This is a genomic window from Halomonas tibetensis (assembly GCF_042643535.1).
Lineage (GTDB): Bacteria > Pseudomonadota > Gammaproteobacteria > Pseudomonadales > Halomonadaceae > Halomonas > Halomonas tibetensis.
In genome coordinates this window covers 278,623-336,293 of record NZ_JBHRSQ010000009.1, presented here as the reverse complement: position 1 = coordinate 336,293, position 57,671 = coordinate 278,623, and the positions used below count along the sequence as shown (strand labels likewise).

The window sequence follows — 57,671 nt, the reverse complement described above, 5'->3', positions numbered from 1 at the left end:
GAAGTCGATATCGTCGCGCATCGACCAGGTCAGCATCTGGTGATGGATCGGGATGTAGACGATCTCGTCGTGCACGATCTGCCAGGCTTCCTCGATCATGGCGTTACGCGCCTCAATGTCGGTCTCCTGGCCCATGGCCACGGTCAGTTCGTCGACCCGCTCGTCGGAGAAGCCAGTGAAGTTCCAGCTGCCGCGATCGCCCTCCTTGGTGTGGTAGAGATAGTTGAAGACGTACTCGGAATCCATGGTCGGCACGCCCCAGCCGAGCATGTAGAAGTCGTACTCCTCACGGGCCAGCTCGGCGAAGTGAAGCGACCGGGTCTGAGCCACCAGGTCCACGGTGATACCGATTCGCGCCAGCATGCTGACCACCGCCTGGCAGATTTGCTCATCGTTGACATAGCGGTCGTTGGGGCACTGCAGAGTGACGCGGAAGCCGTCACCGTAGCCGGCCTCGGCCATCAGCTCCTGGGCACGGCCCAGGTCGGGCGGCAGCACGGCGTCGAGCGCCTCTGAATAACCGTTGACGAAGGGCGGCGCGATCATCCCGGCGGGCTCGGAATTGCCGCGCATCACCGCCACCTGGACGGTGGTGGCATCCACGGCGAGGTTGATCGCCTCGCGCACCCGGTGGTCGGCGAAGGGGTTATCATCGGTATCGGCGGTGCGCAACTCGGTGGAACCCAGGTCCATGCCCAGAAAGATGGTGCGGTTCTCGGCACCCTGCTCATTCTTGAGGCCCGGGGCTCTGCCCATGCGCTCGATGTCCTGCACCGGGGTCTCCTGGAGCAGGTCCACCTCGCCGGAGAGCAGTGCCGCCACCCGGGTGGCCGCCGACTCGATGGGCGTGAAGATGAGTTCGGAGATCTCCATGGGGTAGTGGTCAATACCCCAGTAGTCATCGTTGCGCATCAGTACAGTGCGCACGTCGGGCTCGCGGCTCTGCACCCTGAAGGGGCCAGTGCCGTTGGCGTTACGCACCGCATGGGTCTCCTCGCCAGCGGCGTAGTTCTGGGGCTCCTCGACACCATGCTCCTCGGCCCAGGCGCGGCTCATGATGAACAGGTTGGTAAAATTGTTGGGCAACAGCGGGTTGGGGTCGTGGGTCTCGACGTGCACCGTATAGTCGTCGGCCGCGCGCACCTCACTGATGGAGGTCAACAGACCCCGCATGTCGGCGTTCTCGTGGCGGGCGCGATTGAGCGAGAAGACCACATCGTGGGCGGTCAGGGCCTGACCTTCATGGAAGGTGACCCCCTCGCGAATCTTGAACACCCAAATGTGCGGGTCGTCGCCGTGGACGAACCACTCGGTGGCGAGGCCCGGCTGGTACGCCACGTCCATGTCCTGATAGATCAGGGTGTCGAAGATCTGGTGGTTGAGGGCATGGGTTGGCCCCTCGTTCTGGGAGTGGGGATCGAGGGTCAGGCCGTCGGCGGAGCGGGTCCAGCGCAGCGTCTCGGCGTGGGCGGCACTCGCCACCATGGCAGCGGCGATGGCGCTGGCCAGAAGAGTCTTCCTGAGCATCTTGTTGTTCCTCGTTCAAGCGTTTTACGGGCGCATGCCCTGAACATGTTTCTCCCATAAGGTAGAAGAGAATGCCAGCGTCTCCCCGTGGAAGGTTTCAGCGCTGCTTCGACACTCACTCCGTCAACGCTGCCTCGTGCTAGCATTCGTCACGACATGATTCCTTTCGGAGCCTTCCGATGATGGCCTATCGCAGCCCCCACGTTGGACTACTACTGCTTCTCCTGGTGGGCGCCGCACCGGCTTTGGCGGCCAGTCTTCAGGTGGTCGATGCCCATGACAATACCCCGCTCGCCGGTGCCGTGGTGGAGGTCCATCACCCAGGCTCCTATCTGCCCAGGACCGATAACGACATCATCCAGCGTGACGCCACCTTCATCCCACATGTCTCGCTGGTGCCCGCGGGCAGCCGAGTGAGCTTTCCCAACCGCGACACCACGCGCCACCATGTCTTCTCCTTCTCTCCGGCCAAGCCCTTCGAGCTGGAGCTCTACTTGCAGGAAACCCCGCCGCCCTTGGCATTTGATCGAGCCGGTGTGGTGGTGCTCGGCTGCAACATCCACGACCACATGCGCGCATTCCTCGTGGTCAGTGATGCGCCCACCGCAGCAATGACCGATGCAGATGGCCGTGTGTCGCTAGCGGATCTCCCCCCAGGAACACATGCCCTGAGGGTCTGGCATCCGCGGCTGGAGGACACGCATCAGATGTGGTGGGAAGGGACCATCGACGCCGAAGAGTCACGTTCCGTCGCACTCGAGCTTCGGGCCACCCAAACCGCTCCTTCCGAGCCTTCGGCTCTGCAGAAGCGGTTCCGGGAGGCGCTCGAGGATCGGGCAAGCGAATGAGTTTTCGTCGTCGACTCCTGCTGGTCATGCTATCGGTAGTGATGCTGGCTCAACTGGTCACCGCCGGAGCCACTCTGAACACCCTTCAGCGCGACGTACAGGATAAGGCCAGCCATGACCTGGTGGTGGGGCTCGATGTCATGCAGCAGCTGCTGATAGAACGCGGCGCCCGACTCCGCCACAACGTGTCGATACTGGCCAACGACTTCGGCTTCAAGAGCGCCGTCGCCACTCAGGACACCCCGACGCTGCAGAGCGTGCTGGCCAACCACGGTGACCGCGCCGGTGCTGATCTGGTGTTCCTGGCGGCGCCGGATGGCCAGCTACTGGCCAGCAGTCATCACGCCCCCGGGATTCCCCTCCCCTATCCCGAACTCTGGGAACATGCCCGCGATAGCGGCGAGAGTGTCCAGGTAGCCATTGAGGCGGGACGGCCCTATCAGGTCGTGCTGTTGCCGGTACGCGCCCCGGGCCTGATCGGATGGGTGGGAATGGGGTTCTTGCTGGGCGATGCCCTGGCAGGCGAGATCGGCGACCTGATCGGCCTGGAAGCCAGCGTGTTCGCCCTGGGAGAAGCTGGCGCCTCGCCTTTCATCGCCTCCCCTCTTCCGCCGGCCCAGCAGGCACGCCTGGGCACACTGGAAACCGCCCTGGCGGACGGCCGCTATCTCGAACTCAGCGCCTACGACGCCCAGGGCGACTATTTAACCCGCGCCCGCCTTCTGCATGAAGGGCAAGGAGGACGTGTCTATGCCATTGCCCAGCAGTCCCGCGATGCCCTGATGGCGGTCTATACGGAGCTACGCTGGCAGCTGCTGGCGATTTTCGCCGCCGCCCTGACCCTCACGGCCCTGATCGCGGCCCTCAGCGCCCGCCGAATGGCCCGTCCGCTGACAACGCTTGCCGATGCCGCAAGGCGCATAGGCCGCGGCGAGCGGCTGGCCACCCGGCCGGTCGCGGATAGCGGTGAAGTCGGGCTGCTGGCGGACACCCTGATGGTCATGCAGCAGGATATCGACCGCCGCGAGCAGACCCTGCTCTTCCAGTCGCGACATGACCAGCTGACAGGACTGGGCAACCGACATTCGGCACAGCAGGATATCGGCGACCTCATCGCCACATCGCGCCCATTTACTCTATTGCGCCTTTCGGTGAATGGATTTCGCGCCATCAACGACACCTTCGGCTATGACATTGGCGACCAGGCGCTACGCACCCTGGCGGAACGCCTTGATGCCGTACCGCCCCCCCGGATGGGATCCTATCGATTGAGCGGCGACGAATTCCTGCTGATCCTGGATACCCCCGCTGCCGATGCGCGAACGATCGCGGACCTACATCACCGGCTGGCCGTCCCCATGGACATGCAGGGCTCCCCGATCCGTCTGACGCTCGCCATCGGCGAGGTACGCCATCCGCAGCATGGTGACAGCGCCGCCCTGCTGCTCAGGCGCGGTGAGATCGCCCTGGACATGGCCCGCCAGGCCCGACGACCTCACCAGTGCTATGCCGAGGGTCTGGACGAGCGCCACCTGCGCCAGCTTACCCTGGTGCGAGACCTCCAGGGAGCCGCACAGAACGGCGAGCTGACCCTGGTCTATCAGCCTCAGCTAGAGATGCGCAGCGGCCATCTGGTCAGCGTCGAGGCGCTAATGCGCTGGCGACATCCCGAGCTGGGCTTTATTCCACCCGACGAGTTCATCATCCTGGCCGAACGCTCGGGCCTGATACAAGGAATGACGGCCTGGATGCTGGAGACCGTCTGTGCACAGCTGGCGGCCTGGGAGGCCGAGGGGATGCCACTGGCGGTCGCCGTCAACCTCTCTGCCCAGGACATCAACGACCCTGGCCTCCCCGGCCGTATTGCCGACTGCCTGGCGCGGCAGGGGCTCTCCTCTGCCCACCTGCGCCTGGAGATCACCGAGAGCGCCATCATGCAAGACCCGGAACACGCCAGCGAGCAGCTGACCCGTCTGCGCGAGACGGGGCTGCGTATCGCCGTTGACGATTTCGGTACCGGCTATTCTTCCCTGGCTCAGCTGAAGCGACTGCCGGTACAGGAGCTCAAGATTGATAAATCCTTCATCCTGCGACTCGCCGAGAGCCCCGACGATGAGATCATCGTGCGTTCAACCATCGAGTTGGCCCACAACCTGGGGCTCGAAGTCGTCGCCGAGGGCGTAGAGACGCCCGCGTCTCGAGTCCTGCTGGAAGCCTTGGGTTGCGACCTGCTGCAGGGCTATCTTTTCTCGCGCCCCCTGCCGCCGGATGAACTGCTGACCTGGGCGCGCACTCGCCGATCCTGTCCCACAGGAGCCGCCCCATGACCATCCGTTTGTCCTCCTTGATGATGCTGACACTTGCCCTGGGACTGCTGCTGGCCGTCGTGAACCCTACTTTCGCCGGCAGCCGCCTGCCGGCCACCGGCGGTGTCAGCGCCGTGGAGGGCGCCGCTGGCGGGGGACTCTCTCCCTGGGGGGTACTGACCGGCACCGCCAGCGAGGGGGAATGGGCCGTCACGGCAACACGAACAGCGGCTCGCCTGGACGACTATCGTCTGGACGTCAGCGGTATCGCCAGCAACTGGAATGACCGCCTGGAAGTTTCTTTCTCACGCCAGCGCCTGGGGCTAGACACCCTGGGTGGGAAGCTCGAACAAGACATCCTTGGCGCCAAGCTGAAGCTGCTGGGCGACCTGCTCTATCATCCTTGGGGCATCTGGAGCCTGGGCGTTCAACACAAGGCGCTGGATGATGGCCGACTCCCCCTCGCGGTCGGCGCCAGGAGCACTAGCGGCAATGACGTCTATCTCGCCGGCAGCAAGCTGTTTTTCGATGTCCTGGCGGGGCGCAATCTGCTGGCGAACCTGACTCTGCGCTCGACCAAGGCGAACCAGGGCGGCCTGCTGGGTTTTGGAGGCGATCGCCGGGCATCACGCTCTCTGGTCGTCGAGAGTTCACTGGGGCTCTTCCTGTCCCCCCGGTGGGTAGTCGGCGTGGAGTACCGCCAGAAACCCGATAACCTCGGCTTTGCCGCGGAAGACGACTGGCAGAGCCTCTACAGCGCCTACTTCTTCAACAAGCATGTGTCGCTGACCGGTGCCTGGCTTGACCTGGGGAGCATTGCCGGCCTTGACGATCAAGGGGGTGGCTACCTGTCGCTCCAGATCGCTTTCTGACTTTTCGAGGTAGCCCATGCAGCCATTCATGCGCCTGAAGAGGCCATTCCTGCCGGCCCTGCTGGCCCTCTTCCTGCTAACCGGCTGTGCCACTGGCCAGCAGGATGACCTCTACACCCAGCTGGGCGGTGAGCCCGGTATCTCCGTCATCGTCGAGGACTTCACGCTGCGACTGGCCGATGATCCCGAGATCGTCACCTTCTTTGCCAACTCCAACATCGACCTCTTCGTCGCCTCACTGAAAGATCAGCTCTGTGACATCGCCGACGGTCCCTGCCGCTACGAAGGGCCGCCAATGGACCGGGCACACCAGCACATGGGCCTGACCGATGCCCACTTCAATACGGTGGTACAGCATATGCAGGCAGCCCTGATCCGTCAGGAAGTGCCAGTCGGGGCGCGCAACCAATTGCTGGGCAGGCTGGCCCGGCTCCATCGCGACATCATGAAGCTCCAGTGACGCGGCCACCGAAGACGTGGCTCGAGGCAGCGGTCAGTCCCCGGCGCCTCTCAGTGGCCGATCAGCCGCACGACTGAATACTCAGCACTCGATGGCGTTGACGGCGAGCCCGCCCAACGAGGTTTCCTTGTACTTCGCCTGCATGTCGCGGCCGGTGTCACGCATGGTGCGAATCACCTTGTCCAGGGAGATAAAGTGTTCGCCATCGCCGCGCAGCGCCATCTGGGCGGCGTTGATCGCTTTTACCGAGGCGATGGCGTTGCGCTCGATGCAGGGCACCTGAACGAGGCCGCCCACCGGGTCGCAGGTCAGCCCCAGGTTGTGCTCCAGGCCAATCTCGGCGGCGTTCTCCACCTGGCCGACGCTGCCCCCCATCAGCTCGGTAAGGCCGGCGGCGGCCATGGCACAGGCCGAGCCCACCTCGCCCTGGCAGCCCACCTCGGCGCCAGAAATGGAGGCATTCTTCTTGCACAGGATGCCTATGGCGCCGGCCACCAGCAGGAAGTCCACCACGTCTCGCTCGCATGCACCCGGCTGGAACTGCATGTAATAGTGCAGCACCGCGGGGATGATGCCCGCCGCCCCGTTGGTGGGCGCGGTAACCATGCGACCGCCGGCGGCATTTTCCTCGTTGACCGCCAGGGCATAAAGGTTGACCCAGTCCATGGCCGACATCGTCGAGGCGATCAGCGAACCGTTATCCTCGGCCACCAGCAGCCGCTGATGCAGCCAGCGAGCACGCCGGCGAACATTCAGCCCACCGGGCAGCACGCCCTCTGCCTCCAGGCCCTTATCCACGCAGGCCTTCATGGCCTGCCATATCTGACACAGGCCGGCACGAATCTCCGCCTCGCTGCGCCAGGCCTTCTCGTTCTCCAACATCAACTCGCCAATACGCAGGCCGCTTTCCCGGCACATGCGCATCAGCTCAGCCGCGGTGTGGAAGTCGTGGGGCAGTACGGTGGTATCGGCGTCGAGCTCACCCTGCTCGGCCTGGGCCTGAGACACCACGAAGCCACCGCCCACCGAATAATAGGTGTTCTGGTAGCAATCGCCGCCGGGGCCATGAGCGATCAGGCGCATGGCATTGGGGTGGTGAGGCAGGCACTCGGTGAAAAGCTGCATGTCGCGCTCCCACAGAAAGGGCACGCGGCGATGGCCGTCGAGGCGCATGGCCCCACACTCCAGCAGCGTCTCGATGGCAGGACCGATGATCACGGGGTCAATGCGGTCCGGCCGCTCCCCCATCAACCCCATGATCACCGCCCGATCGGTGCCGTGGCCGATGCCGGTGGCGGAGAGCGAACCGAACAGCTGGACCTCGATGCGCACCACGCGCTCGAGCCGTTCTCGCTCCTTGAGCTCGGCGACGAAATCGAAGGCGGCCCGCATGGGCCCCACGGTATGGGAGCTCGACGGCCCGATACCGACCTTGAACAGATCGAAGACGCTGATTGGCATGCTTATTTCCCCTACCAGAATAATTGTCGTTGTTTTGGCTAGCGCTCGACGTTGGCTATCGCTCGAAGATCACGGTGCGTCTTGCATGCAGGAAGACGCGTCGTTCCACGTGCAGGGCCACGGCCTTCGCCAGTGCCAGACACTCGATATCCCGCCCCTTGGCCACCAGGTCCTCCGGATAGTCGGCATGGCTGACCGCCTCGACCGCCTGGGTGATGATCGGCCCCTCGTCCAGGTCGTCGTTGATGTAGTGGGCCGTCGCGCCGACCAGCTTCACGCCCTTCTCGTAGGCCTGGTGGTAGGGTTTCGCCCCCTTGAAGCCCGGCAGCAGCGAGTGGTGAATATTGATGGCACGACCGCTGAGCTTCTCGCACATGTCGCTGGAGAGCACCTGCATGTAACGGGCCAGGATCACCAGCTCGGCACCGGTCTCCTCGATCACCCGAGCCACCTGCGCCTCCTGCTCGGGCTTGGTCTCGGGTGTAATCGGGAAATGGTGGTAGGGCAGGCCGTGCCAGGTCGCCAGCCCCTCCAGATCGGGATGGTTCGATACCACGGCACGAATCTCGATCGACAGCTGGCCGGTCCGATAGCGGTACAGCAGGTCATTCAAGCAGTGATCCGCCTTTGAGACCATGATCACCACCGGAATGCGGGCGCCCGGCGAGGTGAGCTCGAAGACCATCTCGAACTCGCCGGCTCGAGCCGCGAAAGACGCCTGAAAGGCCTCGGCATCGAAATCGGTATCCTGGGGAATGAACTCGGTGCGGATAAAGAAGCGGTCGACGAGACGGTCGTCGAAGGACTGCTGCTCGGTGATGTAGCAGCCGCTCTCCTTGAGGAAGCGGGTCACCACGTCCACGGTGCCCAACCGGCTGGGGCACTGGGCTGTGAGAATCCAGGTATCGGCGCTCATATCGGCGCTACGACTCATCGGGCTCATGGGTTGTCTCCTGACGAAGCAGGCCGGGGCGAGCCCCGGCCTGGAAACACATTGAAGGAAGGGCCGGGGGTCAGCGTGCAACGCCGATGCCGTACTCCTCGCCGGCATCGAGCAGCCAGCGATAGGTGTAATCAGCGAAGCTGCGGCGTACCACCAGCTCCCAGCGAGCCTCGCTGGGCCGGCGCAGGATCACCGTTGTCTTGGCAAAGACCGTGGTGACGCCCTTGCCGACCGGAAAGTGGCTGGGATGAACATCGTAGATCACCGACTTCATCAACAGCTCCCGGGCGGCCTCGCCTTCCAGCTCGACCAGGGTCTGGCCGCCGCTGGCGTTGCTGATGGCGAAGTGGGCGCCGGCCAGTGCCTCTCGCAGCCGGTTCTCCACCGCGAACTCCTCACCGCCGGGCACGATCACCAGCCACTCGTCGGGAGAAAGCCACTGGAGGGAACGCGTACCCTCCGCGTCATGGACCAGGCCCTGAGGCTCACCGGGCAACGAGACGCCGAGCACCTCGCGAACCGCCTCGTCGAGGACGATGGCACCGCCGCGCAGGATCAGGTGGCCGAGAAACGGCCGCTCGCGCAGCGTCACTCGACTCCTGGCAGTGGGAGTCGGCGCTCCCGAACGGCGGTAGGCGAAGGCCAGCGGTGACGCCAGGGGGACCTTGGCCTCGGTGCGGGTATCGAAGGTCCTGACCGTTTCGACGGCAGTGTTAGACATTCTGGCGCTCTCCCTTGGGATCGATAAAGACCGGGCTGACGATCTCGGCCTCGTGGGTCTGGCCGTCGGCCATGGGCAGGAAGACGGTCTCGCCCATCTTCTGCTGTCCGCCCTTGACCACCGCCAGGGCAAAGCCCGAGCCCAGGGTTGGGCTGTAGTAGCTCGAGGTCACGTGCCCCACCATCGGTATGGGAATCGCATGGTTCGGATCGAGAACGATCTGCGCGCCCTCCTCCAGCACCACCTTGGGGTCTCTGGGCCGGAGACCCACCAACTGTTTGCGGTCGGTTCGCGACGTGTCCGAACGCGTCAACGCTCGCTGGCCAATCCAGGAGAACGGCTTGTCGTACCCCACGCACCACTGCATGCCGAGGTCTTCCGGTGTCACCGAACCGTCGGTCTCCTGACCGGCGATGATAAAACCCTTTTCCGCCCTCAGGACGTGCATCGTTTCCGTACCGTAGGGCGTCAGACCGTATTTCTCACCGTGGGCGAACAGCGCGTCCCAGACGTGCTGGGCGTAGTTGGCCTGGACGTTGATTTCATAGGCGAGCTCGCCGGTGAAGGAGATGCGGAACACCCGGGCGGGGACATCGGCCACGCGACCCTCGCGCCAGTCCATGAACGTGAACGCCTCACGGTCCAGATCCATGTCGGTCAGTTCGGCCAGCAGCTTGCGCGCCTCGGGCCCGGTGATGGTCATGGTCGCCCAGTGGTCGGTCACCGAGGTGAAATAGACCTGCAGCTCCGGCCACTCGGTCTGGTGCCACAGCTCCAGCCACTCCAGCACGCCGGCCGCGCCGCCGGTGGTGGTGGTCATCAGGAAGTGGTTCTCGCCCAGGCAGCTGGTGGTGCCGTCATCGAACACCATGCCGTCGTCCTTGCACATCAATCCGTAGCGCACGCGGCCGGGCGCCAGCTTGGCCCACTTGTTGGTATAGACCCGCCCCAGGAATTCACGGGCGTCGGGGCCCTGGATATCGATCTTCCCCAGCGTCGAAGCGTCGAGGATCCCCACCGCCTCGCGCACGGCGAGGCACTCCCGGGCCACCGCTTCGTGCATGGTCTCTATCTTGCCGTCGATCCGACGCGGAAAGTACCAGGGCCGTTTCCACTGGCCCACGTCCTCGAACTCCGCTCCCTGCTCCACGTGCCACTGGTGCATGGCAGTGTAGCGCTCGGGGTCGAAGAGCTCTCGGCAATGGCGTCCGGCGATGGCGCCGAAGGTGACCGGGGTGTAGTTGGGACGGAACACCGTGGTGCCCACCTCGGGAATCGACTTGCCCAGGCAGCGGGCGGCGACGGCCATACCGTTAATGTTGCCGAGCTTGCCCTGGTCCGTGCCGAAGCCCATGGCCGTATAGCGCTTGACGTGCTCGATGGACTCGAAGCCCTCACGGGTCGCCAGCTCGATACCCGCGGCGGTGACGTCGTTCTGCAGGTCGACGAACTGCTTGGGCGCGCGCAGCGCCGCCTTCTCATGGGGGACCTGATAGAGCGCGCAGGCCGCGCCGTCACGACGTACGGCGACGTGCGGCAGGCTCACCGAGGCGGCCTCGAAGCCGGCATCGCTGGCCGCCTGACGGCCCGCTGCCACGCCGTCTGCCAGGACCTCAGCGGTGGCGGTGACGCCATGAGCACCGCCGGCCGCACTGACGCCCTTCACCAGGGTGGGGACGAAGGCCAGCAGGTCGTCACGCCAGGTCGGCCGCCCACCCGTGTGGGAGGCCAGGTGGATGACCGGGCTGTAGCCGCCGGAGCTGGCGATGGTGTCGCAGGCCAGGGTCTCGACCTTGCCGACGACACGAAAGCCTTCCAGGTCGACCTTCGCCACCCGGGCGCCACTGACACGCGTCTCGCCCCGGGCCTCGATCACCGCGCTGCCGGTGATGATGCGGATTCCCTGGGCGCGGGCCTGCTCGACCAGTTCGCCCTCCGGATTGGCACGGGCGTCGGCGATGGCCACCACCTCGCGGCCGGACGCTTTTCCAAGTTCATGCCAGTCCAGGGCAACACGGTAGGCGTGATCATTGCTGGTGGAGAGCACCAGTCGCCGACCAGGAACCACCCCGTAGCGACGAATGTAGGTCGACACGGCACCGGCCACCAGGTTACCGGGCACGTCATTGTTTGAGTAAACGAGCGGCCGCTCATGGGTCCCGGTGGCCAGCACCACTCGGCCGGCCCGCACGCGGTGCATGCGCGAGCGCACCTGTCGGCGACCGTCGAGCAGGGGCGCCGTCTCACCCAGATGCTCGGTGCGACGCTCATGCAGGGTCACAAAATTGTGATCGTGATAGCCGTTGGCGGTGGTACGCGGCAGCAGCACCACGCTATCCATACCGGCCAGTTCTTGCCGGGCCTCGGCAACCCACTGGTGGGCCGACTTGCCATCGAGAGTCTCACGGGTGTCCAGCAGCGAGCCGCCCATCTCTTCCTGCTCGTCAACGAGGATCACCCGGGCGCCGCTGCGGGCCGCAGCCAGCGCGGCGGCGAGACCTGCAGGGCCAGCCCCGACCACCAGCACGTCGCAGTGCTGATGCAGATGATCGTAGATGTCCGGGTCGTTCTCGGCGGGGCTGCGCCCCATGCCCGCTCCCTTGCGGATGAACTTCTCGTAAGTCATCCACAGGGAGGCCGGCGCCATGAAGGTCTTGTAGTAGAACCCGGGCGGCATGAACTTGCCGCCCAGCTTGCCGACCAGACTCATCATGTCGCGCTGGACGTTCGGCCAGCCGTTGGTGCTACGCGCCTCCAGGCCATCGAACAGCGCCTGCTGAGTCGCCCGCACGTTGGGCACCTGCCCGGCCTCGGTGCTGCCGAGCTGGACCACGGCATTGGGTTCCTCGGCGCCCGCCGCCACGATGCCCCGCGGCCGGGAATATTTGAAGCTGCGATTGACGATATCAACGCCGTTGGCCAGCAGTGCAGAGGCCAGGGTGTCGCCGGCATGCCCCTGGTAACGCTTGCCGTTGAAGGTGAAGTCCAGCGTGCGGGTGCGGTCGATGCGTCCGCCCTGGCCGAGGCGATGGGGTTGGCTCATACGTGGACTCCTGCCTGTTGCGCGACCTGTGCCTGGCGCGACGCCGCCTCGGTGCTGTTGCCCTGGGGGTGTTCCGCGGTAAACGACGGCTGCTCGCCCATCTTGTAGGTCTCGAGGATCTCGTAACTTACGGTGTGGCGCGTGATATTGAAGAACTTGCGACACCCCACGGCGTGCACCCACAGCTCGTGATGAATGCCACGCGGGTTGTCCCGGAAGAAAAGGTAGTCACCCCACTCTTCATCGGTGCAGGCCGCGGGGTCCGCCGGACGGGCGATATGCGCCTGGCCCTTGGGGTGGAATTCCTCCTCTTCCCGGAGCTCGCCGCAATAGGGGCAGTGAATATAGAACATGGCGAAATCTCCTAGTGGGCCACGCCGGCGGCACCGTGCTCATCGACGAGCGCCCCGGTATGGAAGCGGTCGATGGAAAACGGCGCGGCAATCGAGTGCATCTCGCCCCTGGCAAGACTGGCAGCGAAGACATGCCCCGACCCCGGAGTGGCCTTGAAGCCGCCGGTCCCCCAGCCGCAGTTGAAATACAGTCCCTTCACCCGGGTCTTGGAAAGAATCGGGCAGGCATCCGGGCAGGTGTCGACGATGCCCCCCCACTGGCGGTTCATGCGCACCCGGGAGAAGATCGGGAACATCTCGACGATCGCCTGCAGGGTGTGTTCCACGGTGGGGTAGCTACCGCGCTGTCCATAGCCGTTGTAGCCGTCGATACCGGCGCCGATGACCAGGTCGCCCTTGTCCGACTGGCTGATATAGCCGTGCACGTGGTTGGACATCACCACGGTGTCGAGCACCGGCTTGAGCGGCTCCGACACCAGCGCCTGCAGCGGATGGGACTCCAGCGGCAACTTGATGCCGGCCATCCCGGCCATCACGCCGGAGTTGCCGGCCGTCACGCAGCCCACGGTCTTCGCCTCGATATCGCCGCGGTTGGTGTGCACCCCGTAGATCTGACCGTCGCGGATCTTGAAGCCGGTCACTTCGGTCTGCTGGAGGATGTCCACGCCGTGGGCATCGGCCGCTCGGGCGAACCCCCAGGCCACGGCGTCATGACGGGCCACCCCGGCTCGCGGCTGCCAGGAAGCCCCCAACACCGGGTAGCGAGCGTGCTTCGAGCAGTCCATGATCGGCACCAGAGCCTGAACGCCTTTGGCATCCAGGACCTCCCCATCGATGCCGTTGAGGCGGTTGGCGTTGACCCGGCGCTGGATATCCCGCATGTCCTGCAGGGTATGGCCCAGATTCAAGACGCCCCGCTGGGAAAACATGACGTTGTAGTTGAGATCCTGGGAGAGGCCTTCCCACAGTTTCATCGAGTGCTCGTAGAGGGCGGCGGCCTCGTCCCATAAATAGTTGGAACGTACGATGGTCGTATTGCGAGCGGTGTTACCGCCGCCCAGCCAGCCCTTCTCGATCACCGCCACGTTCTTGACGCCGAACTCCTTGGCCAGATAGTAGGCGGTGGCCAGCCCATGGCCCCCGCCCCCGACGATGATCACGTCGTACTGTTTCTTGGGCGTCGGGTTGCGCCACTGGCGCTCCCAGTTCTCATGGTGGCTCAGCGCGTGCTTGACCAGCCCGAAGCCTGAATAACGTTGCATAGGGGTCTCCTCAGCTCGGCCTCGCCGGGTCAGGCCCGGCGGCCGGTTCAAGCGATGGTGTCGACGGCAGTCTCGACGGCGGCGGTGGCCGGCCCGTAGACCGGATGGCGAGCACACAGCTCAGCGACCTTGGCCTTGACGTCGGCTTCCAGGTTGGCGCTGTCGCGGCCGCTTGCCAGGGCGTCAAGGATGTCGCAGATCCAGCCCGCCAGGACTGCGCAGTCCGCTTCATCGAAGCCGCGGGTGGTTACCGCCGGGGTGCCGATGCGCAGCCCCGAGGTCACGAACGGGCTCTGGGGATCGTTGGGCACGGCGTTCTTGTTGACGGTGATATGGGCGCGACCCAGCGCCGCGTCGGCGTCCTTGCCCGTCACTCCCTGCCGGATCAGCGACACCAGGAAGAGATGATCATCGGTGCCGCCGGAGACCACGTCATAGCCGCGCTCGATGAACACTCCCGCCATGGCTCGAGCGTTGTCGATGACGCGTTGCTGGTACTGCACGAATTCCTGACTCATGGCCTCCTTGAAGGCCACCGCCTTGGCGGCGATGACGTGCATCAGCGGGCCGCCCTGCTGGCCCGGGAAGACCGCGCCGTTAAGCTTCTTGTAGAGGTCCGCATCACCGTGGGCGGAGAGGATCAGGCCGCCGCGGGGACCACGCAGGGTCTTGTGGGTGGTGGTGGTAACCACATGGGCATGGGGGATCGGGCTGGGGTAGTGGCCGGCGGCGACCAGACCGGCGACGTGGGCCATGTCCACCAGCAGCCAGGCACCAACGGCATCGGCGATATCGCGGAAGCGACGCCAGTTGATGATGCGGGAGTAGGCCGAAAAACCAGCGATGATCAGCTTGGGTTGGTGCTCGTGAGCCAGTCGCTCGACCTCGGCGTAATCGATCTCGCCGGTGTCCGTGTTCAGCCCGTACTGGACCGCGTGGTAGTACTTGCCGGAGAAGTTGGGCGCCGCCCCGTGGGTCAGGTGGCCCCCGTGAGCCAGGCTCATGCCGAGGATGGTGTCACCCGGCTTGACCAGCGCCATGAAGGCCGCGGCGTTGGCCTGGGCACCGGAGTGGGGCTGAACGTTGGCGTAGTCGGCACCGAACAGGGCACAGGCGCGGTCCATGGCGAGCTGTTCGACCACGTCGACGTGCTCGCAGCCGCCATAGTAGCGCTTGCCGGGGTAGCCTTCGGCGTACTTGTTGGTCAGCTGAGTGCCCTGGGCCTCCATGACCTGGGGGCTGGCGTAGTTCTCCGAGGCGATCAGCTCGATGTGGGCTTCCTGGCGGACCACCTCGTCGGCGATGGCGGCGGCGATCTGCGGGTCGGTCGTTGTAAGGCTGCTGGTGTTCATGGCATCACCCTGGTGGTTGGCTTCGTTACGGTAAGAGAAAGGAGGGCGCGACGTATTCTGGAAACGACACCGCCGTCATTGCGCGAGACAAAGGCCCGAGGTCAAGACGGAGCATCGCCGCCGGAGCGCGCCGACGGGGCGAGATCGCGTCAGTATTCCACCACCACGTCGCCCAGCGGCCTGCTGCAGCAGGAGAGGATATAGCCGTCTGCCACGTCCTCATCGGTGATGCCGCCGTTGTGTTCCATGTCGACCTGCCCAGCAGCCAATGGCACGCGACAAGTGCCGCAGATCCCCATGCCGCAGGCCTTGGGAATATGCAGGCCCAGCTTGGCCGCGGCGGTGTGCACCGTATCGCCGGGGTGTATGCGCACGCTCTTGCCGGACTGGCGAAACTCGACGCTGATCATGTCGGCAAGGTCGAACTCTTCGGCCGCAGCCTCGGCCTGTTCGACGTGCTCGGTGACCTCTTCCTGGATCGCCAACGGCGTGGCGCCAAAGGACTCCTCATGGTAGTGCGCCATGTCGAAGCCCTTTTCCCGCAGCAGCGTCTTGATGGCCTCCATGTACGACGTGGGGCCACAGCAGAAGATCTCGCGGTCCATGAAGTCCGGCGCCATCAGCAGCAGCATCGGCAGGCCGAGGTAGCCCCGGAAGCCGGCCCAGGCGTCTCCCAGCTCGTCGCTGCGCTCGCACACGATGTGCAGCTGGAACTCGGGGATCCGCGAGAAGATATGTTCGAGCTCGCGGTGGAAGATGATGTCGCGCGGGGTGCGCGCGCTATGCACGAACTGCAGATCCACGGCCGCATTGGTGTCGAAGAACCAGCGTGCCATGGACATCAGCGGCGTGATGCCGACACCGCCGGAAAGCATCAGCACCTTGTCGGCGGGGTAGTCGATGACGTTGAAGTTGCCAACCGGCCCATGGACGGCCAACTCATCGTTGATTCCCAGGTTATCGTGCAGCCAATTGGAAACCATACCTCCCGGGATTCGCTTGACGGTGATCGAAAAGCTATAGGGAACGGACGGTGAGCTTGAGATGGTGTAGGAGCGCATCACCTGCTGGCCATCGATCTCCAACTCCAGCGTCACGAACTGCCCGGGTTTGAAGAAAAACATCACGGGCTGTTCGGCCATAAAGCAGAAAGTACGGGTATCCCAGGTTTCCTGAATCACCTTGACGCAGCGCACCAGGTGACGACCGTTGGTCCAGGTCTGGGTCGTGACGGGATTGAGAAAGCTTGTTGTCATTATCGTATCGCCCGGGCTGCAGCATGAAGGTCTCCGGCTGCGGTACGACCGGATGCCGTTGTGCGCATTCTGCGCAGGCTGATGTGCCGCGACTTGCCTGCCAGCGACACGGACATGCCCGTGGACTCCGGAACGTTCATCCATTGTTGCGCGTCTCGTCGCTGCGGTATCACCGAGCGTCGTGACCAGACAACTGGCCTTCAGGCCGCTGATTCACACTCGCCGCAATCCGTCACACTCTTCTCCCGTGAGCGGCCCTCCACAGGATCCCGGTTCCCCCGAACAACCCCGAGGCCGACAAAGCGGCCCAGCAAGAGGACGTATCGTCATGGACCCCATATCTCCCGCTCGTCTGGATGATCCCCTGGCGTCGGCACGCGAGGCCACCGCCGAGATGCTGACCCAGCGCCGTCGGCACTTTTCGTTGCCCCAGCCCTTCTATAACGATGCCCGGTTGTTCGCCCTGGACATGCAGGAGATCTTCGAAAAGGAGTGGCTATTCGCCGGGATGACCTGCGAAATTCCCGCCAAGGGGAACTACATGACCCTGGACGTGGGCGACAACCCCGTGATCATCGTGCGGGGCGATAACGGCAAGATTCATGCCTTCCACAACGTATGTCGGCATCGCGGCTCTCGTCTCTGCGTCAGTGACAAGGGCAAGGTCGCCAAGCTGGTCTGCCCCTATCACCAGTGGACCTACGAGCTGGACGGCCGGCTGCTGTTCGCCGGAAGCGACATGGGCGCGACCTTCGATCTTGCCGCCTATGGCCTCAAACCCGTGAACGTGCGTAGCGCCGGCGGCTATCTCTTCGTCAGCCTGGCCGAGGAGCCCCCGGCCATCGATGACTTCCTCCAAACCCTCGAGCAATACCTCGCCCCTTACGACATGGACAACGTCAAGGTGGCGGTGGAATCCAGCATCGTCGAACAAGCCAACTGGAAACTGGTGATCGAGAACAATCGTGAGTGTTACCACTGCAGCGGTGCCCATCCCGAGCTGCTCAACTCGCTGCAGGAGTTCGACGACAGCGACGACCCGCGCGCCACGCCGGCTTACCGGGCACTGGTGGCACGCAAGCAGCAGCAGTGGGAGGCGATGGGCGTGCCCTGGAAGCTCAGCCGCCTGGGCAAACGCAATCGTCTGACCCGCACCCCGCTGCTGGAAGGTACCGTCTCGATGACCATCGATGGCCAGCCGGCATGCCACAAACTGATGGGCCGGATACCCAGCGCTGATCTGGGCGCCTTGCGTATTCTCCATCTGCCCAATTCCTGGAACCATTTCATGGGCGATCACGCCGTGGTGTTCCGGGTGATGCCGCTCGGCCCCCAGCAGACGGTGGTGACCACCAAGTGGCTGGTCCACAAGGATGCCGTGGAGGGTGTCGATTACGATACGGCCCGTCTGCGCCGCGTGTGGGATGCCACCAACCAGCAGGATCGCCGCCTGGCGGAGGAGAACCAGCGGGGGATCAACTCCCGGGGCTATGAGCCCGGTCCCTATTCGGAGACGTTCGAGTTCGGCGTCATCGACTTCATCGACTGGTACAGCGAGAGCCTGCTGGAGAATCTCGGCCATACCGCACCGCATCTGAGGGTGGTGGAGGGCTGAGGTCTTCCTCACCGAACAACACGGCCCCCGGTGTATCTCACCGGGGGCCGTTTTATTCTGAGACATATGTCACAGCAGCATCTTTCCGTGATGCGCGATCCTCCTCCTTCTCAGTTTTCTTCCACCAATGCTGCCACCACGCGCTCCAACCGACAGGCGGCATACTTGAACTCGGGAATCTTGCCCACGGGGTCGAGCGCTGGATTGGTCAGCAGGTTGGCCGCCGCCTCACCGTAGCAGAAGGGCACGAACACCATTCCCTCCCTCATCAGCGGGTCGACCCGCACCTTCAGGGTGATCGCCCCACGACGGGTGGTGATGGTGATGTGCTCGCCGGGCGTCAGGCGCAGGCGCACCAGCTCCGCCGGGGCCAGGCTTGCCACCGGCTCGGGCTCGAGGTCGTCAAGCACTCGGGAACGGCGGGTCATGGAGCCGGTGTGCCAGTGCTCCAGCTGGCGGCCGGTAATCAGCACCGTGGGGAAGTCGCCGTCGACGGGCTCGTCGGGCGGGAGTGGCCGGGTCGGGGTAAACCGCGCGCGCCCGCTCTCGGTAGGGAAGGCCTCAGAGAACACCACGTCGGCCCCGGGTGCGTCGTTTGCGGGACAGGGATAGGTCACCGAGCTCTCGCGCTCCAGCCGCTCCCAGGAGATATGGTCCAGCGACGCCATCCCCTGCGTCATCTCGGCGAACACCTCGCGAGGGTGTTGGTAGTCCCAGTCCAGACCCAGCCGCACGGCGATCTGCTGGATGATCCACCAGTCGGGCTTCGCCTCGCCAGGGAGCGGGACGGCGGCGCGCCCCAGCTGCACCTGGCGGTTGGTGTTGGTCACCGTGCCATCCTTCTCCGGCCAGGCCGAGGCCGGCAGGATGACATCGGCGAACTGGGCGGTCTCGGTGACGAAGAGATCCTGCACCACCAGATGCTCGAGCTTGGCCATGGCCTTGCGCGCATGGTTCAGGTCCGGGTCAGACATCGCCGGGTTCTCGCCGAGGATGTACATGCCCTTGACGGTCCCGGCCGCGATGGCATCCATGATCTCCACCACGGTGAGCCCTGGCGTCGGATTGAGCGGGGCGTTCCAGAGCTCCTCGAAGGCCGCGCGAACCTGGGCGTCGGTCACCGGCTGGTAGTCGGGCAGCACCATGGGGATCATGCCGGCATCGGAGGCGCCCTGAACGTTGTTCTGGCCGCGCAGCGGGTGCAAGCCGGTGCCGGGGCGTCCTGTCTGGCCACAGGCCAGCGCCAGCGAGATCAGGCAGCGGGCGTTGTCGGTACCGTGCACGTGCTGGGAAATGCCCATGCCCCAGAAGATCATCGCCTTGTCGGCGGTGGCGTAGAGGCGGGCAAGCTCGCGAATCTGCTCGGGGGCGACGCCACAGGCCGGCGACATCGCCTCGGGGGTCAGCTCGCGCACGTGGGCCTTGAGCGCCTCGAAGCCCTCGGTGTGGGCATCGATATAGGCTTGATCAAAGAGCCCCTCGTCGACGATGACGTGGAGCATGGCGTTGTAGAGCGAGACGTCGCCGCCGGGCGTGAAGCGCACGCTGCGATGGGCGTAGGCGTCCAGTGCCTGGCCGCGGGGATCGAGGATGATCAGCTTGGTGCCGTTGCGCGCCGCCTGCTTGAAATAGGTGGCTGCCACCGGGTGGTTGATCGCCGGATTGCAGCCAGTAAGGATCACCACGTCGGCCTGCAGCGCCTGCATGAAGGAGGCGGTCACTGCCCCCGAGCCGATGCACTCCATCAGCGCCGCCACGGAGCTGGCGTGACACAGCCGGGTGCAGTGGTCGACGTGGTTGGAGCCGAAGCCGACGCGCACCAGCTTCTGGAACAGCCAGGCCTCCTCGTTGGAGCACTTGGCGCTGCCGAAGCCAGCCAGGGCGTCGGGGCCGTGGGCCGACTTGAGCGCGGCAAGCCCGCCGGCGGCGAGATCCAATGCTTCCTCCCAGCTCGCCTCGCGAAAATGGGTCAGCGGAGCGCGCGGGTCGAAGTCGGGATCGAGCCCCTTGGGCACGCCCGGCCGACGGATCAATGGCCGGGTGAGGCGCGCGGGATGATTGGGGTAGTCGAAGCCGAAGCGTCCCTTGACGCACAGGCGACCCTGGTTGGAGGGGCCGTCACGGCCCTCGACGAACAGGATGCGCTCGCCGTGTTCGGGGTCGTCCTTGATGTGATAAGTGAGCTGACAGCCCACGCCGCAGTAGGGGCAGACCGAGTCGACGGTGCGATCGGCGGCGCGGGAATCGCCGCGACCCTGGGCGTCCACCAGGGTCGCCGGCATCAGCGCGCCGGTGGGGCAGGCCTGGACGCACTCGCCGCAGGCCACGCAGGTGCTGTCTCCCATGGGGTCGTCGAAATCGAAGACGATCTTCGCGGCGGCGCCGCGATGGGCCAGGCCGATGACGTCGTTGCTCTGGACCTCGCGGCAGGCGCGCACGCAGAGGTTGCACGCGATGCAGGCGTCGAGGTTGACGCTCATCGCCGAGTGGGTGGCGTCGTGTCCACCGGCATGGGGCAGCGAGGCCGCCCGCTCGGCCACGTGGTGAACCGTGGGCGCCGCGCGCTCGGCCCGGGACGGCAGCCAGTCGCGAACCGCGGCGGCATCGATGGCCAACGCATCGGCCATGGCCCAGAAGTGGCTCGACCGGTCGGGGCCGTCGTTGCGCTCGGGCTGGTCGACGACCAGGAGTTCCATGACGCCCTCGCGCGCCACCCGGGCACGCTCGGAACTGGCGCTTTTCACCACCATGCCGGGCGTCGCCTCGCGCAGGCAGCTCGCCGCCAGCACGCGCTCGCCCTCGACCTCCACCATGCAGGCGCGACAGTTGCCGTCACTGCGATAGCCCGGCGCATCCTTGAAGCACAGGTGCGGAATGGTCTCTCCGGCGCGCTTTGCTACCTGCCACAGGGTCTCGCCCGGGTAAGCGCTCACGTCCACGCCATCGATGCTCAGGGTAAAGCGTTGGCTCACGCTCTGTTCGCTCATGCTCATCTCCCTTACCCCTTGACGATGACGTTCTGGGCGGCGAGTTCGCCGCGGAAATCCTTGAGCAGCCCCAACACCGGATTGGGCGCCGCCTGGCCCAGGCCGCAAATGGAGGCGTCCATCATCACCTGCGCCAGCCGTTCGAGCTCCTCGACCCGCCACTCGTCCCGCTCGAGCAGGGCAAGCATCTTCTCGGTGCCCACCCGGCACGGCGTGCACTGACCGCAGGATTCGTCGGCGAAAAAGGCCAGCAGGTTGGTGGCCACCGCCTTCAGGTCATCCTGGTCGGAGAGCACGATGATGGCCGCCGAGCCGATAAAGCAGCCCTCGGCCTGCAGGGTGTCGAAATCCAGCGGGATGTCCGCCTTGCTCGCCGGGAGGATTCCCCCGGAGGCACCGCCGGGCAGGTAGCCGGCCAGGCGATGCCCCTCGGCCATGCCGCCGCCGTACTCCTCGACCAGCTCGTTCAAGGTGATGCCGGCGGGAGCGAGATGGACGCCGGGGCGTTTCACGCGACCCGACAGCGAGAAGCTCCTCAGCCCCTGGCGGCCGTGGCGGCCATGGCCGGCAAACCAGTCGGCGCCCTTCTCCCATATCTCGGGAATCCAGTAGACGGTCTCGACGTTGTTGACCAGAGTCGGCTGGCCGAAGAGCCCCTTCTGGGCGACAAAGGGCGGGCGATGGCGTGGCTTGCCGGGCTTGCCTTCCAGCGACTCGATCATCGCCGACTCCTCGCCGCAGATGTAGGCACCGGCGCCTCGACGCAGCACGATGTAGCCCGCAGGCACCAGACCGGCGGCCTCGAGCTCGGCGATCGCTTCGTGCAGCACCCGATGCAGCCCGGGGTACTCGTCGCGCAAGTAGATGTAGAGCGCCTCGGCCTCCACCGCCCAGGCGCTGACCAGGGCCCCCTCGAGGAAACGGTGCGGCGAGCGCTCCAGGTAATAGCGATCCTTGAAGGCGCCGGGCTCGCCCTCGTCGGCATTGATCGCACAATAGCGTGGCCCCGGCTCCTGGCGCACGAAGCGCCACTTCTTGAAGGTCGGGAAGCCCGCACCGCCCAGCCCCCGCAGGTTGGCACGTTCGAGTTCACCCATCAGCGCCTCCACCGTCACCTCGCCGGCGCTGCAGTCGGCGAGCAGCCGGTAGCCACCCTCGGCGCGGTAGTCGGCCAGGCGCTGCCAGACGATCGCCTCGGGATGATAGTGACCGGTATCCACCACCGCCTCCACGCCTTCGGCGGTGGCAAACAGCACATGATGGTGCCCCACCTCCACCACCGGCGCCGTCTCGCAGCGACCCATGCAGGGTGCCCGCACCACCCGTACCGCCTGGGGGTCGACACCGGCCTCCAGTTGCGTCTTGAGCGTTGCCGCCCCGGCCAGCTGGCAGGAGAGCGAATCGCAGACCCGCACCGTCACCTCCGGCGGCGGCGCCTGGTCGTCATGCACCACGTCGAAATGGGCGTAGAAGGTCGCCGTCTCGTAGATGGCCGCCATGGGCAGATTCATATAGGCGGCCAGGGCTCGCAGCGCCACCATCGACAGATGGCCGTGGGCATCCTGAATGGCGTGGAGGTGCTCGATCAGCCGGTCACGGCGCCGGTGTTCCGGGTCACTGCGCTCGTCACCGAGCAGCTGGCGTAGGGAAGCCAGGGCGACGGGAGGCAGATCGCGGCCACGAGGCCTGCCGCGGAAACGGCGCGGGGGAGTGACGGTCTCGACGGTCATGGCGGGCTCGTTGTTGTGCTTGTGAGGTGACGCAATATCAACTAGTGCTGCCCTTCACGGGCAACCACGGACATCTTTTGAATGGTGTCACTCGCCCGGCGTCAGGACAATGGCCTGTTGCCGAGCGAGTGAGCGAATGGGCATGAGCATGTCGCTCTCAGCATGCCTAGCCGTCGCCCGTTTCCTGCATGGCAGCATAGGCCACCATCTCGACGAGCATCTCCTCTCGAGCGAACCCCGAGACAATGATGGCGGCGCGGTTGGGATAGGGAGCACTGACGTACTCGGCGTAAAGGCGATTGACCGTGGCAAGATCCTCGCGACGAGTCACATAGATCAGCACCTGAGTCAGGCTGGACATGTCTCCCCCGGCACAGACCAGAGTATGGCGCAGATTATCGAGGGTCTGGCGGGTCTGGGCTTCGATACCACCATCGACCACGGCGCCGTCGGCGCCGATGGGAATCTGGGCGGTGAAGAGAATGCCGTTACCGATCACGGCCCATTCCAATGGGGCCTTGGCGGCATAGAGGTCGGTGGCAACGGGTTGGATCATAAGGACGTCTCGTCAGGAGTGAAGGGGTCAGTCGTTGTCGCTGTCGCCGGCACCGGCGCCGCCTCTCGAGGCCTCGGTGGATTCTACAAGAATGCGATGGGCCAGCTCCTTGAGGCGAGCCCAGATGGCGTCGTCAACCTCGATGCCCTCCTTGAGGGCCAGCTGACGGCAGGCCAGCAGTTCCGACTCGGGATGATGCGCCAGCAGGTCGAGGTCGTGGTCGGCACCCAGCGACGGCAGCAGCTCCACATGGTTGGCCATCACCAGGGTGATGCCGTCGTTGGGCTCGTTTTCTTCGGGCACGTCGCGTACCGAGTAGACGCGCACCTCGGGAGTGGAATGGCCTGCGCGGAAGCCCACCACCTGCTCGGTGAGGGGCACCTGAGCATTGCGCCAGAAGGCCGTGATGTTCATGCCTCGACCCGCCAGCCGAGAGAGATAGCCCATGATCAGCTGGCGATTGTGGCAGCGACGGATCTTCACGACCGAGAGGCCGCGGGCACGCGCCTTGGCAAAGCCAAGCTCGGTGGCCAGGCTGATGCTTCGCAGCACGCTCTGGCCCTGACCGTCGAGTACCGCCAGATCACCGTCCTGGTAGATCAACTGCGGCCGCGTCTCGGGAGACTCCTGCAGCAGATAGTCCAGGCCCCGATTCAGCTGCTCGACGCCGTGCAGGCCGTGAGACTGCATCCAGGCAACCATATCGGCGGCATCGGCGGCATCACCTTCCTCGAAGCCGATCCCGCTGAACGCCTTGCGGCACAGGCCCTGGAGTTCGTTATAGGACACATTCATTCGGCTACCACTCCAGAACGCGCAGAGGTGGACCTTGCTTGCCCCTCCCGGGCGGGCTCGAGGGGGAAGCTCCAGTCGTCGAAGTCGGCGAGGTCTTGCGGCTCAGCATTGAGTTCCTCGACCAGCGGTGCTCCCTGAAACAGGGTGATCCGCACCCAGCGGTCGGACTTGGGGTCGAAGCGGCTGGCCCCGAAGAAGGAGAGCTTGGTGCGCAGCAAATGCATCGGCTTCATGTCGCGATGCCAGAGGTTGGCGTGGATATCGCCATAGGGCGCCTTGACCAGCGTCTGGACGCGGCGCACCACCTCCTTGTGGCGGGAATGCTCGAGCAGGAAATCGACCACCGTGGCGCGAGGATGGCCTTCGAGGAATTCGCAGATAGCCTGGTGGGTGCGCGCCACGCGTGGGCCCATGGCAATGGGCATCTCCTTCTCGGCGCCGGGCTCGGCATGACGCACCCCCAGCCTCGGCTCCTCTTTTTCGGCGGAGCGGTACCAGAACCAATAGGCACCCTCGCGACACTCGTAGTCATGGGCCAATGCCCAGCCATAGTGGGTCTCGATCAGCTGGCGGAGCCGCATCAGCGGCATGTCCGGCTCGAGATCGAGGTTCTCCGTCACCCCCATCTGATCTTCCAGCGCGTCGATCTGATCCGGATAGAGCTCGATCAGCAGCGTATTGATCAGTTCCTGGGCCTCCAGCGGCAGCGTCCGAGCGCTCCACTCCACCAGCTGCTGCCAGATATCGGCCTCCAGCGGCACGCTGGCCAGCCAGGTCAACACATCGGGCAGGGCGGCCACCGTGGCGGCATTGCGCTCGGTCTGTTCGATGTCCTCGGTGACGGTTTCGTCGAGATGCCACATGGCGCGTCGGGTCAGCGCGATCAGCCTCATGCGTTCGGCTTCACTGGGCGTCTGTCGCAGCGCCAGCGTCAGAGCCGTCTCTCGCTGGGTGACCCACTGGGCAATCAGCTGGGGGTGATTGATCAGAAAAGGCGCCATGCCGAGCCCCGTGGAATTCCCGATGCCCAAATAGCGCCGCAGCTCGGTGGCGAGCCGGCAGGCGGTGTCGGGTGCCCGGCAAGCTGCGAGATGCTCCACCTGCTCGATGGAAAAGTGCCGCAGCAGGTAGACGCCCGCCATCTGCGCCGAGAAGGGTCGGCGAAAATCGGGGTTGTCCAGCAGGCGGGCGAAGTCGGCGAGGCCAAACTTGCCGTTGCCGTAAACCGCCGTGGTCCGATAGAGATAGCCGACCCGGGTCAGCCAGGCGGGATCGGGCTGCTCACCGCAGGCCAGGGCCTCGACGAAATGGGCGAAGTTGCGCAGGCTCTTGTTGGCCCGCGACAGCACCAGCACCCTCGGGTGCTGACGTCCTGCCTCCTGAAGCGGCACGTTGGCCGCCATCTGCGCCAGCAGGCTGTCGTCGACGTCACCCTCGACCAGGCCGAAGGTCACATCCCAGGCCTCGGCGATGACCCGGTCGGAGCGCCGCGCATCATCCAGTGGCTGGGCAAACATCACCCCGTGGTAGCGGCCATGGGGCGTCTGCAGACGATAGATGGCTGACCCATGACCGTTGGCATCCAGGTCGAAACTCACCCGGCTGATCTGCCAGCGCTGACGAGCCATCTGGCGCACCAGGCTGCGCACGAAGCTCAGCCGGGTAGCATGCAGGCTGCCGAGCCGCTCGAGCCGCATCACCTCGTCGGCGGAGCGCAAACCGAACGAAGACGCTGAAACAAGATCTGCGCTAGTCATTGACGATCACCTTGGGCCGGGTGGTAAGGCCCTGCTGGCGCGCCATGGCATAGGCCGCCTGGGGTCCTGTCCACAAGGAGGGCAGCAGCACCAGCGAGACGGGAATCGCGGTAATCACGATGAACTGCTGGAGCACGCCGATCTGGCCCGCGCCCATATAAAGCAGGATGGCAGCCATCAGCGACATGGCCACCCCCCAGAAGACACGGACCCCGACATGGGGCCGATCATGCCCGGTACACACCACGGCGATGGCGTAGCTCATGGAATCACCGGTCGTCGCCACGAAGATGGTGGTCAGCAGCAGGATCGCCAGCGCCATCGAGGTGCCACCCGGTAGCGCCTGGGCCACGGTCAGGGTCGCCACATCGAACTGGAAGTTGTTGAGCGCCTCGGTCAGATCGATCACCCCGGTCAACTGGTAGTGGATACCCGAGCCGCCCAGCAGGGTGAACCAGACGGTAGTGGCGATGGGCGCCATCACCGCCACGGCGAGGATCATCTGGCGGATGGTACGACCGCGGGAAATGCGCGCCACGAAGATGGCCATCAGCGGGCCATAGCCGATAAACCAGGCAAAGAAGAACACCGTCCACCACTGCATCCACCAGGCCGGCGCGGTTTCCGAGGTCATGGTGGCCATGGCCAGGAAAGAGCTTACGTACTCACCGAAGCCCTGGAGGTAGGCGTTGGTGAGAAAGAGGGTGGGACCGAAAATGAAAATGATGGCGGCAATGGCCAGTGCCAGGAAGACATTGAACCGGCTGAGCAGCTGGATGCCGCGGTGAATACCGGTGGCGGCCGACGTGACATAGAGCGCCCCCAGTATGACCAGGATGACCAGTTGGGTCGTATAGCCCTCGGCGACGCCAACCAGCTCATGCAGCCCGAAACTGACCTGGGTCGCCAGGAACCCGATCGGGCCTACGGTGCCCGCCACGACCGCGATCACGCAGCAGGCATCGACCACTCCACCAAGCCAGCCGCTCATGACACGCTCGCCGAAGACCGGATAGAGCAGTGTCCTGGGCTGCAGTGGCAGTCCCTTGTCATAGTGGGAGTGGGCCAGCACTACGGCAGTCAACGAGCCCAGCACCGCCCAGGCCAGAAAGCCCCAGTGCATGAAGGACTGCGCCAGCGCACCCGCCACCGCGTCCACCGTGCCTGCCTCGGTGTCGAAGGCCGGAGGGGTAACAACGAAATGGTAGACCGGCTCGCCCGCAGCAAAGAAGACCCCGCCGCCGGCCAGCAGGGTGCACATGATGATCGATAGCCACTTGAATGTGCTCAGTTCTGGCTTGTCGAGGTTGCCCACCTTGGCGCTGGCGGCCGGCGAGATGGCCAGCCCCATGGCAATGAAGAAGGTCAGCAGCAGCAGCAGCTGGAAGTAGGAGCCGAGCACGACGGCGGTCCAGGCGAAACCGCTACCGATGGCAGCGGCGACACCCTCGACGTCGATGAGCGAGAGAATGACGAACAGCAGGACAAAACCGACGCTGAGCCCCAGGACGACGGGATCACCGAAGCGGTTGATGGGGCCGGAGGTTGACCTTTCCGAGGAGTGATTGTCAGGCGTACTCATGATGTTTTCCTTGTTATTAGATGAACCGTGAGAAGGAGAGGTCAGGCTGTGGCAGAGGTAGCGGCACGCTCGAGCAATGCCACCCAGTTACGGCCCATGATGCGTTCGACCTCATCCTCGTCGAAGCCGCGCTGGCGCAGCCCGTCGATCAGATTGGGAAAATCCCGGCTGTCGCGCAGCCAGGACAGCGGTCGCGGCCAGCCAGCGTTGCTGGCGCTGCCTTCGCCGAAGTCCATTTCCCTGGACCAGCGTCCGTTGCGCATCCATTCGAGCACCGAGACCGGCTGGTCCTGGCAGAGATCGGTGCCCAGGCCCACATGCTCGATGCCCATCAGATCCACGGTCCGCGCGATCATTTCGCAGTAGGACTCGAGAGTGCAGTCAGGGCCATCCTTGAGGTGGAAGGGATAGGCCGAGAACCCCAGCAGGCCATCGCACTCGGCGATTGCCGCGAGCACGCGATTGGACTTGTTGCGCTTGGCCGGGTGGAAGAACTCGGGATTGGCATGGGAGATGATCACCGGGCGCTCGGAGAGCTCGATAGCCTCGAGCGTGGAACGCTCGGCGCTGTGGGACATATCGATCACCATGCCGACCCGGTTCATCTCGCGGATCACCTGGCGGCCGAACCGCGTGATCCCGCTGTCCTCGCTCTCGTAGCAGCCGCAGGCCAGCAGGCTCTGGTTGTTGTAGGTCAACTGCATGATCATCAGGCCCAGGCGACGCAGCAGCGCCACCATGTCGATGTCGTCCTCGATCGGTGAGCAGTTCTGGGCCCCCAGGAAGATGCCGACCTTGCCGGCGGCACGGGCACGCTCGATATCATCCGGCTCGCGCACCGGCATGATCAGGTCGTGATGCTGCTCGAAGCGACGGTTCCACTCGCCAAGCCTGAAGAGGGTCTCACGGGTGGTCTCGTGGTAGACGAGGGTGGCATGCACGGCATTCAGGCCGCCCTCGTGCATCTGCTGGAAGATTTCCCGGGACCAGTTGGAGTACTGCAGGCCGTCGATGGTCAGCATTGGCTTGGACATGACATCTTCCTCACGCCTTGACTCAGTTGGCTTTGACATAGCAGGTCTTGACCACGGTATAGAACTCGCGGGCATAGCGGCCCTGCTCGCGGGGACCGAAGCTCGAGTCCTTGCGACCGCCAAACGGCACGTGGTAATCGGTACCGGCGGTGGCCAGGTTGACCATCACGCAGCCGGTCTCGGCGCGGGCCTTGAACGCATTGGCCAGTTTCAGGGAGTCGGTGATGATGCCGGCAGTCAGGCCGAAGTTGGTGTCGTTGAGGGTATCGATGGCCGTCTCGGCGTCCGCGACCTTGATCACGCAGGCAATGGGGCCGAAGACTTCCTCACGATTGATCGCCATGTCGTTGGTGGTCTCGGTGAACAGGGTCGGCGACATGTAGTAGCCCGGGGTCTCCCTCTCGAGACGCTCACCGCCAAAGGCCAGCACGGCACCCTGCTCGCGTGCCCGTTCGATCCAGGCAAGGTTGGACGCCAGCTGGCGAGCATCCGCGACCGGGCCGATCTGCACGCCTTCGGCCAGGGCATGGCCCACCGTCGCGCGGTCCAGCCGAGCGATAAGCTTCTCCACAAAGGCGTCATGTACCGATTCGGTGACAATCAGCCGCGAGGACGCCGTGCACTTCTGCCCGGTGCCGGAATAGGCGCCGGCGAAGGCTGCCTCCACGGCCAGATCAAGATCCGCATCGTCGGCGACGATCAGCGCGTTCTTGGACCCCATTTCCAACTGGCATTTCACCAGGTTCCCGGCGGTGGCCGCCGCCACGCGCCGCCCCACGTCCAGCGAGCCGGTGAAGCTCAAGGCATGGATATCGGGGCTCGAGATGAGGGCATCGCCGACGCTACTGCCGGGGCCCATGATCAGATTGAAGGTGCCGGGAGGCAGCGACTGGCGACTGATGATCTCGGTCAGCGCCCAGGCACTGGCCGGCACCAGATTGGCCGGCTTGAAGATCACCGCGTTACCGAAGGCCAGCGCCGGGGCGATCTTCCACACTGCCGTGGCCATGGGGAAGTTCCAGGGGCTGATTACCCCCACCACACCGACCGGCTCGCGACGCGTCTCGACCTCGACCCCGGGGCGCACGGAATCCACCCGGTCGTCGATCTGCCGCAATACCTCGGCGGCGTAGTAGTGGAAGAACTGTGCCGAGCGATAGACCTCGCCCACCCCCTCGGCCAGCGGCTTGCCCTCCTCGCGCGCGAGCAGGCGACCCAGTTCCTCCTTGCGGGCCACCAGTTCGTCGCCGATGGCCATCAGCACGGCATAGCGCTGCTCCAGACCATGCTTTGCCCACTCACGCTGGCCCCGCCTGGCCGCGGCGATGGCCTCGCCAACCTGGGCAACGCTGGCCTGGGCGTAGTGGCCAACCAGATCGTCGGTGTCCGAAGGATTGTGGTTGGCAATGGTGCCTTCGCCTTCGCACCACTGGCCGGCGATGAAGAGCGGATGGGAATGGGACATGGGTAACCTCCTGGGATGACGTTGACGTCATCCTAGGAGAGCGACCAAGATAAGAATAATCAATAAAACCGATAAAATGATCAGGAAAACTTACCATGCTGCCCGAACTGAAGCTTCATCCGCTTCGCTGCGTGCTGGCGATCACCGACCAGGGCGGCTTCCATGCCGCGGCCAAGCACCTGCATCGCAGCCAGCCAGCGATCTCCATGGCGGTGCGCGATCTGGAGGCGCACCTCGGCCAGCCTCTCTTCGAAAAGGGCAACGGCAAGGCCGTGCTGACCCCCTTCGGACAATGGTGCCTGCCACGCTTTCGCGAACTGGTGGCGCACCATGACCGGGTGAGCCGTGATGCCATTGCCATGGCCTGCCACCAGGCCGGGCGAGTGGATATCGCGACGGTGCCGTCGGTGGCCAGCCGCCTGATGCCCGGCATCCTGGCAAGCTTCGTGACCGACTACCCGGGCATCGAGATCAACCTCCAGGATGGCCATTCCGAACTGGTGAGCCAGATGGTACTGACCGGCGAAGTCGAGCTGGGCATTACCAGCCTGTGGCAACCCGAGGAGGGGCTGGACTTCATTCCGCTGCTGCACGATGACGTTGGCGTGGTATGTCGTGACGATCATCCGCTGGCAGGCCATGAGAGCCTGCACTGGCGAGAGCTGGCCGGGCAAACCCTGATCCGCAACGGCACCTCGCGGCTGCTCGTCGGCTCACCGGCCGCTGACCTGCTCCAACACAGTTCACTGTTTATCTCCAACATGATCTCGCTGACCGCGATGCTCGAAGCGGGCATCGGCATCACGACCCTACCCCGCCTGGCGTTTCAGGAAGAGCATGCCCGGCTGCGCTTCGTCTCCCTGTCCGAACCCCGCCTGGAGCGCCGGATCGGGCTGATCTGCCGGGCCGGCGTCAGCCTCTCGCCGGCGGCAGCAGCCATGCAGCGGCATGTGATGGCCTACCTGGTAGACCCGACCCCGCAATGACCACCTCGAGCCTGCCAGGCCGGGCCTCTCAGGCCGCGACGCTGCCGTGGGGGTCGATACCCCGAAATAGCTGGCCGCACCGCCTTTGGGTGCGAATTCTCGGCCAGCTCGGGTGGCGCCTCAAGCGGCCACGCTTCCGTGGGGGTCGATATCCCGAAATGGCTCGCTGCACCGCCTTCAAGGTGCGGCGTTGGCCAACTCGGGTTCCTCTCCTGACTTACGCGGCCACGCTGCCATGGGGGTCGATACCCCGAAATAGCTGGCCGCACCGCCTTTGGGTGCGAATTCTCGGCCAGCTCGGGTGGCGCCTCAAGCGGCCACGCTGCCGTGGGGGTCGATCACGAATTTCTTCGCCGCCCCGCCATCGAAGTCGGCATAGCCCTGGGGCGCCTGGTCCAGCGTGATCATCTGGACATTCACCGCATCGGCGATCTTGACCTTGCCGAACAGGATCGCCTGCATCAGCGGACGGTGGTATTTCATCACCGGGCACTGACCGGTATGAAAGCTGTGGGACTTGGCCCAGCCGAGGCCGAAACGCATGCTCAAGGCGCCCTGCTGGGCGGCTTCGTCGGCCGCTCCGGGATCTTCGGTCACATAGAGGCCCGGGATGCCGATCTGGCCGCCGGCACGGGTCAGCGACATGGCGGAGTTGAGCACGGTGGCGGGCGCCTCCTTGCCGTGGTTGCAGCCGCAGGCGTGGGCCTCGAAGCCGACGCAGTCGACGAAGGCATCGACCTCACGCTCGCCGAGAACCACCTCGATCCTGTCGGCCATGTCGCCTTCCTGGGTCAGATCGAGGGTCTCGCAGCCGAAGCTGCGGGCCTGGGCCAGGCGCTCCTCGATCATGTCGCCGACGATCACGCAGGCCGCCCCCAGCAGCTGGGCGGAGACCGCCGCGGCCAGGCCTACGGGGCCGGCACCGGCGATATAGACAGTGCTTCCAGGACCAACGCCCGCGGTCACACAGCCGTGGAAGCCGGTAGGGAAGATATCGGAGAGCAGGGTCAGGTCACGGATCTTTTCCATGGCCTGGTCGGCGTCCGGGAACTTCAGCAGGTTGAAGTCCGCGTAGGGCACCATGACGTATTCGGTCTGGCCGCCGACCCAGCCGCCCATGTCGACATAGCCGTAGGCCGCACCGGGACGCGCCGGGTTGACGTTGAGGCAGATGCCAGTCCTGCCCTCCTTGCAGTTGCGGCAGCGGCCACAGGCGATATTGAACGGCACCGAGACCAGGTCGCCCGGCTGGATGAATTCGACATCGCGACCGCATTCGACGACGCAGCCCGTGATCTCGTGACCCAGGACCAGGCCGGACTCGGCGGTCGTGCGGCCACGCACCATGTGCTGATCGCTGCCACAGATGTTGGTGGTGACGACCTTCAGGATCACGCCGTGGTCGCATTGGCGATTGCCGAGCGCGAGTTCCGGATAGGGGATGGCTTCGACGGCGACTTGACCCGGGCCCTTGTAGACGACTCCGCGGTTGGCTGCACTCATGGCTGGCTCCTCGATATTGTTATTACTGACAGCGTGAAAGGGGCGGATACGTCCGCTGTTCCAGCCTAAGCGCTCTCCGGCGTCCCTCTTGCTCCATAGAGGCACTCGCATGTCTGTTCGAGACATCGTCTCCAGATCGGACGAGCGTGGAGCTGCCACTCCGGCATGCCGACAACAGCGTCATTGCAGGAAGACCGATTGTCAGGAGCGCAGCACACCCTCCTCGCGCAGCAGCGTGAAAATTGCCTCCGCGCCCTGCTCGCTGCTGACGCCCTCCAGCACCTGCCCGCTGCCCCCCTCTGCCTTGGCCGCGGCCGCCTTGAAACGATCCCGGGCCGAGGCGGCCTTGATGATCTTCAAACGCTTGGGCCGTTTGCGCGCTGGGGCCATCTGCCACCCGGCCAGCTCATGATCGAGCTCGGCGGCCACCGGAGTGGCCTCGATCTCGGCCCGGCGGGCTGGACCGAAGGCACTCTGGCGTGCCGCCGGCGCCGCAGCGTCCACGCAGACGATGGCGGGCAAACGCACCTGCAGACGCCGGCGCTGGCCGCGAGGCAGTGCCTGAAGCAGGGTCGCCACCCCATTCTCCACCTTTTCCACCGCCGCCAGGCCATTGACCAGGGGCCAGCCGAGACGCTCGGCCAGGGCATAGGGCAGCCACCCGGAGCCTTCGCCGCGTTCCGCACGGGTGCCGGTGATCACCAGCTGCGGCATGGCCGCTGCCAGGTGGTCGGCCAGGGCCGATATGGCATCGGCTCCCTCAGGCTGTTCCAGCAGCGTCAGGCTCCCCAGCCCCCGGTCGGCGCCTGCGGCCATGCCAGCGCCTGCGGCCATACCAGCGCCTGCGGCCATACCTAAGTAGCCGCGCAGGGCCGATTCGCTCTCCTCGCTGCGTGGGCCGGCATGCAGCAGGCCGATCCGTGAGCCGGGCAACCGGCTTTCCAGGCCCAGGGCCAACTCCAGGCCTCGGGCATCCTGGTCTGCCCGGCGGGCGCGCCCCGTGATGGGGTGACGCCCCACCGAGACCAGAACTGCCATCTCGATACCCTGCTGCTCAGGCCGCATCGCGCTGTCCTCCCCGCTGCTGTTCCACCTTTGCCACCAGAGCGGCGAGGATATCGGCGGCTTCACCGATCACCGCCAGGTCGGCGCGCTTGATCATGTCGCATCCAGGATCGAGGTTGATGGCCACCACCTTGTCGCAGCTCTGGATGCCCTGCAGGTGCTGAATAGCCCCCGAGATGCCCACCGCCAGATAGACCCGGGCGGTAACCCAGGTGCCGGACGCCCCCACCTGACGATCGCGGGCCATGAAACCGTCATCCACCGCCACGCGGGAGGCGCCTTCCGTCGCTCCGAGCACCCTGGCGGCATGATGGAATCCGTCCCAGTCCTTGACGCCATTGCCCGCCGAGAGGATGAACTCCGCCTCGGCCAGGGCCACGCCGGCCGGGTCCACCGCCACCTGCCCCAGGTCCTCGATGCGCGACAAGGCGCTGGGAACCTCGGCACCAAGACTCAGCGGCTCCGCCGCGTGACGGGTCTCGTCCACCGGTTCGGCACACTCGGCGAGTACCAGGGCGACCCGCGGCAGGGGCCGCTGGATATCCAGGCGCTCCGCCGCGCCGCGGGCGGTACAGCGCCAACCCAGTGGCGCTTCGCCATCGCCCTCGATCTGCCAGACCCCGGTGGCAGGGCGTTCGCCAAGGCGCAGCGCCAGGCGCCGCCCCAGATCGGCCCCGCCCAGGGGCGAGTCGGGCAGCAGCCAGTGCCGCGGCGCCAGCTCCCGCTCCACGGCGGCCAGCGCCGCCAGACGCGCCTCGGGGGCGAAGCCGGCATAGGCCTCATCGCCGAAATGCAGCAACCGATCGACTCCCGCCTCCCCAAAGGCCTGCTCTTTCATCTCGCCGCCCCCCTCGCCCTTGTGCTGCCCAAATATCACGGCCAGTACCGCGCCGGGACGCTCGGGATCGGCATCCGCCAGACGCCGGGCCAGGCCCAGCAGGTCCTTATCGTGGCCGGAGAGACGACCGCCGGTAAGGTCGGGCACCACCGCCACCAGGAAGGCGGGATCGGAAATCTCGACATGGCGGCGGCGATCCTGCTGGACAGCCTGGCGACCGTGTCCCGACGCCGGGCCGCCCTGCTGGGCACCGCTGCGGTCGATACGCTTGACGCCATTGGGGCCAATAAAGCCCACGCCATGGGGATTTCGACGCAGCACGCCGCCGGGGCCCAACCATTCGCTGGCGGCCCCGCCGCCCCCGATGCTCCCAAGGGCGGCGAGCGCGCTGGCATGCTCGGGATGCAGGCGGTTGCGGGCAATCCACTCACGACGCGGATCGCGACGACACATCTCGCTCATGACACCACCTCTTCTGTCCTGGCCTCGGGAGAGGAGCGCTCACCTCGGCGCGGCCTGACGGAAGGCATCACGATGGCGTCGGCCACCAATTCAGCGATATCGCGAACCTCAGCCGTCTTGTCCACCACTCCCTCCAGCATGGCGGTGCACTGGGGACAGCCGACCGCTACCAGCGCGGCGCCGCTCTCCTTGACGTCGTTCATGCGCATGTCGGGAATGCGCCGCTCGCCGGGGATATCGGTGATCGGCGCGCCACCGCCGCCACCGCAGCAGCGCGAGCGGAAGCCGGAGCGTTGCATCTCGTTGAGCTCGATGCCCAGCGCCTCGAGGACCCTGCGCGGCGCCTCGTACTCGCCGTTGTAGCGGCCGAGGTAGCAGGGGTCGTGGTAGGTCACGCTGCCGCCCTTCCAGGGCGAGAACGCCAGCCGACCCGCGTCGTGGAGCTCGGCGATATAGGTACTGTGGTGGCGAACGTCATAGACGCCGCCGAGCTCTCCGTACTCGTTTCCCAGCACATGGAAGCTGTGCGGGTCGCAGGTCACGATCTGCTGGAAGCGGTACTTGGCCAGGGTGGCGATATTGCGCTTGGCAAGGGACTGGAAGGTCGCCTCGTCACCCAGGCGCCTGGCCACGTCGCCGCTGTCACGCTCCTCGTTACCGAGTACCGCAAAATCCACCTCCGCCGCGCGAAGCACCTTGACCAGCGCACGCAGCGTGCGCTGGTTGCGCATATCGAAGGCGCCATCGCCGAGCCACAGCAGGACGTCGACCTGTTGCAGGTCGGCGATCAGCGGCAGGTTGAGGTCGGCGGCCCAGTTCATGCGAGAACCGGGAGCGAAACCGCCGGGATTATCGGTGGCAATCAGGTTGTCGAGCACCTCGGGCGCCTTGTTGGGCGTCTCGCCACGCTCCAGAGTGAGGAAGCGACGCATGTCGACGATGGCATCCACGTGCTCGATCATCATTGGGCACTCCTCCACGCAGGCGCGACAGGTGGTGCAGGACCACAGGGTCTCGGCATCGACCAGCGCCGTTCCCTCGCGAGCCACAATCGGCCCATGAGGATCGCCTCGGTGCTCGCCCAACGGCTTGCCGCCAAGCCCTTGTGAAGGGTGCGGACTGCCGGCATAGGCAGCGTCGCTGCCTCCGGCCAGGCCCACCACCATGTCCTGGATCAGCTTCTTGGGGTTGAGGGGCTGGCCGGCGGCGAAGGCCGGGCACACCGCCTCGCAGCGGCCGCACTGCACGCAGGCGTCGAAGCCGAGCAGCTGGTTCCAGGTGAAGTCGGCTGGCCTCTCGACGCCCAGTGGCGCCCTCTCATCGTCCAGATCCAACGCCTTGAGGCCGGTGGAACGGCCGCTACCCACCTGCTTGGTGGAAAACCGCTCGGAGCGACGGTGGAAGGCCAGATGCAGCGCGCCGGCGAAGGCATGCTTCATTGGGCCGCCCCAGGTCATGCCGACCACCATTTCGGCCAGGCCCCAGGCCACCACCGCGCTCAGTATCAGGGCCAGCACCCAGCTGCCAGCGTCTTGCGGAAGCACGTCGACCGTCGGCAGGGTGATCAAGAACACGCTCAGCGAGAAAGCCATCAGGCTTTTCGGCAACCGCATCCAGGGGCCCCTGGAGAGCCGGGGGGGTGGATGGCGGCGACGACGGGCCACGAAGAGACTGCCCACGAACATGCAGGCGCTGGCCGCCAGCAGCAACCAGCCCAGAATTCCCTGCGCCAGGCCCAGGCCGTGCACCAGGATCATCAGCACGGCGGCGGCCACGAAGCCACCGGCGGTTGCCACGTGGGTGTTGGAGATGACCTTGTCGCGCCCCACCACGTGGTGCAGATCCACCAGGTAGCGACGCGGCAAGGCGGCCAGCCCCTTGAAAAGCGGCACGGCGGAGGGACGCCCCTGGCGCCACAGGCGAACACGCCGCCAGGCGCCGATTACCGCCAGGCCCAGGGCGGTGAAGATCAGTATCGGTAGCAGGGTTTCGAGCATCTCGCTCACCTCATCGGCGAGCCGAAAGCAGGAAGCCGGAAGTCGGAAGAAGAGGCCCAAGGCCACATGTCACTTCCCGTTTCACGCTTCGAGCATCCAGCCAGGGGTTAAAAGTCCTTGCAGATCCGCAGAGCGTCATAGATCGCCGCATGGATATTGCGTGGCGCCGTGCAGTCGCCCAGGCGGAACAGCAGGAAGCCGTCACCCTCCTGCCCTCTCTCTTCCACCAGGCAGGGCTGGGGCTGGATGGCGTAGAGGGCTTCCAGATTCAGCTGGCCCTTGTTGCGGGACTGCGCCTTGAGGGCAAAGTAGAGGGCCTCGTCGGGACGCACGCCGTTCTCCACCACCACCTGATCGACGACCCGCTCTTCCAGGACGCCGGTGTACTCGTTCTCGAGCACCGCCACCAGGCTGTCGCCCTCGCGATAGACCTTATGCAGCGCAAGGTCGGAGGTCATGATCACCTCCTTTTCGTAGAGACTTCGGTAGTAGGTGGGAAAGGTAGTCCCCCCCACTGCCGCGCCGGGCTTGATGTCGTCGGTGACAATCTCTACCTTGGCGCCCTTGTCGGCCAGGTAGTCCGCTGCCGAGACGCCGGAAAACTCGCAGATGGCGTCAAAGATCAGCACGTTCTTGCCCGGTGCCACCTTGCCCGAGAGCACGTCCCAGGTGCTGACCACCAGGCTCTCTGTGGGGTCTTCCGAGTACGCCCAGCCCGGGACCTGACTCAGGAAGGGCTGGCCACCGGTGGCCAGCACCACAATATCCGGGCGCAGATCAAGCAGCGTCGCCTCGTCGGCGCGGGTGCCCAGGCGCAGGTCCACGTTCAGACGCGCCAGTTCCAGCTGGTACCAGCGGGTGATGCCGGCGATCTGATCGCGCTGGGGTGCCTGGGCGGCGATGGTGATCTGCCCGCCCAGCGCCTCCGCGACCTCGAACAGGGTCACGTCATGACCACGCTCGGCAGCAACGCGAGCCGCTTCCATGCCGCCGGGGCCACCGCCCACCACCACGACCTTGCGCTTGGGGCCTTCGCTCTTCTCGATGATATGAGGCAGGCCCATGTACTCTCGGGAAGTGGCGGCATTCTGGATGCACAGCACATCCAGGCCCTGGTACTGGCGGTCGATGCAGTAGTTGGCGCCCACGCACTGCTTGATCTGGTCAATCTGACCCATCTTGATCTTGGCGATCAGGTGCGGATCGGCGATGTGCGCCCGGGTCATGCCCACCAGGTCTACATAGCCGCCCTCGAGGATGCGCTGGGCCTGGTTGGGATCCTTGATGTTCTGGGCATGGATCACCGGCACCTTGACCACTTCCTTGATGCCCGCCGCCAGATGCAGGAAGGGCTCCGGCGGGTAGGACATGTTGGGAATGACGTTGGCCAGCGAGTTGTGAGTGTCGCAGCCCGAGCCAACCACGCCGAAGAAATCCACCTGACCGGTGGCATCGTAGTAGGTGGCGATCTGCTTCATGTCGTCGTGGGAGAGGCCATCCGGGTGGAACTCATCGCCGCAGATGCGCATGCCCACCACGAAATCGTCGCCGACCTCGGCACGTACCGCCTTGAGCACCTCCATGCCGAAACGCATGCGGTTCTCGAAGCTTCCGCCCCACTCATCCTCGCGCTTGTTGACCCGCGGGCTCCAGAACTGGTCGATCAAGTGCTGGTGCACGGCAGAGAGCTCGACGCCGTCGAGGCCCCCTGCCTTGGCCCGGCGGGCAGCCTGGGCGAAGTCACCGATGATGCGCCAGATCTCCTCCTCCTCGATGGTCTTGCAGGTGGAGCGGTGAACCGGCTCGCGGATACCCGAAGGCGACAGCAGGGTCGTCCAGTCGTAACCATCCCAGCGGGAGCGACGCCCCATGTGGGTGATCTGGATCATGATCTTGCCGCCGTGCTTGTGGACGGCATCCGCCAGATTCTGGAAATGCGGAATGATGCGGTCGGTCGCGAGGTTGACCGAGCTCCACCAGCCCTGGGGGCTATCGATGGAAACCACCGAGGAGCCGCCGCAGATACACAGGCCGCAGCCGCCCTTGGCCTTCTCCTCGTAGTACCTAACGTAGCGCTCGGTGGTCATGCCCCCGTCGGTGGCATAGACCTCGGCGTGGGCGGTGCTGACGACCCGGTTGCGGATGGTGAGCTTACCGATCTCGATCGGCTGGAAGATCGCATCGAATGCCATGGTGGTGACTCCTCAGCCCCGGGGGGTGTCGAGCGGACGGGTGACGAAACGACCCACGTCGCAGCCTTGTTCGGCGGCGCTCTGGGTCTGCTCGGCGACGGTGCGCAGCGTGCTGCCACGCGCGGCGAGAATCTGGTCCATGGCGCCAGCGAACCAGCCGGTGAACATGTACTCCACCTTGCGACCCACCTTGCCCAGCTGGTAGACGAAGGCGCTGTGTTCGAGGCGTACCTGGCAGGTGCCGGCCTCCACGTCGATGGCTTCCACGATGAAGTGCCCCCAGCCGCGCTGTGAGAGACGCCGCATGTAGTGTTCGAAGACGTCTACGCCGTCGAGCCCGTGCAGCTCGGCCTCCTTCTCGCACCAGTGCCAGGCGCTCTTGTAGCCGGCGTGATAGAGGATCTCGGCGTACTTATCCACACCCAACGCTTCCTCCACGGCCATGTGGTTGTTGATAAAGAAGTGCCGCGGTACATAGAGCATGGGCAGGGCATCGGTAGTCCAGACGCCGGTTTCGCTATCCACTTCGATGGGCAGTTCGGGGGTTATCTTGGTCATTGTCATGCCCCCCAGACGTCACGCAGTACCCGCATCCAGTTCTCACCCATGATCTTGCGCACCAGAGGCTCGCTGAAGCCGCGACGCAGCAGCGCCTCGGTAAGGTTGGGGAACTCGCCGATGGTGCGGATGCCCTCGGGGTTGATGATCTCGCCGAAGCGGGTCAGGCGGCGGGCATAGCCCTTGTCATGGGTCAGCCACTCGAAGAAGTCCTCGCCGTGGCCCTGGGTGAAGTCGGTACCGATGCCGATGGCATCCTCGCCGACGATATTCATCACGTACTCGATGGCCTCGACGTAGTCGTCGACAGTGGCGTCGATGCCGGCGCGCAGGAAGGGAGTGAACATGGTCACGCCGACGAAGCCGCCGCGGTCGGCGATGAACTTGAGTTCGGCGTCGGACTTGTTGCGGGGGTGTTCCTTGAGCCCGGAGGGCAGGCAGTGGGAGTAGCAGACCGGCTTCTCGGAGGCCTCGATCACCTCCCTTGAGGTGTTTCCGCCGACATGGGAGAGGTCGCACATGATGCCGACGCGATTCATTTCGGCAACGATCTCGCGACCGAAACCGGAGAGGCCTCCGTCGCGCTCATAGCAGCCGGTGCCTACCAGGTTCTGGGTGTTGTAGCACATCTGTACGATGCCCACGCCCAGCTGCTTGAAGACCTCCACGTAGCCGATCTGGTCTTCGAAGGCATTGGCGTTCTGAAAGCCAAACAGGATGCCGGTCCTGCCCTCCTCCTTGGCCCGGGTGATGTCGGCAGTCGTGCGCACGGGGCGGACCAGGTCGCGGCACTCGGCCATCAGCGCATTGGACCGGACGATGTTGTCGACGGTGGCCTGGAAGCCCTCCCAGACGGATACCGTGCAGTTGGCCGCCGTCAGACCTCCGCGTCGCATGTCCTCGAACAGCTCGCGGTTCCATTTGGCGATGATCAGGCCATCGATGACGACAGCGTCGTCGTGCAGCTCTCTTGGGGTCATGGGTGCCGCTCCGGGAAAGGAATTGACTCGACGGCAGCATAGCGTCGGCCCTCCCCGGCTCGTCGCCTGGAAGCGACGACGGGAATTCCAAAAACGTCATGGCTGTTGTGGGAGCGACGCACGACAGTGCCATGCCGTCCCGTGACGGGCCGGCATGGCGATCATTTCAGCAATGGCGATCGATTCAACAGAAGGTGTCAGGAAGGCAGAGGTCAGGAAAGCAGGTGTCAGTAGCGAATAGAAACGCTTGCGTAGGTCGGCTCACCACGAGCCTGGTCGAGGGCCATGACGGCGAAGGAGACCGGCTCGGCCGGAAAGACCTCGAACGACAGCAGTTCCAGGTTGGATCCCACCTGCTCACATGACGGTGGAACGGGCAGCCTGACCGGGCTCGCGCCCAGCCGTTCGTCTCGAGGCGGCTGGCCGAAGAACTCCCGGTAGCATTTCGAAAAGTGCGGGGTGGAGACGAAGCCACAGGCCGACGCCACCTCGATGATCGATATCGAGGTCTGTTTGAGCAGCTGTCGGGCGCGGGTCAGTCGCAGCTTGAGGTAGTAGCGCGACGGCGAGCAGAGCAGGTATTTCTGGAACAGACGCTCCAGCTGGCGACGCGACACGCCGACATAGGCCGCCAGCTCCTCGAGCTCGATGGGCTCCTCGAGGTTGGCTTCCATCAGCGCCACGATCTCCAGCAGCTTGGGCTGGGTCGTACCCAGGATATGCTTGAGGGGCACCCGCTGCAGGTCCTGCTCCCCGCGCACCCGGTCGCAGATGAACATCTCGGAAATCCCCGCCGAGAGTTCGCGGCCATGATCACGACCGATCAGCGTGAGCATCATGTCCAAGGGAGCTGTCCCGCCCGAGGCAGTCGCCCTGTCGCGGTCGATGGAGAACAACCGTGTCGTCAGCAGGGCACGGGGGAAGTGCTCCTGCATGGCGGCCAGGCACTCCCAGTGGACGCTGGTCTCGTAGCCATCCAAAAGCCCCGCCTTGGCCAGCGCCCAGCTACCGGTGCAGATGCCCCCCAGCCGACGAGAGAGGCGCGCCTGGCCCTGCAGCCAGATGACATGCTCACGCTGTACGGCGCGAGACGGCCCGACTCCGCCGCACACCACCACCATGTCCAGCGCCAACGGCACCGTGGTCGCCGCATCCGGTGTGACCTTGAGGCCATCGCTGGCGGAAATCGGCTCGCCATCGATGGTCAGGGTGAACCAGCGGTAAAGCTCTCGGCCGGCCAGCTGATTGGCCATGCGCAAGGGCTCAATGGCCGAGGCCAGCGAAAAGAGGGTGAAATTTTCCAGCAGCAGGAAGCCGATGGCCTGGGGGGCGGCCGGCTTCTGCGGCGCTTGGGGACGGGTCGTCATGGCGAGACTCCTGTACGGGCTCGTACTCGAGTTATTGTTATGTTCGCATCAGGACGCCCACCGATGTCTGGCTGTCGCGATCAGACAAGTCTGTTCCGATAGTCACCGCAAAGCGTCGCGATCTGACATGTCAGAGTTGCACACATGCCGGCGGGGAGCGAATGAATAACGACCATCCCGTCGCTTTCAGGGGGCCGAGATGTCGCACACAGGCATGGTCGAATACATCATTGTCGGCGGAAGCCCGCCAGGCCCTCCGAGATCGTCATTCGAGAGAAGATTCAGGCACGCTGGCCGACACTCGCCAAACGCATCATCCTCATGGGGTACTGGCTAGCCGCCGGTCATGTTCATGAAGCGCACCACCTTGACGTCGCCGTCGTTGGTGAAGTGGTGACGCTCGGGCTTCTTCGTCATGGCGGCGACGATAGTGGCCTTGAGGCGCTCGGTGTCGCCGGGGTAGCGGCGCAGAACGGCGCGCACGTCCACCGAGTGCTCGTTGCCGAGGCAGAGCAACAGGCGGCCCTCGGCAGTGACCCGCACCCGGTTGCAGGCGTCGCAAAAGTTGTGGCTATGGGGCGAGATAAAGCCAATGCGCGAGTCGCTGTCGGCCATACGGAAGTAGCGCGAGGGGCCCAGGGTGGTCTTGTGCGGCCGAAGTCGTCGACGAGAGCGCTCATGTCCGGGCCCTGGCGGGCGCCACGCCCGCCTCGGCGTCCACCGGCAGGCGGGCAATCAGCTCGCCCACCTCGATGGCCACCTCAGCGACGGTCTCCTCGTCATACAGCTGGCCGCGCCGCTTGCGCAAGCCACGCTCGTAGAGCTTGACGTGTTCGGTAGGAGTGACCCCGGCGTTGGCCAGGCAGTGGCTGGCGCAGTGCATCTGGCAGCCGTCAATGGCCACAATGGGCCGGCCGGAGCGAGCGGTGCGCACAAGACCCGGTACCCCGCCGCCGACGCCGGCGATGCAGGACATCTCGGCCGCACCCGAGTGATCCAGGCGCAGCGCCACGTCATTGGCCAGCTGGGCTACGTCGGAGCAGCCCGAACAGGAGTAGACCAGGGTGCGGGGCTTGCTGGTGGCTCGGGACATGTCGCCTCCCTCTTCCGGTGCGTCACCCACGTCCAGGGGACGTCAGGCGTCGGTCATCATGAAGTCGCGCAGCTTGTGCTCGTCGAGCACGGTCAGCCGCTGGCGGTCGATGTTGATGGCGCCGCTGTCGCGCAGCTTGCCCAGCAGCCGCGATAGGGTCTCGGGCGTCATGGCCAGCTGGGCCGCCAGCCAGCGCTTGGGAATGGTCAAGCGGACCACCCGGGGGGCTTTCATGCGTCCCGCCGGCAGCTGGCGCAGCACGTAGCTGACCAGCCGCGACATGGCGTCGCCCTGGGTGAGCAGCGCCAGATCTTCGAGCCGCTCTGTGAGCTCCAGCGCCAGGCGGCTCATGAACTCGGCCCGGCAGGCCGGTTGACAGTCCATGATCTCGCGGCAGCGAGCCGCAGGGATCGACAGCACATGGGTGCGGCGCAGCGCCTCGGAGGAGTAGAGATAGACCCCCGCGCTGGAGACCATGCTCAGCTCGCCCAGGGTGCCGCCGCGCTCGGCACAGCGGATGGTGGCCATGCGGCCGTCACCGGCGGAGCGCACCAGGCGCACGGTGCCGCTGATCACGATGTGCAACCACTCGGCCGGGGTCTCCTGGCGAAACAGCCATTCACGGGGCGTCAGAGTGCGCAGCACGGACGCCTCGAGCAGCGCCTCCACCTCATCGTCGGACAGCGCCGCGAGCCAGGAGACACCCAACACGAGCTCACGTAGCTGCTTGGGCTTGAACAGCAACTCAGTCGAGGAACTGGACGGCGGGACAGTAACCGTAGGCATGGCCTTCCTCCACATTATCGTTGGCATCGATCATCAGATAGCCGTGGGCTTGACTCGCCGCGCTGAGCATATGGGAGCCCTGGCCCCCGGCCAGGCGAGCCACCGGTGCACCAGAAGTCCAGTCGAGCACTACCCTAAGCAGTTCACGCCGCCCCTTCGGGCCACGCCGGGAGAAACCCGCGGTGACCGGAAAGCGCTGCAGCGGGGCTGCCTCGCGCCCCTGGCTGACCTGAACAAAGGGCAGCGCCAGCAGCTGCCAGCCCACCAGCGAAGCCACGGGGTTGCCCGGGAGGGCGATCAGCGGCGTGCCGTCGCTCAGTGAATCGCCCAGGTAGCCCAGGGCGAAAGGCTTGCCGGGTTTCATGGCCACGCCGTGGAAGGCAATACCGCCCAGACGTTCGATGACAGGCCGCACATGGTCCTCTTCGCCCACCGAAACGCCACCGGTACACACTACCAGATCGGCCTCGATGCGAGCCTCGGCAAAGGCCCGCTGCAGATCAAGGGAAGTGTCGGCGATCACGCCCAGATCGAGCACCTCACAGCCGGCCAGGGCCAGCAGAGCGTGCAACATGGCGCGATTGCTGTCGTAGACCTGGCCTGGCACCCGAGCACTGCCCGGCTCGATCAGCTCGTCGCCGGTGGAGAACAACGCCACCCTCAGGCGTCGCACCACGTTAACCTCGTCGATGCCATGGCTGGCCAGCAGGGCGATGGCCGCCGCGTCCAGGCGCGCCCCGACCGGCAGCAGCAGGTCGCCGACACGGGTCTCCTCGCCGCGGCGGCGGATATTGGCCCCCTCGGCGAGTTCGCCTTCGACGTGCACCCGGCCCTCGGCGTCCAGGTGCACCCGCTCCTGGGGCACCACGGCATCGGCGCCCAGCGGCACCGGCGCACCGGTGAAGATACGAGCGCAGCCCCCCTCAGGCAGCCTGAGCACGCCGGCACCGGCGGGCACGCGCAGCGCCACCGGCAGGCCCTCGAGAGAAATCTCGGCCAGGCGCAGGGCATAGCCGTCCATCGCGCTGTTGTCGACGCCCGGCATATCGAGGCCGGCCAGGGCATCCTCGGCCAGCACCCGGCGGGCGGCCTCGGCCAGGGCCACCCGTTCGGACCCGCGGATGGGCCGGGCCGCGGCGATCATCCGCGCCCGAGCGTCAAAGAGATCCAGCAGCCCGGGGGTGACGACCTCGGCACAGCCGCAGCCGCTCATGATTCCACCGTCCGGCGAGCCGCCTCGGGCTCGGCCCCCTGTCGGCTGAGGCAGGGCTTGGCGTCCGGCAACACCATGGCCACGAAGTTGCAGGGCCGAGTGCGGGCGTCGAGCTGGGCGACCAGGATGCCGTCCCAGGCGGTAGCGCAGGCCTTCGGCGAACCGGGCATGGCGAACACCAGAGTGCGGTCGATCAGCCCGGCCACGGCGCGGGACTGGATGGTGGAGGTGCCAATGCTGGCCAGCGACAGCTGACGGAACAGCTCGCCATAGCCGTCGATGGCCTTGTCAAACAAAGGCGCCAGCGCTTCGGGCGTGGTGTCGCGAGGTGTGAAGCCGGTGCCGCCATTGACCAGCACCACCTGGATGTCATCACGCACCACCCACTTCGAGACCACCGCGCGGATGCGATAGACATCGTCGGGGACGATGCAACGCTCAACCAGGGCATGGCCGGCCTCGGTGAGCCGTTTGGCGAGCAGGTCGCCGCTGCCGTCCTCGTCGAACCCGCGGGTGTCGGAGACCGTCAGCACGGCGATGCCCAGCGGGGCGAAGGGGGTATTGGCGTGAACGTGGGCCATGAAGTCCTCCTCACCGCCCGTGGCGCGGGCGGCAGATGCACAGAAACGTTGCGGGGCGCGAGGGCCGGGAATGGCCCTCGTCTCACTGCATCAGCGAGTTGGCGCTATCGTCGTCCAGGGTGACCCCCTCGACGCCGATCTCCGCCTCCAGCATCAGCAGGTAATGGCGCAGCGCACGACGGGTGGACTGCTCGCGCAGGCTGTGGCGCACGCGCTCGGCGACCTGATCAAAGGGCAGCTCGCGCCCCTCGATACGCTCGTCGATGACGACCACATGCCAGCCGTAGCGCGACGCCAGAGGGCGGTCATGCAGGCCCTCTGGGAGGTGCTGAAGGGCACGGTCCAGCTCGGGCACGGTCTGACCCGGGGCCAGCCAGCCCAGCTCTCCGCCCTGCTCCTTCGAGGGGCAGGCGGAGTGGCGCATGGCAAACTCGGTGAAGCGCTCGGGGATCTCGGCGAGCGCCTTGAGCAGCTTTTCACCCTCTCGGTAACCGGCATCCCGACCCTCCGCGTCGTCCGGTGCCGCCGCCAGCAGGATATGGCGCACCTTCACGAGGGTGGGCTCGCTGAAGCGCTCGGCGTGGGCGGCGTGGAAGCGGCGACAATCCTCCTCGGAGGGCTCCGGCACCTCCAACTCCTGCTCCAGCAGCGCGGCGATGGCGGTATCGCCCTCGTCCAGCGCCTCGCCGGACGCCTCGAGCAGGCCGAGGTCCGCGGCGCGCTGGCACAGCAGCTCGCGTACCACCAGCGCCCGGGCCGCCTTGAGCTGGGCCGTACCGGCGGAGTCCGCCGGATGGAACTGCATCTCCTGGGCGATGGCGGACTCCTCGATGGTGGCCCCGCCGACCCGGATGGGAGGAGGGCTCGCGCCGCCGGGAATCAGTTCGATATCGATCTTCTGCATAACATTTACCTCACTAGTGAAACTGAGCGAACGAAGCCAGGCCGGGCGGGGATCGGTAAAAGCCATCCGACCCCCAACAACGCGTGGCCGAGTGCCGACAGTTTCAGCCCCGCTTGCGCACCAGCTGATAACGCCGAGTGACGTAGCCGAAGGGCACGCTCCAGACGTGAACCAGACGGGAGAAGGGGAAGACCAGGATGAGGGTCAGACCCAACAGGATGTGCAATTTGTAGATGAAGCTCACGCCATCCAGATACTGAGCCGCGCCGCCCTGGAAGAAGACGATGGACTGTGCCCAGCCGGCAAGCTGGATCATCACGCTGCCGTCCAGATGGCCCAGGGCCGGGATGATGGTCAGCAGGCCCAGTGAGACCTGCACGACCAGCAGCACGATGATGAAGGTATCCATCGGGCTTGAGGAGGCGCGAACCCGCGGGTGGGTGATGCGACGATAGGCCAGCATGGCGCCGCCCACCAGACACATGACGCCGGCGATGCCGCCAACGACGATGGCCACAACCTGCTTGGCACCGGCGCTGATGAAGGGCTCATAGAGCCAGTGAGGCGTCAGTAGACCCACCAGGTGACCGAAGAAGATGACGATAATGCCGACGTGGAAGAGGTTGCTGGCCAGCCGCATGTTCCTCGAGGTGAGCATCTGGCTCGAGCCGGCCTTCCAGGTGTACTGGCCGTGGTCGAAGCGCAGCAGGCTACCTACCAGGAAGATAGTGCCGGCCAGGTAGGGGTAGAGCCCGAAAAGCAGTGTGTTGAGATAGTTCATGACGGGTCTCCGTTCAATGTTTCCGGGCGGAAGCGGCCGGGTCTAGTACCCGCACCGCCTCGCTCTGGGTAACGTTCTTGCGCTCCGCCAGCCGCCGTCCCTCGGCAGACTGAAGCGCGCAGTCCTCGTCGGACTCGGCAGAGAAGCGCACCGCCTCCTCTTCCCAAACCGCATCCAGCGCCTCGGGGGTGTCATCGCGCTTTTCGCCCTTGACCTCCTCGCGGTGGGCATCGGCCTCGGCCTCGGCGCCGATCAGCGCCAGCAGGGCTCGTGGCACCAGGGCATGATCGGCATCGCGATCCTCGAGGCGCGCCGTGAGAAGCCCGAGGATATGGCGGATCTCGCCGAGCCAGCGGCCGACTTCGGCGTCGTCGCAGGTGGAGAGGTACTCCAGGAACACCGGCAGATAGTCGGGCAGCTCCCGGGCGTCCAGCTCGAAGCCAGCGGCCTTGTACTCGTCCATCAGGTCGACCATGGCCTGGCCGCGGTCGCGGGACTCACCGTGAACGTGCTCGAACAGCAGCAGCGAGGTGGCGCGTCCCTTGTCGAACAGGGCCACGTACTCGGACTGCAGTTCCAGCAGGTCACCGTCGGCGGTGCGCTGGCACCAGTCCATCAGGGCGGTGCGCAGCGCCGCCGACAGGCGGCGCTCCTGGTCGATGATCTCGATGAGCTCGCCGGCCGCAGCCTGGAGCTCCTCGGTGGGGTAGTCGAGCAGGCGGGCCAGCACTCGCAGGCTGCGCATGCCAACGGCCGGTTCTGCCATCTTGAGAGCGGCATCAGTCATTGCGAGCGTCCTCGGTTTGCGGATCATAGGATTCCACCGGCTTGACCAGGGTGGCGGTCTGGGAGCGGCCGTTGAACAGGCTCGGCTTGCTCTCGCCGTGGCAGCCGTCGCCGAAGGTGAAGCCGCAGCCGCCGCGCTCCGGGAAGGCCTCGGTGGCCATCTCGCGGTGGCTGGTGGGGATCACGAAGCGATCCTCGTAGTTGGCGATGGCGAGATAGCGATACATCTCTTCTACCTGGGCCACGCTCAGTCCCACTTCCTCCAGGACCTCGGCATCGGGCTGCCCTTCCACGTGCTTGCCACGCATGTAAACGCGCATGGCCATCAGGCGCTTGAGGGCCAGTACCACGGGAGCCTCCTCACCGGCCGTGAGCATGTTGGCCAGATACCGAACCGGGATGCGCAGCGACTCGATCTTCGGCATCACGCCGTCGAACTCGATCTTGCCGGCCTCGGCGGCGGACTGGATTGGCGAGAGCGGCGGCACGTACCAGACCATCGGCAGGGTGCGGTACTCGGGGTGCAGCGGCAGGGCCAGGCCCCACTCCATGGCCATCTTGTAGACCGGCGACGCCTGGGCAGCGGCGATCACGTTGTCCTGGATGCCGTCCCGCTTCGCCTGGGCGATCACTTCCGGGTCGTTGGGATCCAGGAAGATCTCGCACTGGCGATGATAGAGATCACGCTCGTCCGGGGAGCTGGCCACTTCCTCGATGCGGTCGGCATCGTAGAGCAGCACGCCGAGGTAGCGGATGCGACCCACGCAGGTCTCCGAGCAGATGGTCGGCTGACCGGCCTCGATGCGCGGGTAGCAGAAGATGCACTTCTCGGATTTCCCGGTCTTCCAGTTGTAGTAGATCTTCTTGTACGGGCAGCCGGAGATGCACATCCGCCAGCCGCGGCACTTGTCCTGGTCGATCAGGACGATGCCGTCTTCCTCGCGCTTGTAGATCGCACCGGAAGGGCACGACGCCACACAGGTGGGATTGAGGCAGTGCTCGCACAGCCGCGGCAGGTACATCATGAAGGTGTTCTCGAACTGGCCGTAGATATCGGCCTGCACCTTCTCGAAGTTCATGTCCTTGCGGCGCTTGGCGAACTCGGTGCCAAGAATATCCTCCCAGTTCGGGCCCCACTCGATCTTCTGCATGCGCTCGCCGGAGATCAGCGACCGGGGACGCGCCACCGGCTGATGCTTGCCGATCTTGGCGGTATGCAGGTGCTCATAGTCGAAGGTGAACGGCTCGTAGTAGTCGTCGATCTCCGGCAGGTCGGGGTTGGCGAAGATATTCGCCAAGACCCGCCACTTGCCACCGATGCGCGGCTCGATCTTTCCATCCTTGCGGCGCATCCAGCCGCCCTTCCATTTCTTCTGGTTCTCCCACTCCTTGGGATAGCCAATGCCGGGCTTGGTCTCGACGTTGTTGAACCAGGCGTACTCGACGCCTTCACGGCTGGTCCAGACGTTCTTGCAGGTCACCGAACAGGTGTGGCAACCGATGCATTTGTCGAGATTAAGGACCATGCCTACCTGGGAACGAATTTTCATTTGACGGCCTCCTGCACGCTGTCATTGCCCTCTTCATCCAGCCAGTCGATATGCTTCATCTTGCGAACCAGGACGAATTCATCGCGGTTGGAGCCGACGGTGCCGTAGTAGTTGAAGCTGTAGGAGAGCTGGGCGTAGCCGCCGATCATGTGGGTCGGCTTCGGACAGACCCGGGTCACGGAGTTGTGGATACCGCCGCGAGTGCCGGTAATCTCGGAGCCCGGCACGTTCACGTTGCGCTCCTGGGCGTGGTACATCATCACCATGCCGTCCTTGACCCGCTGGCTGACCAGCGCCCGCGCCGCGATGGCGCCATTGGCGTTGTACAGCTCGATCCAGTCGTTGTCCTCGATGCCGATCGATGCCGCATCGGGTTCAGAGAGCCAGACTACCGGGCCGCCGCGGTTGAGCGTCAGCATCATCAGGTTGTCGCTGTAGGTGGAGTGGATACCCCACTTCTGGTGCGGTGTGATGAAGTTCAGCGCCTTGCTCGGGTTACCGTTGTCCTCGGGCAGCTTGAAGCCCTTGGCCGCCTTGGTATCGATCGGCGGACGATAGACCAGCAGGCTCTCGCCGAAGGCGCGCATCCAGGCGTGATCCTGATAGAACTGCTGGCGACCGCTGACGGTGCGCCAGGGGATCATCTCGTGAACGTTGGTATAGCCGGCGTTGTAGGAGACATGCTCATCCTCTAGGCCGGACCAGGTCGGGCTGGAGATGATCTTGCGGGGCTGAGCGACGATGTCGCTGAAGCGGATCTTCTCGTCTTCCTTGGGGTGCGCCAGGTGGGTGTGGTCCCGCCCGGTGATCTTGCCCAGCGCCTGCCAGGCCTTCACCGCCACCTGGCCGTTGGTCTCCGGCGCCAGGGTCAGGATCATCTCGGCCGCGTCGATGGCGCTCTCGATCAGCGGGCGCCCCTTATGCGGGCCGTCCAGCTTGCAATGGTTGAGCTTGCCGAGCAGCTCCACCTCGGACTCGGTGTTCCAGCTGATGCCCTTGCCGCCGTTGCCGATGCTTTCGAGCAGCGGGCCCACGGAAGTGAAGCGCTCGTAGGTCTCGGGGTAGTTGCGCTTGACCTCGATCAGCGCCGGCATGGTCTTGCCTGGGATGAGCTCGCACTCGCCTTTCTTCCAATCCAGCACGGCGGGCTGGGCCAGCTCGGCGGGGGAGTCGTGCTGGTGCGGCAGGGTGACCAGGTCGGTCTCTTCGCCCAGGTGCCCCACGCAGGCCTTGGAGAACGCCTTGGCGATGCCCTTGTAGATATCCCAGTCGCTGCGCGACTCCCACGCCGGGTCGGTGGCCGCAGTGAGCGGGTGGATGAAGGGGTGCATGTCCGAGGTGTTGAGGTCGTTCTTCTCGTACCAGGTGGCCGTGGGCAGCACGATGTCCGAGTAGAGACAGGTGGTGGACATGCGGAAGTCAAGGGTCACCAGCAGGTCGAGCTTGCCCTCGGGCGCCTCGTCGTGCCATTTGACCTCTTCCGGCTTCTGGCCGCCGAAATCGCCCAGATCCTTGCCCTGGATGCCATGACGGGTCCCCAGCAGGTACTTGAGCATGTACTCGTGGCCCTTGCCAGAACTGCCGAGCAGGTTGGAGCGCCAGATGAACATGTTGCGCGGGAAGTTCTCCGGGGCATCCGGGTCTTCCGCGGCGAACGCCAGCTCGCCGCTCTTGAGCTGCTGGACGGCATAGTCCTTGGTGGACATACCGGCCGCCTCGGCCTTCTTCGCCAGGCCCAGCGGATTGGTGTTCAACTGCGGGGCGGAGGGCAGCCAGCCCATGCGCTCGGAGCGCACGTTGAAGTCGATCAGGCTCCCCGGATAGTCCTCGACCTTGACCAGCGGCGAGAGGATCTCCTTGATCTCGAGCTTCTCGTAGCGCCACTGGGAAGAGTGGCTATAGAAGAACGACGTGGAGTTCATGTGGCGCGGCGGGCGCTGCCAGTCGAGGCCGAAGGCCAGCGGGGTCCAGCCGGTCTGGGGGCGCAGCTTCTCCTGGCCAACATAGTGGGCCCAGCCGCCACCGCTCTGGCCGATGCAGCCGCACATGACCAGCATATTGATCAGGCCGCGGTAGTTCATGTCCATGTGGTACCAGTGGTTCATGCCGGCACCCACGATGATCATGGAGCGACCACGGGTCTTGTCGGCGTTGTCGGCGAACTCACGGGCGATGCGGGTGGCCTGCTCGGCGGATACGCCGGTAATCTTCTCCTGCCAGGCCGGGGTGTAGGGACGAATCTGATCAAAAGACGTCGCACCGTCATCTTCGCCGTCGCCGACAAAGCCGCGGTCGATGCCGTAGTTGGCGCACATCAGGTCGAACACGGTGACCGCCAGCATCTCGCTGCCGTCGGCCTTCTTCATCCGCTTGACGGGCAGGTTGTGGAACAGAAGGTCATCCGCGGCACCCACGCCTTCGCCCTTCACATGCTCGAAGTGCTCATGCTCGATGCCACCGAAGTAGGGGAACGCCACTCTGGCGACGCTATCGTGGTGGTCGGCCAGGGTCAGCAGCGGCTTGATCTCGGTGCCCTCGGCGTCCAGCGGCTCGAGGTTCCACTTGCCGATTTCGTCACCGGTCTCGCCCCAGCGGAAGCCGATGGAGCCACGCGGTACGACGAGCTGGTCGCGGGTCTCGTCCCATGCCACGGTCTTCCACTCGGGATTGTTCGCCTGGCCCAGGCTGGCATCGAAATCGCTGGCGCGCAGCTGCCTGCCAGGCGCGTAGCTGCCATCTTCGCGGGGCTCCAGCTCCACCAGGAAGGGCATGTCGGTGTACTGGCGCACGTACTCGGTGAAGTAGGTGCTGGGCTTGTCGAGGTGGAACTCCTTGAGAATGACGTGCCCCATGGCCATGGCCAGGGCGGCATCGGTGCCCTGCTTGGCGGAGAGCCACTCGTCGGTGAGTTTGGAGACCTCGGCATAGTCCGGGGTGATGGAGACGGTCTTGGTCCCCTTGTAGCGCACCTCGGTAAAGAAGTGGGCATCCGGCGTCCGGGTCTGGGGCACGTTGGATCCCCAGGCGATGATGTAGCCGGAGTTGTACCAATCGGCCGATTCCGGCACGTCGGTCTGCTCGCCCCAGGTCATGGGTGAGGCCGGCGGCAGGTCACAGTACCAGTCGTAGAAGCTCATGCAGACGCCGCCGATCAGCGACAGATAACGGCTGCCCGCGGCGTAGCTGACCATGGACATGGCGGGGATCGGCGAGAAACCGATGATGCGGTCCGGGCCGAACTGCTTGGCAGTGTAGACGTTGGAGGCAGCGACCAGCTCGTTGAGCTCGTCCCAGTTGGCCCGCACGAAGCCGCCCATGCCGCGGACGGTCTTGTACTGCTTGGTCTTGGCCGGATCCTCGACGATGGAGGCCCAGGCATCCACCGGATCTTTCTGCTCCTTCAAGGCGTCGCGCCACAGCTTGAGCAGCGGTTTACGGATCAACGGATACTTGAGCCGGTTGGCGCTGTACAGGTACCAGGAATAGCTGGCGCCCCGCGGGCAGCCGCGCGGTTCGTGGTTGGGCAGGTCCGGGCGGGTGCGGGGGTAGTCGGTCTGCTGGGTCTCCCAGGTGACCAGGCCGTTCTTGACGTAGATCTTCCAGCTGCAGGAGCCGGTGCAGTTCACGCCATGGGTGGAACGCACGACCTTGTCGTGCTGCCAGCGCTGACGATAGCTGTCTTCCCAGTCGCGCGACTCCTCGCGGGTTTCGCCATGCTCGTTGGCGAAGGGCTCGCGGGCCTTGCGAAAGAAGTTCAGCCGATCAATGAAGTGACTCATGGTCGATCTCCAGGCTTCTTGAAAAGTGGGTGTGACCGCCCTGGGCCACCCGGCCTGCCGTGCGGCGTGACGCAGTGGACCGCACGCCAGGCAGGAACCTTGTTGAGGATTCTGGGTGATCGCGCGGCGGATTACTGCCTGGTTACCTCCATATACCGCTCCTCTACCCACAAGGTGATAGGCCCACCGAACTTGAGGAATAAGCCCCTCGGATCAGACTCTCACCGAAGTGCCGCTGGCATGATCCCAGACCATCACCAGCATGCAGACGACCAGCGAGGCGTAGAGGAACATGAAGCCAACAGTGCGGATGCCGAGCCACTCGTTGCCCACCACGAAGATCAGCGGCAGCAGGGCGGCGAAGAGCCCGCCCAGGGTCAGCGCCAGCCCGCCTGCCAGGGGCATCTCATCGCCGAGGTCGCGATGGATCAGGCGCATGAGGCTGCCCTGGCCGATGCCCATGGCCATGCCCATTGCGGTCAGTACCGACAGAAAACCCCACAGAGGGGCCTCGTAGCGCAGATTGATCGCGCCGTGGACACCCTCGATCTGCATGGCGAAGGGAGGGTAGGAGAGCAGGAACAGGCAGACCAGCACGAAGGCGCTGACCCACCAGCGCAGGGCGCGGAAATCTCTGGCGTCTGCCCAGATGCCGCCGGCCACCTGACCCAGGCCCACCGCCAGGGTGAAAGGCAGGGCGGCCAGCGCCGCCTCCTTGAGAGAGAGTGAGTATTGGGCACCGAGATAGGCGGGCAGCCACAGCGCCAGGGCCACGAAGGTGCCATAAAAGAAGCTGTAGACCAGCGCCAGGCGCCACAGCCGCCAGCAGGCCAGCCGCTCCAGGGCGGCGCGCATTGATCGGCGCCGAGCCCGTGCGCCGATCTGCCGCCGTGGGGACTCGTCGACGCGGTCGTCGGCAAACAGCCACAACAGCGCGGCCACCAGCAGAACCGGCAGCAGATACAGCAGCGGAGCGGTACGCCAGCCGTAGGCCTGACTGATCAACGGCAACAGCAGGTAGCTGAGCCCGGCCCCGACCATCCCTGCGCCATAGAGCCCCAGTGCCAGGCCGGCGTGCCGGCGCGGACAGAGCTCCGCCACGTAGACCAGCCCCGCGGCAAGGGACCCGGCGCCCAGACCCAGGCCGGCCCCGGCCAGCAGGAAGTGGTGATAGTCACGGGAGTGGGAGAGCCCCCACAGGAAAGGGCAGATCAACAGCAGGCAGGCGATCATCACCCGGCGCCCACCGAAGCGCTTCGCCATGCCCACCATGGGCAGCGCTGCCAGGGCGCCCACCGCCATGGGCATCGCCAGCAGCACGGCGAAACGCACCTCGCCAAAGCCATGCAGCGCCTTGAGCTCCAGTCCCAGCACCGCGAAGATGGTCCAGCTGGCGAAGACCAGCGCGAAGGCCAGCGGCGAGAGCAGCACCACGACCAGGGGCCGGTAGCCCCCGGTCGGGTCCTGGTCTAGGTCCTGATCGAGGTCGTTGGCGGCTGGCATCATCGGGGGGCCGAGAAGTGGAAAGGGTTTCGCAAGAGTCTCGGGACCCCGGCCACGGCGGTCAAAGGAGCATAGGAGGTACGCGTTCTACCCACTAGGGCGTAGTAGGTAGTAGACTGACGTGGCTTTCTGATCGAGTACGAGACGCAATGAGACTGCTGCGACACTCCCTGGTAGCTCGGGTCATCGCCTCGCTGCTGGCCATCAGCGCCATGGCGCTGATCAGCATCGTGGTGACCATGACCGTGGCAAGCGGCAGCCGCGGCGACTCCGCCGCCATCAACATGGCCGGCTCGCTGCGCATGAATACCTACCAGATCGTGGCCGCCCTGCAGCGTTTCGAGCATCAGCCTGGCGCCGAGACACGCGCTCGCGTGGCCGAACTGGCTGAGCGCTTCGCGCAGCGACTGGCCAGCCCCGAACTGACCGACGCCCTGCCTGACGCCGATGATCACGCCCTGCAGAGCCAGCATCGGCGGCTCCTGAACCGCTGGGAGCAGGAGCTGGCTCCCCAGGTGGCGCTGGCCATCAGCGGCAGCGGTGTGAACCCCGACGCACTTCGCATTACCCTTGATGACCTGGTCGCCGAGATCGACGCCATGGTCACCCTGCTCGAGCAGAACAGTGAATCCAAGATACAGCTGCTCAGTGCCCTGCAGATCCTTTTTCTGAGTCTGACCGCCGTGGTGGTGGTGATCGCCCTCTACGACATCCGTCACAATCTGGTGCTGCCGCTGCGCCAGCTGGTGGTGCTGGCCCGAGAGGCCACCCACCGCAACTTCGGCCACCGCACCCGGCTGACCGGCAACGATGAGCTGGCACTCCTCGGCCGCACCTTTGACGCCATGGCCGAGGAACTCGGGGCCAGCTACGCCAAGCTGGAGGCACGGGTATCGCGCAAGAAGGCCGAGCTGGAGCGCAGCAACCGCGCCATGCAGGTGCTGCATGAAGGTAGCCGCGCCCTCTACGGTGGTGGCAACGATCTCTGCGCCAGTGCCGCCCCGATGCTGCGCCGCCTGGAGCAGCTGCTGGAGATCGGCCCCATTCGGCTTTCGCTCCACGATCACTACGAAGACCGCGAGATTCCCATACTGGCCACCCACTCGCCGCGTCGTCCCGAGTATTGCCGCGATCACGGGTGCCATGCGTGCCTGATCGACCCAAAGCCGTTGACGCTGCAGGAGACTGATGCCAGCGAGTGCCTGCTGCTGCCGGTCAGCGTGGGCGACCTGATGCTCGGCACCCTGGAGGTGTGGTACGCCAAGGAGCCGCCGCTGCCCGACAGCGTGAAGCGCCTGCTCAACGCCTTGGCCGATCAGCTGGCAACGGCAATCTACCTGCAGCGGCGCATCGAGGAGCAGCAACAGATCACGCTGATGAACGAGCGCACCACTATCGCTCGGGAGCTCCATGACTCCCTGGCCCAGTCGCTTTCCTACCTGAAGATGCAAGTGGCGCGGCTGGAGCGCATGCAAGCCAAGGGGATCGCCCAGGAGACCCAGGCCGCCGTATTCGACGAACTGCGCACCGGACTGGACAGCGCCTACCGCCAGCTGCGCGAGCTGCTCACTACCTTCCGCCTTAAGCTCGAGGGGCCTGGGCTGGCCAGCGCCCTGCGACAGACCGTCATGGAGTTCGGCGACCGTCTCGGCATCCGAGTGGCACTCAATCTCGACCTACCGCCCCATATACTCAATCCCAACGAGGAGATTCACGTGCTGCAGGTGGTGAGGGAAGCGCTGGCCAACGTGGTCAAGCACGCCAACGCCCACTGGGCGGAGGTCACGGTGAGCTTCCGCGAAGCTCGGCTGCACGTGATCATCGAGGATGACGGTGTAGGCCTCGAAAGGGATAGTTCACCCCCCATGCACTACGGCCTGGTAATCATGCGTGACCGCGCCGAGACCCTAGGCGGTGAGCTGGCTCTCGGTAACCGCGCAGGCGGCGGCACCCGGGTAGCGCTGGTCTTCACCCCGCAGACCGCGCGCCTGATCAGCCAGCACGTCGGAGCAGACAGCCGCCCCGCACCCACCGTCGACACCTTGGTCGACGCCATCGCCACTGATCCTCACGGGAACAGGGAATAAGCCAGGATGACCGACAAGACGCCAGATGCCCCCGCCAGTATCCTGATCATCGACGACCACCCGCTGCTGCGCCGCGGCGTCTCCCAGCTGCTGGAACTGGAAGACGACCTCGAGCTGGTCGGTGAAGCCGGCGAGCCCGAGGCAGGGATTCGCCTGACGCTCGAGCTCGACCCGGACATGGTGCTGCTCGACCTCAACATGCCCGGCATGAACGGCATCGAAACCCTCAAGCGTCTTCGCGAGGAGGGCTTCGCCGGCAGAGTCGTGATGTTCACCGTTTCCGACCAGGAGGAGGACGTGGTAGATGCCCTCCAGGCGGGCGCCGACGGCTACCTGCTCAAGGACATGGACCCTGACGAGCTGGTTCGCCAGATGCGCCAGGTTTCCCTGGGGCGAATGGTGATCAGTGAGAGCCTCACCGCCCTGCTAGCCGGGGCGCTACGCAGCCAGCGCAGCCAGCCGGCGGCACCCGACATCCACAGCTTGACCCAGCGCGAGCGGGAGATTCTTTGCGAGCTGGCCGGAGGTCTCTCCAACAAGATGATCGCCCGCAGGCTGGATATCACCGAAGGCACGGTGAAGGTGCACGTCAAGCACCTGCTCAAGAAGCTCAATCTGCGCTCCCGGGTAGAGGCCGCGGTGTGGGCCGTGCAGGAGGGGGTAGACCGCTAGGGGCGGGGGTTCTCTGTGGATACCTCCAAATAATCCCGGGGCGCCTCCGCCCCTCTTATCTCC

The 57,671-nt window shown here is 65.3% G+C and carries 43 protein-coding genes and 1 pseudogene (1 of these 44 running past the window's edge); 8 read left to right on the top strand and 36 right to left on the bottom strand.

Annotated features, from left to right (window positions below):
- A protein-coding gene (locus ACFODV_RS07820) for an ABC transporter substrate-binding protein (RefSeq protein WP_379757204.1) crosses the window boundary here: on the bottom strand, positions 1-1,527 show its 5' portion. Its footprint begins 54 nt before the window's first position; 1,527 of the gene's 1,581 nt are visible here — the first part of the coding sequence; it begins with the start codon at positions 1,525-1,527; its stop codon lies off the left edge, out of view.
- 179 nt (positions 1,528-1,706) lie between these two features.
- Between ACFODV_RS07820 and ACFODV_RS07815 the strand changes: the two genes are divergently transcribed.
- Genes ACFODV_RS07815 through ACFODV_RS07800 form a run of 4 tightly spaced genes read left to right on the top strand, consistent with a single transcriptional unit; the run spans position 1,707 to position 6,013 of the window.
- Positions 1,707-2,375, top strand: a complete 669-nt coding sequence (locus ACFODV_RS07815) for a Cupredoxin (protein WP_379757201.1) — start codon at positions 1,707-1,709, stop codon at positions 2,373-2,375.
- Entirely contained in the window at positions 2,372-4,702 is a 2,331-nt protein-coding gene (locus ACFODV_RS07810; protein ID WP_379757199.1) for a bifunctional diguanylate cyclase/phosphodiesterase, read from the top strand. Before ACFODV_RS07815 ends, ACFODV_RS07810 begins: the two co-directional genes overlap by 4 nt.
- Positions 4,699-5,553: a DUF3034 family protein gene (locus ACFODV_RS07805; RefSeq protein WP_379757196.1), complete on the top strand. Its 855-nt coding sequence runs from the start codon at positions 4,699-4,701 to the stop codon at positions 5,551-5,553. Before ACFODV_RS07810 ends, ACFODV_RS07805 begins: the two co-directional genes overlap by 4 nt.
- A gap of 16 nt (positions 5,554-5,569) precedes the next feature.
- The gene (locus ACFODV_RS07800; RefSeq protein ID WP_379757194.1) at positions 5,570-6,013 is read left to right on the top strand and encodes a group I truncated hemoglobin; all 444 of its coding nucleotides are present in this window, start codon (positions 5,570-5,572) and stop codon (positions 6,011-6,013) included.
- 81 nt (positions 6,014-6,094) lie between these two features.
- Here ACFODV_RS07800 and ACFODV_RS07795 read toward each other — a convergent pair whose 3' ends face one another.
- The 8 genes from ACFODV_RS07795 to ACFODV_RS07760 all read right to left on the bottom strand — a co-directional run bounded on the left by ACFODV_RS07795 (position 6,095) and on the right by ACFODV_RS07760 (position 16,404).
- Positions 6,095-7,474, bottom strand: a complete 1,380-nt coding sequence (locus ACFODV_RS07795) for an L-serine ammonia-lyase (protein WP_379757191.1) — start codon at positions 7,472-7,474, stop codon at positions 6,095-6,097.
- Between the two features lie 55 nt (positions 7,475-7,529).
- Positions 7,530-8,408 (bottom strand): formyltetrahydrofolate deformylase, encoded by an 879-nt coding sequence (purU, locus tag ACFODV_RS07790; protein WP_449271890.1) that lies wholly within the window; start codon positions 8,406-8,408, stop codon positions 7,530-7,532.
- 79 nt (positions 8,409-8,487) lie between these two features.
- Positions 8,488-9,138, bottom strand: coding sequence for a sarcosine oxidase subunit gamma (locus ACFODV_RS07785; protein ID WP_379757188.1), 651 nt, complete (start codon positions 9,136-9,138; stop codon positions 8,488-8,490).
- Positions 9,131-12,181: a sarcosine oxidase subunit alpha family protein gene (locus ACFODV_RS07780; RefSeq protein WP_379757185.1), complete on the bottom strand. Its 3,051-nt coding sequence runs from the start codon at positions 12,179-12,181 to the stop codon at positions 9,131-9,133. The genes ACFODV_RS07785 and ACFODV_RS07780 overlap by 8 nt, the downstream gene beginning before the upstream one ends.
- A complete protein-coding gene (locus ACFODV_RS07775) occupies positions 12,178-12,534 on the bottom strand; it encodes a sarcosine oxidase subunit delta (RefSeq protein ID WP_379757182.1) in 357 nt (118 codons plus the stop codon). The genes ACFODV_RS07780 and ACFODV_RS07775 overlap by 4 nt, the downstream gene beginning before the upstream one ends.
- An 11-nt stretch (positions 12,535-12,545) precedes the next feature.
- Complete coding sequence (locus ACFODV_RS07770) at positions 12,546-13,796, bottom strand: sarcosine oxidase subunit beta family protein (RefSeq protein WP_379757179.1); 1,251 nt, start codon at positions 13,794-13,796, stop codon at positions 12,546-12,548.
- Positions 13,797-13,843: 47 nt separating this feature from the next.
- Positions 13,844-15,148: a serine hydroxymethyltransferase gene (gene glyA, locus ACFODV_RS07765; protein ID WP_379757176.1), complete on the bottom strand. Its 1,305-nt coding sequence runs from the start codon at positions 15,146-15,148 to the stop codon at positions 13,844-13,846.
- Positions 15,149-15,297: 149 nt separating this feature from the next.
- Positions 15,298-16,404, bottom strand: a complete 1,107-nt coding sequence (locus ACFODV_RS07760; protein ID WP_379757173.1) for an FAD-binding oxidoreductase — start codon at positions 16,402-16,404, stop codon at positions 15,298-15,300.
- A 328-nt stretch (positions 16,405-16,732) separates the two neighbouring features.
- Here ACFODV_RS07760 and ACFODV_RS07755 point away from each other — a divergent pair, with 328 nt between their 5' ends.
- Positions 16,733-18,019, top strand: a complete 1,287-nt coding sequence (locus ACFODV_RS07755; protein WP_379757170.1) for an aromatic ring-hydroxylating oxygenase subunit alpha — start codon at positions 16,733-16,735, stop codon at positions 18,017-18,019.
- A gap of 110 nt (positions 18,020-18,129) precedes the next feature.
- On the opposite strand, the gene fdhF is transcribed toward ACFODV_RS07755, so the two are convergent.
- From fdhF to ACFODV_RS07715, 8 genes are all read right to left on the bottom strand, one after another.
- Positions 18,130-21,006, bottom strand: a complete 2,877-nt coding sequence (gene fdhF, locus ACFODV_RS07750; protein WP_379757168.1) for a formate dehydrogenase subunit alpha — start codon at positions 21,004-21,006, stop codon at positions 18,130-18,132.
- 11 nt (positions 21,007-21,017) lie between these two features.
- Positions 21,018-22,736 carry an NADH-ubiquinone oxidoreductase-F iron-sulfur binding region domain-containing protein gene (locus ACFODV_RS07745; RefSeq protein ID WP_379757165.1) on the bottom strand — a complete coding sequence of 573 codons (1,719 nt, stop codon included), beginning with the start codon at positions 22,734-22,736 and terminating at the stop codon, positions 21,018-21,020.
- A 166-nt stretch (positions 22,737-22,902) separates the two neighbouring features.
- Positions 22,903-23,292 (bottom strand): RidA family protein, encoded by a 390-nt coding sequence (locus ACFODV_RS07740; RefSeq protein WP_379757162.1) that lies wholly within the window; start codon positions 23,290-23,292, stop codon positions 22,903-22,905.
- A gap of 27 nt (positions 23,293-23,319) precedes the next feature.
- The gene (locus tag ACFODV_RS07735) at positions 23,320-24,087 is read right to left on the bottom strand and encodes an Ldh family oxidoreductase (RefSeq protein WP_379757159.1); all 768 of its coding nucleotides are present in this window, start codon (positions 24,085-24,087) and stop codon (positions 23,320-23,322) included.
- Entirely contained in the window at positions 24,084-25,844 is a 1,761-nt protein-coding gene (locus ACFODV_RS07730) for a hypothetical protein (RefSeq protein ID WP_379757156.1), read from the bottom strand. Before ACFODV_RS07730 ends, ACFODV_RS07735 begins: the two co-directional genes overlap by 4 nt.
- The gene (locus ACFODV_RS07725) at positions 25,837-27,426 is read right to left on the bottom strand and encodes a BCCT family transporter (protein WP_379757153.1); all 1,590 of its coding nucleotides are present in this window, start codon (positions 27,424-27,426) and stop codon (positions 25,837-25,839) included. Before ACFODV_RS07725 ends, ACFODV_RS07730 begins: the two co-directional genes overlap by 8 nt.
- 41 nt (positions 27,427-27,467) lie before the next feature.
- Positions 27,468-28,460 carry a dipeptidase gene (locus ACFODV_RS07720; protein ID WP_379757150.1) on the bottom strand — a complete coding sequence of 331 codons (993 nt, stop codon included), beginning with the start codon at positions 28,458-28,460 and terminating at the stop codon, positions 27,468-27,470.
- A gap of 22 nt (positions 28,461-28,482) precedes the next feature.
- The gene (locus ACFODV_RS07715; protein WP_379757147.1) at positions 28,483-29,925 is read right to left on the bottom strand and encodes an aldehyde dehydrogenase family protein; all 1,443 of its coding nucleotides are present in this window, start codon (positions 29,923-29,925) and stop codon (positions 28,483-28,485) included.
- Positions 29,926-30,020: 95 nt separating this feature from the next.
- On the opposite strand from ACFODV_RS07715, the gene ACFODV_RS07710 reads away from it, so the two are divergent.
- Positions 30,021-30,911: a LysR family transcriptional regulator gene (locus tag ACFODV_RS07710; RefSeq protein WP_379757144.1), complete on the top strand. Its 891-nt coding sequence runs from the start codon at positions 30,021-30,023 to the stop codon at positions 30,909-30,911.
- A 309-nt stretch (positions 30,912-31,220) separates the two neighbouring features.
- Here the strand turns inward: ACFODV_RS07710 and fdhA are convergent, their stop codons facing one another.
- From fdhA to ACFODV_RS07615, 19 genes and pseudogenes are all read right to left on the bottom strand, one after another.
- A complete protein-coding gene (fdhA, locus tag ACFODV_RS07705; protein WP_379757141.1) occupies positions 31,221-32,414 on the bottom strand; it encodes a formaldehyde dehydrogenase, glutathione-independent in 1,194 nt (397 codons plus the stop codon).
- A 201-nt stretch (positions 32,415-32,615) separates the two neighbouring features.
- Entirely contained in the window at positions 32,616-33,479 is an 864-nt protein-coding gene (gene etfB / locus ACFODV_RS07700; RefSeq protein ID WP_379757138.1) for an electron transfer flavoprotein subunit beta, read from the bottom strand.
- Positions 33,469-34,779: an electron transfer flavoprotein subunit alpha gene (etfA, locus tag ACFODV_RS07695; RefSeq protein WP_379757135.1), complete on the bottom strand. Its 1,311-nt coding sequence runs from the start codon at positions 34,777-34,779 to the stop codon at positions 33,469-33,471. Before etfA ends, etfB begins: the two co-directional genes overlap by 11 nt.
- Positions 34,776-36,776 carry a (Fe-S)-binding protein gene (locus tag ACFODV_RS07690; protein WP_379757132.1) on the bottom strand — a complete coding sequence of 667 codons (2,001 nt, stop codon included), beginning with the start codon at positions 36,774-36,776 and terminating at the stop codon, positions 34,776-34,778. The genes etfA and ACFODV_RS07690 overlap by 4 nt, the downstream gene beginning before the upstream one ends.
- A gap of 107 nt (positions 36,777-36,883) precedes the next feature.
- Positions 36,884-38,968 (bottom strand): dimethylglycine demethylation protein DgcA, encoded by a 2,085-nt coding sequence (dgcA, locus tag ACFODV_RS07685; protein WP_379757130.1) that lies wholly within the window; start codon positions 38,966-38,968, stop codon positions 36,884-36,886.
- Positions 38,969-38,980: 12 nt separating this feature from the next.
- The gene (locus ACFODV_RS07680) at positions 38,981-39,526 is read right to left on the bottom strand and encodes a DUF5943 domain-containing protein (protein WP_379757127.1); all 546 of its coding nucleotides are present in this window, start codon (positions 39,524-39,526) and stop codon (positions 38,981-38,983) included.
- A 2-nt stretch (positions 39,527-39,528) separates the two neighbouring features.
- A complete protein-coding gene (locus tag ACFODV_RS07675; RefSeq protein WP_379757124.1) occupies positions 39,529-40,506 on the bottom strand; it encodes a dipeptidase in 978 nt (325 codons plus the stop codon).
- A gap of 227 nt (positions 40,507-40,733) precedes the next feature.
- Positions 40,734-41,873 (bottom strand): choline metabolism transcriptional regulator GbdR, encoded by a 1,140-nt coding sequence (gene gbdR / locus ACFODV_RS07670; RefSeq protein ID WP_379757121.1) that lies wholly within the window; start codon positions 41,871-41,873, stop codon positions 40,734-40,736.
- A gap of 333 nt (positions 41,874-42,206) precedes the next feature.
- A pseudogene (locus tag ACFODV_RS07665) lies at positions 42,207-42,521 on the bottom strand (GTP 3',8-cyclase MoaA); the annotation flags it as partial.
- Positions 42,522-42,549: 28 nt separating this feature from the next.
- Positions 42,550-42,966, bottom strand: coding sequence for a putative zinc-binding protein (locus ACFODV_RS07660; RefSeq protein WP_379757118.1), 417 nt, complete (start codon positions 42,964-42,966; stop codon positions 42,550-42,552).
- Between the two features lie 42 nt (positions 42,967-43,008).
- The gene (locus tag ACFODV_RS07655) at positions 43,009-43,752 is read right to left on the bottom strand and encodes a Crp/Fnr family transcriptional regulator (protein WP_379757115.1); all 744 of its coding nucleotides are present in this window, start codon (positions 43,750-43,752) and stop codon (positions 43,009-43,011) included.
- Entirely contained in the window at positions 43,712-44,965 is a 1,254-nt protein-coding gene (locus tag ACFODV_RS07650) for a molybdopterin molybdotransferase MoeA (RefSeq protein ID WP_379757112.1), read from the bottom strand. The genes ACFODV_RS07655 and ACFODV_RS07650 overlap by 41 nt, the downstream gene beginning before the upstream one ends.
- On the bottom strand, positions 44,962-45,546 hold the full coding sequence (gene moaB / locus ACFODV_RS07645; protein ID WP_379757109.1) for a molybdenum cofactor biosynthesis protein B: 585 nt from the start codon (positions 45,544-45,546) through the stop codon (positions 44,962-44,964). The genes ACFODV_RS07650 and moaB overlap by 4 nt, the downstream gene beginning before the upstream one ends.
- Before the next feature lie 82 nt (positions 45,547-45,628).
- Positions 45,629-46,450: a peptidylprolyl isomerase gene (locus ACFODV_RS07640; RefSeq protein ID WP_379757106.1), complete on the bottom strand. Its 822-nt coding sequence runs from the start codon at positions 46,448-46,450 to the stop codon at positions 45,629-45,631.
- Positions 46,451-46,553: 103 nt separating this feature from the next.
- Positions 46,554-47,231, bottom strand: a complete 678-nt coding sequence (gene narI / locus ACFODV_RS07635; RefSeq protein WP_379757103.1) for a respiratory nitrate reductase subunit gamma — start codon at positions 47,229-47,231, stop codon at positions 46,554-46,556.
- 13 nt (positions 47,232-47,244) lie between these two features.
- Complete coding sequence (gene narJ / locus ACFODV_RS07630; protein ID WP_379757100.1) at positions 47,245-48,018, bottom strand: nitrate reductase molybdenum cofactor assembly chaperone; 774 nt, start codon at positions 48,016-48,018, stop codon at positions 47,245-47,247.
- Complete coding sequence (narH, locus tag ACFODV_RS07625) at positions 48,011-49,567, bottom strand: nitrate reductase subunit beta (RefSeq protein ID WP_379757097.1); 1,557 nt, start codon at positions 49,565-49,567, stop codon at positions 48,011-48,013. The genes narJ and narH overlap by 8 nt, the downstream gene beginning before the upstream one ends.
- Complete coding sequence (locus ACFODV_RS07620) at positions 49,564-53,346, bottom strand: nitrate reductase subunit alpha (RefSeq protein ID WP_379757094.1); 3,783 nt, start codon at positions 53,344-53,346, stop codon at positions 49,564-49,566. The genes narH and ACFODV_RS07620 overlap by 4 nt, the downstream gene beginning before the upstream one ends.
- A gap of 213 nt (positions 53,347-53,559) precedes the next feature.
- Positions 53,560-54,852, bottom strand: a complete 1,293-nt coding sequence (locus tag ACFODV_RS07615) for an MFS transporter (protein WP_379757091.1) — start codon at positions 54,850-54,852, stop codon at positions 53,560-53,562.
- Between the two features lie 146 nt (positions 54,853-54,998).
- On the opposite strand from ACFODV_RS07615, the gene ACFODV_RS07610 reads away from it, so the two are divergent.
- Together ACFODV_RS07610 and narL are read left to right on the top strand one after the other, a co-directional pair.
- Positions 54,999-56,936 carry a type IV pili methyl-accepting chemotaxis transducer N-terminal domain-containing protein gene (locus tag ACFODV_RS07610; RefSeq protein WP_379757088.1) on the top strand — a complete coding sequence of 646 codons (1,938 nt, stop codon included), beginning with the start codon at positions 54,999-55,001 and terminating at the stop codon, positions 56,934-56,936.
- 6 nt (positions 56,937-56,942) lie between these two features.
- The gene (gene narL, locus ACFODV_RS07605) at positions 56,943-57,608 is read left to right on the top strand and encodes a two-component system response regulator NarL (RefSeq protein ID WP_379757085.1); all 666 of its coding nucleotides are present in this window, start codon (positions 56,943-56,945) and stop codon (positions 57,606-57,608) included.
- Positions 57,609-57,671: the final 63 nt, after the last annotated feature.

Excerpts from the sequence above, each read along its gene's own strand:
- ACFODV_RS07675 (WP_379757124.1), bottom strand. The coding sequence starts at position 40,506 with ATGACCCCAAGAGAGCTGCACGACGACGCTGTCGTCATCGATGGCCTG.
- ACFODV_RS07715 (WP_379757147.1), bottom strand. The coding sequence starts at position 29,925 with ATGTCCCATTCCCATCCGCTCTTCATCGCCGGCCAGTGGTGCGAAGGC.
- ACFODV_RS07720 (WP_379757150.1), bottom strand. The coding sequence starts at position 28,460 with ATGTCCAAGCCAATGCTGACCATCGACGGCCTGCAGTACTCCAACTGG.
- ACFODV_RS07755 (WP_379757170.1), top strand. The coding sequence starts at position 16,733 with ATGGACCCCATATCTCCCGCTCGTCTGGATGATCCCCTGGCGTCGGCA.
- gbdR (WP_379757121.1), bottom strand. The coding sequence starts at position 41,873 with ATGACGACCCGTCCCCAAGCGCCGCAGAAGCCGGCCGCCCCCCAGGCC.
- ACFODV_RS07610 (WP_379757088.1), top strand. The coding sequence starts at position 54,999 with ATGAGACTGCTGCGACACTCCCTGGTAGCTCGGGTCATCGCCTCGCTG.
- ACFODV_RS07735 (WP_379757159.1), bottom strand. The coding sequence starts at position 24,087 with ATGAATGTGTCCTATAACGAACTCCAGGGCCTGTGCCGCAAGGCGTTC.
- ACFODV_RS07795 (WP_379757191.1), bottom strand. The coding sequence starts at position 7,474 with ATGCCAATCAGCGTCTTCGATCTGTTCAAGGTCGGTATCGGGCCGTCG.
- glyA (WP_379757176.1), bottom strand. The coding sequence starts at position 15,148 with ATGAACACCAGCAGCCTTACAACGACCGACCCGCAGATCGCCGCCGCC.
- ACFODV_RS07620 (WP_379757094.1), bottom strand. The coding sequence starts at position 53,346 with ATGAGTCACTTCATTGATCGGCTGAACTTCTTTCGCAAGGCCCGCGAG.
- etfA (WP_379757135.1), bottom strand. The coding sequence starts at position 34,779 with ATGAGCGAGATGTGTCGTCGCGATCCGCGTCGTGAGTGGATTGCCCGC.
- fdhF (WP_379757168.1), bottom strand. The coding sequence starts at position 21,006 with ATGAGCGAACAGAGCGTGAGCCAACGCTTTACCCTGAGCATCGATGGC.
- ACFODV_RS07785 (WP_379757188.1), bottom strand. The coding sequence starts at position 9,138 with ATGTCTAACACTGCCGTCGAAACGGTCAGGACCTTCGATACCCGCACC.
- ACFODV_RS07615 (WP_379757091.1), bottom strand. The coding sequence starts at position 54,852 with ATGATGCCAGCCGCCAACGACCTCGATCAGGACCTAGACCAGGACCCG.
- ACFODV_RS07770 (WP_379757179.1), bottom strand. The coding sequence starts at position 13,796 with ATGCAACGTTATTCAGGCTTCGGGCTGGTCAAGCACGCGCTGAGCCAC.
- ACFODV_RS07690 (WP_379757132.1), bottom strand. The coding sequence starts at position 36,776 with ATGCTCGAAACCCTGCTACCGATACTGATCTTCACCGCCCTGGGCCTG.
- narL (WP_379757085.1), top strand. The coding sequence starts at position 56,943 with ATGACCGACAAGACGCCAGATGCCCCCGCCAGTATCCTGATCATCGAC.
- ACFODV_RS07680 (WP_379757127.1), bottom strand. The coding sequence starts at position 39,526 with ATGACCAAGATAACCCCCGAACTGCCCATCGAAGTGGATAGCGAAACC.
- moaB (WP_379757109.1), bottom strand. The coding sequence starts at position 45,546 with ATGGCCCACGTTCACGCCAATACCCCCTTCGCCCCGCTGGGCATCGCC.
- ACFODV_RS07815 (WP_379757201.1), top strand. The coding sequence starts at position 1,707 with ATGATGGCCTATCGCAGCCCCCACGTTGGACTACTACTGCTTCTCCTG.
- ACFODV_RS07725 (WP_379757153.1), bottom strand. The coding sequence starts at position 27,426 with ATGAGTACGCCTGACAATCACTCCTCGGAAAGGTCAACCTCCGGCCCC.
- ACFODV_RS07710 (WP_379757144.1), top strand. The coding sequence starts at position 30,021 with ATGCTGCCCGAACTGAAGCTTCATCCGCTTCGCTGCGTGCTGGCGATC.
- ACFODV_RS07640 (WP_379757106.1), bottom strand. The coding sequence starts at position 46,450 with ATGCAGAAGATCGATATCGAACTGATTCCCGGCGGCGCGAGCCCTCCT.
- ACFODV_RS07745 (WP_379757165.1), bottom strand. The coding sequence starts at position 22,736 with ATGACCGTCGAGACCGTCACTCCCCCGCGCCGTTTCCGCGGCAGGCCT.
- ACFODV_RS07780 (WP_379757185.1), bottom strand. The coding sequence starts at position 12,181 with ATGAGCCAACCCCATCGCCTCGGCCAGGGCGGACGCATCGACCGCACC.
- narJ (WP_379757100.1), bottom strand. The coding sequence starts at position 48,018 with ATGACTGATGCCGCTCTCAAGATGGCAGAACCGGCCGTTGGCATGCGC.
- ACFODV_RS07730 (WP_379757156.1), bottom strand. The coding sequence starts at position 25,844 with ATGACTAGCGCAGATCTTGTTTCAGCGTCTTCGTTCGGTTTGCGCTCC.
- ACFODV_RS07740 (WP_379757162.1), bottom strand. The coding sequence starts at position 23,292 with ATGATCCAACCCGTTGCCACCGACCTCTATGCCGCCAAGGCCCCATTG.
- dgcA (WP_379757130.1), bottom strand. The coding sequence starts at position 38,968 with ATGGCATTCGATGCGATCTTCCAGCCGATCGAGATCGGTAAGCTCACC.
- fdhA (WP_379757141.1), bottom strand. The coding sequence starts at position 32,414 with ATGAGTGCAGCCAACCGCGGAGTCGTCTACAAGGGCCCGGGTCAAGTC.
- ACFODV_RS07655 (WP_379757115.1), bottom strand. The coding sequence starts at position 43,752 with ATGCCTACGGTTACTGTCCCGCCGTCCAGTTCCTCGACTGAGTTGCTG.
- ACFODV_RS07660 (WP_379757118.1), bottom strand. The coding sequence starts at position 42,966 with ATGTCCCGAGCCACCAGCAAGCCCCGCACCCTGGTCTACTCCTGTTCG.
- narI (WP_379757103.1), bottom strand. The coding sequence starts at position 47,231 with ATGAACTATCTCAACACACTGCTTTTCGGGCTCTACCCCTACCTGGCC.
- etfB (WP_379757138.1), bottom strand. The coding sequence starts at position 33,479 with ATGCGGCCTGAGCAGCAGGGTATCGAGATGGCAGTTCTGGTCTCGGTG.
- narH (WP_379757097.1), bottom strand. The coding sequence starts at position 49,567 with ATGAAAATTCGTTCCCAGGTAGGCATGGTCCTTAATCTCGACAAATGC.
- ACFODV_RS07800 (WP_379757194.1), top strand. The coding sequence starts at position 5,570 with ATGCAGCCATTCATGCGCCTGAAGAGGCCATTCCTGCCGGCCCTGCTG.
- ACFODV_RS07760 (WP_379757173.1), bottom strand. The coding sequence starts at position 16,404 with ATGACAACAAGCTTTCTCAATCCCGTCACGACCCAGACCTGGACCAAC.
- purU (WP_449271890.1), bottom strand. The coding sequence starts at position 8,408 with ATGAGTCGTAGCGCCGATATGAGCGCCGATACCTGGATTCTCACAGCC.
- ACFODV_RS07650 (WP_379757112.1), bottom strand. The coding sequence starts at position 44,965 with ATGAGCGGCTGCGGCTGTGCCGAGGTCGTCACCCCCGGGCTGCTGGAT.
- ACFODV_RS07810 (WP_379757199.1), top strand. The coding sequence starts at position 2,372 with ATGAGTTTTCGTCGTCGACTCCTGCTGGTCATGCTATCGGTAGTGATG.
- ACFODV_RS07805 (WP_379757196.1), top strand. The coding sequence starts at position 4,699 with ATGACCATCCGTTTGTCCTCCTTGATGATGCTGACACTTGCCCTGGGA.
- ACFODV_RS07775 (WP_379757182.1), bottom strand. The coding sequence starts at position 12,534 with ATGTTCTATATTCACTGCCCCTATTGCGGCGAGCTCCGGGAAGAGGAG.